The organism is Streptomyces sp. NPDC043746 (assembly GCF_056436485.1).
Window position 1 is genome coordinate 367,374 of sequence record NZ_JBWKCM010000002.1, and the last position, 45,800, is coordinate 413,173.

General features: G+C 72.1%; 37 protein-coding genes and 1 pseudogene. 21 read left to right on the top strand and 17 right to left on the bottom strand.

Annotation, left to right across the window (positions count from 1 at the left end):
- Positions 1–123: 123 nt before the first annotated feature.
- Complete coding sequence (locus tag AC0682_RS03720) at positions 124–1,608, bottom strand: oligopeptide:H+ symporter (RefSeq protein WP_478530752.1); 1,485 nt, start codon at positions 1,606–1,608, stop codon at positions 124–126.
- 492 nt (positions 1,609–2,100) lie between these two features.
- Between AC0682_RS03720 and AC0682_RS03725 the strand changes: the two genes are divergently transcribed.
- Both AC0682_RS03725 and AC0682_RS03730 read left to right on the top strand, forming a co-directional pair.
- Entirely contained in the window at positions 2,101–2,778 is a 678-nt protein-coding gene (locus AC0682_RS03725; RefSeq protein WP_254812417.1) for a response regulator transcription factor, read from the top strand.
- Positions 2,779–2,830: 52 nt separating this feature from the next.
- Positions 2,831–4,096: an ATP-binding protein gene (locus AC0682_RS03730; RefSeq protein ID WP_478530753.1), complete on the top strand. Its 1,266-nt coding sequence runs from the start codon at positions 2,831–2,833 to the stop codon at positions 4,094–4,096.
- 96 nt (positions 4,097–4,192) lie between these two features.
- Here the strand turns inward: AC0682_RS03730 and AC0682_RS03735 are convergent, their stop codons facing one another.
- Positions 4,193–4,726 carry a GtrA family protein gene (locus AC0682_RS03735; protein WP_478530754.1) on the bottom strand — a complete coding sequence of 178 codons (534 nt, stop codon included), beginning with the start codon at positions 4,724–4,726 and terminating at the stop codon, positions 4,193–4,195.
- Positions 4,727–4,888: 162 nt separating this feature from the next.
- Between AC0682_RS03735 and AC0682_RS03740 the strand changes: the two genes are divergently transcribed.
- The 4 genes from AC0682_RS03740 (at position 4,889) to AC0682_RS03755 (ending at position 8,450) form a co-directional block, all read left to right on the top strand.
- Entirely contained in the window at positions 4,889–6,028 is a 1,140-nt protein-coding gene (locus AC0682_RS03740) for a 5-(carboxyamino)imidazole ribonucleotide synthase (RefSeq protein WP_478530755.1), read from the top strand.
- A complete protein-coding gene (gene purE / locus AC0682_RS03745; RefSeq protein ID WP_254812420.1) occupies positions 6,025–6,558 on the top strand; it encodes a 5-(carboxyamino)imidazole ribonucleotide mutase in 534 nt (177 codons plus the stop codon). The genes AC0682_RS03740 and purE overlap by 4 nt, the downstream gene beginning before the upstream one ends.
- 9 nt (positions 6,559–6,567) lie before the next feature.
- Positions 6,568–7,764 carry a dipeptidase gene (locus AC0682_RS03750; protein WP_478530756.1) on the top strand — a complete coding sequence of 399 codons (1,197 nt, stop codon included), beginning with the start codon at positions 6,568–6,570 and terminating at the stop codon, positions 7,762–7,764.
- Positions 7,765–8,063: 299 nt separating this feature from the next.
- Positions 8,064–8,450: a pentapeptide repeat-containing protein gene (locus tag AC0682_RS03755; RefSeq protein ID WP_478530757.1), complete on the top strand. Its 387-nt coding sequence runs from the start codon at positions 8,064–8,066 to the stop codon at positions 8,448–8,450.
- A 166-nt stretch (positions 8,451–8,616) separates the two neighbouring features.
- On the opposite strand, the gene AC0682_RS03760 is transcribed toward AC0682_RS03755, so the two are convergent.
- Both AC0682_RS03760 and AC0682_RS03765 read right to left on the bottom strand, forming a co-directional pair.
- Positions 8,617–8,979: a VOC family protein gene (locus tag AC0682_RS03760; RefSeq protein ID WP_478530758.1), complete on the bottom strand. Its 363-nt coding sequence runs from the start codon at positions 8,977–8,979 to the stop codon at positions 8,617–8,619.
- 90 nt (positions 8,980–9,069) lie between these two features.
- Entirely contained in the window at positions 9,070–10,413 is a 1,344-nt protein-coding gene (locus tag AC0682_RS03765) for a UDP-glucose dehydrogenase family protein (RefSeq protein WP_478530759.1), read from the bottom strand.
- A gap of 206 nt (positions 10,414–10,619) precedes the next feature.
- Here AC0682_RS03765 and AC0682_RS03770 point away from each other — a divergent pair, with 206 nt between their 5' ends.
- Positions 10,620–11,777 (top strand): acyl-CoA dehydrogenase, encoded by a 1,158-nt coding sequence (locus AC0682_RS03770; RefSeq protein WP_254813256.1) that lies wholly within the window; start codon positions 10,620–10,622, stop codon positions 11,775–11,777.
- 365 nt (positions 11,778–12,142) lie between these two features.
- Here the strand turns inward: AC0682_RS03770 and AC0682_RS03775 are convergent, their stop codons facing one another.
- Together AC0682_RS03775 and AC0682_RS03780 are read right to left on the bottom strand one after the other, a co-directional pair.
- Positions 12,143–12,565 (bottom strand): hypothetical protein, encoded by a 423-nt coding sequence (locus tag AC0682_RS03775; protein ID WP_478530760.1) that lies wholly within the window; start codon positions 12,563–12,565, stop codon positions 12,143–12,145.
- A 441-nt stretch (positions 12,566–13,006) separates the two neighbouring features.
- Complete coding sequence (locus AC0682_RS03780) at positions 13,007–13,579, bottom strand: dihydrofolate reductase family protein (protein WP_478530761.1); 573 nt, start codon at positions 13,577–13,579, stop codon at positions 13,007–13,009.
- Between the two features lie 162 nt (positions 13,580–13,741).
- Between AC0682_RS03780 and AC0682_RS03785 the strand changes: the two genes are divergently transcribed.
- Positions 13,742–14,215 (top strand): hypothetical protein, encoded by a 474-nt coding sequence (locus AC0682_RS03785; protein WP_478530788.1) that lies wholly within the window; start codon positions 13,742–13,744, stop codon positions 14,213–14,215.
- Positions 14,216–14,253: 38 nt separating this feature from the next.
- Here the strand turns inward: AC0682_RS03785 and AC0682_RS03790 are convergent.
- Positions 14,254–15,183, bottom strand: a pseudogene (locus tag AC0682_RS03790) (hypothetical protein).
- A gap of 69 nt (positions 15,184–15,252) precedes the next feature.
- Between AC0682_RS03790 and AC0682_RS03795 the strand changes: the two are divergent.
- Positions 15,253–16,293 carry a DUF5954 family protein gene (locus tag AC0682_RS03795; RefSeq protein ID WP_478530762.1) on the top strand — a complete coding sequence of 347 codons (1,041 nt, stop codon included), beginning with the start codon at positions 15,253–15,255 and terminating at the stop codon, positions 16,291–16,293.
- Positions 16,294–16,389: 96 nt separating this feature from the next.
- On the opposite strand, the gene AC0682_RS03800 is transcribed toward AC0682_RS03795, so the two are convergent.
- A complete protein-coding gene (locus AC0682_RS03800) occupies positions 16,390–17,712 on the bottom strand; it encodes an LCP family protein (RefSeq protein ID WP_254812423.1) in 1,323 nt (440 codons plus the stop codon).
- A 204-nt stretch (positions 17,713–17,916) separates the two neighbouring features.
- Here AC0682_RS03800 and AC0682_RS03805 point away from each other — a divergent pair, with 204 nt between their 5' ends.
- Entirely contained in the window at positions 17,917–18,465 is a 549-nt protein-coding gene (locus tag AC0682_RS03805; RefSeq protein WP_254812424.1) for an acyl-CoA thioesterase, read from the top strand.
- 205 nt (positions 18,466–18,670) lie between these two features.
- Here the strand turns inward: AC0682_RS03805 and AC0682_RS03810 are convergent, their stop codons facing one another.
- The 5 genes from AC0682_RS03810 to AC0682_RS03830 all read right to left on the bottom strand — a co-directional run bounded on the left by AC0682_RS03810 (position 18,671) and on the right by AC0682_RS03830 (position 26,722).
- Positions 18,671–20,179, bottom strand: coding sequence for an LCP family protein (locus AC0682_RS03810; protein WP_478530763.1), 1,509 nt, complete (start codon positions 20,177–20,179; stop codon positions 18,671–18,673).
- A 234-nt stretch (positions 20,180–20,413) separates the two neighbouring features.
- A complete protein-coding gene (locus tag AC0682_RS03815; RefSeq protein ID WP_478530789.1) occupies positions 20,414–22,102 on the bottom strand; it encodes an LCP family protein in 1,689 nt (562 codons plus the stop codon).
- Positions 22,103–22,166: 64 nt separating this feature from the next.
- Entirely contained in the window at positions 22,167–23,963 is a 1,797-nt protein-coding gene (locus tag AC0682_RS03820) for an LCP family protein (protein ID WP_478530764.1), read from the bottom strand.
- Between the two features lie 223 nt (positions 23,964–24,186).
- Positions 24,187–25,752: an LCP family protein gene (locus AC0682_RS03825; protein WP_478530765.1), complete on the bottom strand. Its 1,566-nt coding sequence runs from the start codon at positions 25,750–25,752 to the stop codon at positions 24,187–24,189.
- Positions 25,753–25,969: 217 nt separating this feature from the next.
- Positions 25,970–26,722 carry a TIGR03089 family protein gene (locus AC0682_RS03830; RefSeq protein WP_478530766.1) on the bottom strand — a complete coding sequence of 251 codons (753 nt, stop codon included), beginning with the start codon at positions 26,720–26,722 and terminating at the stop codon, positions 25,970–25,972.
- 149 nt (positions 26,723–26,871) lie between these two features.
- Between AC0682_RS03830 and AC0682_RS03835 the strand changes: the two genes are divergently transcribed.
- From AC0682_RS03835 to AC0682_RS03845, 3 genes are all read left to right on the top strand, one after another.
- Positions 26,872–28,380 (top strand): peptidoglycan recognition protein family protein, encoded by a 1,509-nt coding sequence (locus AC0682_RS03835; RefSeq protein ID WP_478530767.1) that lies wholly within the window; start codon positions 26,872–26,874, stop codon positions 28,378–28,380.
- Positions 28,381–28,461: 81 nt separating this feature from the next.
- Entirely contained in the window at positions 28,462–29,553 is a 1,092-nt protein-coding gene (manB, locus tag AC0682_RS03840) for a mannose-1-phosphate guanylyltransferase (RefSeq protein ID WP_478530768.1), read from the top strand.
- 130 nt (positions 29,554–29,683) lie between these two features.
- The gene (locus AC0682_RS03845; RefSeq protein WP_478530769.1) at positions 29,684–30,742 is read left to right on the top strand and encodes a DNA-3-methyladenine glycosylase family protein; all 1,059 of its coding nucleotides are present in this window, start codon (positions 29,684–29,686) and stop codon (positions 30,740–30,742) included.
- A gap of 175 nt (positions 30,743–30,917) precedes the next feature.
- Here the strand turns inward: AC0682_RS03845 and AC0682_RS03850 are convergent, their stop codons facing one another.
- Genes AC0682_RS03850 through AC0682_RS03860 form a run of 3 tightly spaced genes read right to left on the bottom strand, consistent with a single transcriptional unit; the run spans position 30,918 to position 33,766 of the window.
- Positions 30,918–32,273 carry a coenzyme F420-0:L-glutamate ligase gene (locus AC0682_RS03850; protein WP_478530790.1) on the bottom strand — a complete coding sequence of 452 codons (1,356 nt, stop codon included), beginning with the start codon at positions 32,271–32,273 and terminating at the stop codon, positions 30,918–30,920.
- A 23-nt stretch (positions 32,274–32,296) separates the two neighbouring features.
- The gene (gene cofD / locus AC0682_RS03855; RefSeq protein ID WP_254812427.1) at positions 32,297–33,253 is read right to left on the bottom strand and encodes a 2-phospho-L-lactate transferase; all 957 of its coding nucleotides are present in this window, start codon (positions 33,251–33,253) and stop codon (positions 32,297–32,299) included.
- A gap of 12 nt (positions 33,254–33,265) precedes the next feature.
- Positions 33,266–33,766: a cysteine dioxygenase gene (locus AC0682_RS03860; protein WP_254812428.1), complete on the bottom strand. Its 501-nt coding sequence runs from the start codon at positions 33,764–33,766 to the stop codon at positions 33,266–33,268.
- A 707-nt stretch (positions 33,767–34,473) separates the two neighbouring features.
- Here AC0682_RS03860 and AC0682_RS03865 point away from each other — a divergent pair.
- The 3 genes from AC0682_RS03865 to AC0682_RS03875 all read left to right on the top strand — a co-directional run bounded on the left by AC0682_RS03865 (position 34,474) and on the right by AC0682_RS03875 (position 40,670).
- Complete coding sequence (locus AC0682_RS03865; protein ID WP_014046372.1) at positions 34,474–34,737, top strand: WhiB family transcriptional regulator; 264 nt, start codon at positions 34,474–34,476, stop codon at positions 34,735–34,737.
- 420 nt (positions 34,738–35,157) lie between these two features.
- Positions 35,158–39,105: a glycosyltransferase gene (locus tag AC0682_RS03870; RefSeq protein WP_478530770.1), complete on the top strand. Its 3,948-nt coding sequence runs from the start codon at positions 35,158–35,160 to the stop codon at positions 39,103–39,105.
- The gene (locus AC0682_RS03875; protein ID WP_478530771.1) at positions 39,102–40,670 is read left to right on the top strand and encodes a DUF5719 family protein; all 1,569 of its coding nucleotides are present in this window, start codon (positions 39,102–39,104) and stop codon (positions 40,668–40,670) included. Before AC0682_RS03870 ends, AC0682_RS03875 begins: the two co-directional genes overlap by 4 nt.
- Positions 40,671–40,811: 141 nt before the next feature.
- On the opposite strand, the gene AC0682_RS03880 is transcribed toward AC0682_RS03875, so the two are convergent.
- On the bottom strand, positions 40,812–41,243 hold the full coding sequence (locus AC0682_RS03880; RefSeq protein ID WP_070199265.1) for a metallopeptidase family protein: 432 nt from the start codon (positions 41,241–41,243) through the stop codon (positions 40,812–40,814).
- A gap of 387 nt (positions 41,244–41,630) precedes the next feature.
- Between AC0682_RS03880 and AC0682_RS03885 the strand changes: the two genes are divergently transcribed.
- The 5 genes from AC0682_RS03885 to AC0682_RS03905 all read left to right on the top strand — a co-directional run.
- Positions 41,631–42,008: a DUF3499 domain-containing protein gene (locus tag AC0682_RS03885; RefSeq protein WP_478530772.1), complete on the top strand. Its 378-nt coding sequence runs from the start codon at positions 41,631–41,633 to the stop codon at positions 42,006–42,008.
- A gap of 96 nt (positions 42,009–42,104) precedes the next feature.
- The gene (locus AC0682_RS03890; RefSeq protein WP_478530773.1) at positions 42,105–43,472 is read left to right on the top strand and encodes a phosphomannomutase/phosphoglucomutase; all 1,368 of its coding nucleotides are present in this window, start codon (positions 42,105–42,107) and stop codon (positions 43,470–43,472) included.
- A gap of 317 nt (positions 43,473–43,789) precedes the next feature.
- Complete coding sequence (locus AC0682_RS03895; protein ID WP_018492918.1) at positions 43,790–43,972, top strand: Trm112 family protein; 183 nt, start codon at positions 43,790–43,792, stop codon at positions 43,970–43,972.
- Between the two features lie 157 nt (positions 43,973–44,129).
- On the top strand, positions 44,130–45,263 hold the full coding sequence (locus AC0682_RS03900; RefSeq protein ID WP_478530774.1) for an SIS domain-containing protein: 1,134 nt from the start codon (positions 44,130–44,132) through the stop codon (positions 45,261–45,263).
- Between the two features lie 62 nt (positions 45,264–45,325).
- The coding region (locus AC0682_RS03905; RefSeq protein ID WP_478530775.1) for a type I phosphomannose isomerase catalytic subunit at positions 45,326–45,800 on the top strand (475 nt) is incomplete at its 3' end.

The window sequence follows — 45,800 nt, forward strand, 5'->3', positions numbered from 1 at the left end:
CTTGTGGGGGGGGGGGGGGGGGAGGGCGAAAAAAAAAGGGGAGTCCCGGGGGGGGGAGGGTCCGCCACACGGGGTTTTTTTCGGTGCGCCGCCCTTTCCCCGTGCGGCCCTACGGGGCGGACGTCAGTGGACGCTGCCCATGAGCTTCTTGACCTTGCTGCGGTACATGAAGATCGCGACACCCGCGCCCACCGCGAGCGTCGCCTCCAGGGCCACCACCCCGGTGCCGTTGAGCCCCACACCGGCCAGCGAGAGCAGACCCGTGGTGCAGTCGCCGGCGGTGACGGCGAGGAACCAGACACCCATCATCTGGCTCGCGTACTTCGCCGGAGCCATCTTCGTCGTGACCGACAGGCCGACCGGCGAGAGCGTCAGCTCCGCGACGGTCTGGACGAAGTAGATCGCGACCATCCACATCGCGGCGGCCTTGTGGCCGTCGCCCGCGATGGTGAGCGGCATCAGGAAGACGAAGAACGAGGCACCGATCAGCACGAGACCGGAGCTGAACTTCACGATCGTGCTCGGCTCCTTGCCGCGCCGGTTCAGCGCCAGCCAGAAGGCGGCGAAGACCGGGGCGAGCGCCATGATCAGGACCGGGTTGACCGACTGGTACCAGGAGACCGGGAAGTCCCAGCCGAAGACGCTGTTGTCGGCCGAGGACTCAGCGAAGATCGCGAGCGTCGAACCGCCCTGGTCGTAGATCATCCAGAAGATGGCGGCGGCCACGAAGAACCAGATGTAGCCGGACATCTTCGACTGCTCGGCCTCGCTCAGCTCCTTGTCGCGCTTGATGCGGACCAGGACCATCACCGGGATGACGAGACCGGCGATGGTGATCGGGACCAGCAGCCAGTTCAGCGTGTAGACGCCGGTGACGACCGTGCCGATGTAGAAGACGGCCGCGACGCCCAGCCAGATCATCGACTTGCGCAGGGTGGAGGCGCGCTCGTCCTTGGAGAGCGGCTTCGGGACGATCAGGCTGCGCTCGTTCAGGTGGCGGGTGCCGATGAGGAACTGGAGCACACCGAGACCCATACCGAGGGCCGCGAGGGCGAAGCCGAGGTGCCAGTTGACGTTCTCGCCGATGGTGCCGATCACCAGGGGCGCTGCGAAGGCACCCATGTTGATGCCCATGTAGAAGATCGTGAAGCCACCGTCGCGGCGCGGGTCGTCCGGGCCGTCGTAGAGGTGGCCGACCATCGTCGAGATGTTGGACTTCAGCAGACCCGATCCGATGGCCACGAGGCCCAGGCCGGCGAAGAACGTGCCCTCCCAGGGCAGGGCCAGGACCAGGTGGCCCGCCATGATGACCCCGCCGGCGATGGCGACGGTCTTGCGCGGGCCCCAGACCCGGTCGCCGAACCAGCCGCCGGGCATGGCGAGCAGGTACACCAGCGACAGGTAGACGGAGTAGATCGCGGTCGCCGTGGCGGGGTTCATGTCGAGCCCGCCGGGCGCGATCAGGTAGAGCGGGAGCAGTGCCCTCATGCCGTAATAGCTGAAGCGCTCCCACATCTCCGTCATGAAGAGAGTGGCCAGGCCGCGAGGGTGGCCGAAGAAGGTCTTCTCGCCGGAACTGGCCGAGTCCTTCGTCAGGCTGGACGCCATGGTCGATCCTTGCTCGTCGGGACGCGCTCGCCTCGTGAGCGGTGCGCGCCCGGTGGGGGGCAGCCGGCACCGGCGCGGGCGCACCCCGTCCCCACGCCTGGGGAGGACTCGCCCCGGGGCCGGGCTCCGGTCGGAGCGTTCGGCGGCGGGGCGGGGAAGTGCCGCGTCGGGATCCACACCCGTCGCGCGTTCTTCACGCTCCGGGCCCGGCTCACAGGTCATTCACTCGATACGGGCCGGTGCGAACCGGTCCAGCACGCAGAAGAGACCCTTGGCGCTCAAGGCGGCCCAAAGGTCCCTGCGTAGTGCATCAGGCGTCGGGACACCATACGACACGACACAGCACCATATGGAAGGACTTGAGATATGGATCACAGGTAGGGCTGGAACCAGGCTCCCATATTCAAAGGTCCTTGTCCGGATTGTGGCGCTGACCCGCAGGCGATGGTCCGAGCCTCACTCCGGGCGTCCCGGCCGGACTACCATCAGTCCATGACCCGTGTACTGCTCGCCGAGGACGACGCGTCCATCTCGGAGCCGCTGGCCCGCGCACTGCGTCGGGAGGGTTACGAGGTCGAGGTGCGCCAGGACGGCCCGACGGCGCTCGACGCCGGACTCCAGGGGGGCGTCGATCTCGTGGTCCTCGATCTGGGGCTGCCCGGGATGGACGGCCTCGAAGTCGCCCGCCGCCTCCGTGCCGACGGTCACACCGTGCCGATCCTGGTGCTGACGGCCCGCGCCGACGAGGTCGACACGGTGGTCGGCCTGGACGCCGGCGCCGACGACTACGTGACCAAGCCCTTCCGCCTCGCGGAGCTGCTCGCCCGGGTCCGGGCGCTGCTCCGGCGCGGCGCCGCCGAGCCCGCCGCGCAGCCCGCCACCCACGGCGTCCGGATCGACGTCGAGTCGCACCGGGCCTGGATGGGCGAGGAGGAACTCCAGCTCACCGCCAAGGAGTTCGACCTGCTGCGGGTCCTCGTCCGGGACGCCGGCCGGGTCGTCACCCGCGACCAGCTGATGCGCGAGGTCTGGGACACCACCTGGTGGTCCTCCACCAAGACGCTGGACATGCACATCTCCTGGCTCCGCAAGAAGCTCGGCGACGACGCGGCCAACCCCCGCTACATCGCCACGGTCCGGGGCGTCGGCTTCCGGTTCGAGAAGAGCTGACGTACGAAGCCCTCATGCACTCTGAAGCCGGACAGCGGAAGAACCGGCGGCCATGCGCCGCCGCCTGATCAACTCCACGCTCGCCGTGGTCCTCGTGGTCATCGCGGTCTTCGGCGTCTCCCTCGTCATCGTGGAGACGCGCACCATCAGCGCCAGCGCCCAGGAGAGCGTCGAGTCCGAGGCGCTGCGGCTGATCAGCGTGGTCGACAGCCGGCTGCTGGGCGAGGAGGTGATCAACGCCGGGGTGCTCTCCGAGCAGATCGACGCCTCCCGGTTCGCCCTGATCGAGATCCCCGGCCGCGAGACCATCGCCGTGGGAGAGCGCCCCACCGGCAGCGTCCTGCGCGCCACCGAGACCGGTGAGCGCGGCGAGAAGGTCACCGTCGAGGAGTCCCGCTCGACCATCGCCCGGGAGGTCGGCCGAACCCTCCTGATCATCGGCGCGGTGGCGCTGCTCGCGATCATCTCGGCCGTGCTCCTCGCCGTACGCCAGGGCAACCGGCTCGCCTCCCCGCTCACCGACCTCGCCGAGACCGCCGAACGCCTCGGCTCCGGCGACCCGCGCCCGCGCCACAAGCGGTACGGGGTGCCCGAGCTGGACCGGGTCGCGGACGTCCTGGACGCCTCCGCCGAGCGGATCGCCCGGATGCTGACCGCCGAGCGGCGGCTCGCGGCGGACGCCTCGCACCAGCTCCGCACGCCGCTCACCGCGCTCTCCATGCGACTGGAGGAGATCTCGGTGACCGACGACCCGGAGACGGTGAAGGAGGAGGCGAACATCGCCCTCACCCAGGTCGAGCGCCTCACCGACGTCGTCGAGCGACTGCTGACCAACTCCCGCGACCCGCGCACCGGCTCCGCCGTCGCCTTCGACCTGGACGAGGTGATCAAGCAGCAGATCGAGGAGTGGCGCCCCGCCTACCGCTCCACCGGCCGTGCGCTGGTCCGCTCGGGCAAGCACGGGCTGCGGGCGGTCGGCACCCCGGGCGCGGTCGCCCAGGTCCTGGCCGCGCTGATCGAGAACTCGCTCATGCACGGTGGCGGCACCGTCGCCCTGCGCACCCGCGTCACCGGCAACCAGGTCGTCATCGAGGTCACCGACGAGGGCCCCGGCGTGCCGGCCGAGCTGGGGGCACGGATCTTCGAGCGGACGATCAGCGGCCGCAACTCCACCGGCATCGGCCTGGCCGTCGCCCGGGACCTCGCCGAGGCGGACGGCGGCCGGCTGGAGCTGCTCCAGCAGCACCCGGCGGTCTTCGCGCTCTTCCTCAGCCGCATCCCGCCGGAGCGCAAGGACACCGAACGCCCGGTGCGCTGAGCACGTACGTGTGCCCGGTCCCGGTTCCGTGCGACGGGATCGGTCCGGTGCGGCGCGACCGCTTCCGTAGGGCGGGGTTGGTTCCGTACCGGGGGATCAGTTCCGTACGGGAGCGCGCTCTACCGTCTCCGCCGGCCGCCGCTGCTCCAGAAACCGCTCCGTGCCGGGCACGGCCTCCCCGGCGGACGGGGAGGCGGGCGGGAGCGCCTTGAAGACCCAGGTCCGGTAGGACCAGAAGCGGAAGAGGGTGGCGATCCCGATGCCCAGGATCTTGAAGAAGTTGCTCTGGACCGGGCTGTTCCAGTCGAAGCCGTACGTCGCCAGGTACAGCACGCCGTTCTCGATCACCGCGCCCGCCGCGCTGAACAGCAGGAACAGGGACAGCTCACGGGTCCGGCCGGTCTTGTCGCGCTCCCGGTAGGTCCAGTAGCGGAAGCCCACGTAGTTGCAGAGGATCGCGACGAACGTCGCCAGCACGCTCGCCCGGACGACCTGGAGGTCGGTGGTGTGCCGGAGCAGGTTGAAGACCGCGATGTTGACCAGCAGCCCCACCGCGCCGACCGCGCCGAACTTGGCGACCTCCCGGGCCAGCAGATCAAGCCGGGTCCGCAGTGCGCCCCGTTCGCTCATGGTGATCGCTCAGTCCGTCCGTTCGATGGCGTCGACGGTTCCGTCAACCCGGCCATGCTATCCAGCCCTCCCGGGTGATGCCCCGGCGATCCCCGCGGGCCCGCCGGGCACGGCACCCGGACGGCGTCCGGGCGGCCCCGGCGGGCCCGATACCCTGGAGGCGTGACGTTCCCGGTAGTCGGCATGGTCGGCGGCGGTCAGCTCGCCCGCATGACCCACGAGGCGGGTATCCCCCTCGGCCTGAAATTCAAGCTCCTCAGTGACACGCCCCAGGACTCGGCGGCCCAGGTGGTCAGCGAGGTCGTCATCGGCGACTATCGCGACCTGGACACGCTCCGCGCCTTCGCCCAGGGCTGCGACGTGATCACCTTCGACCACGAGCACGTGCCCACCGAGCACCTGCGGGCCCTGGAGGCGGACGGCATCCCCGTGCGCCCCGGCCCCGATGCCCTGGTGCACGCGCAGGACAAGGGCGTGATGCGCGCCAGGCTGCGGGAGATCGGCGCCCCCTGCCCCCGCAACCGCATCGTGAGCGACCCGGCCGACGCCACCGCGTTCGCACAGGAGGTCGGGGGCTTCCCCGTCATCCTCAAGACCGTGCGCGGCGGGTACGACGGCAAGGGCGTGTGGGTGGTCCGCTCCGAGGCGGACGCCGCCGACCCGTTCCGCGCCGGGGTCCCGGTCCTCGCGGAGGAGAAGGTCGACTTCGTACGGGAGCTGGCGGCCAACATCGTCCGCTCGCCGCACGGCCAGGCCGTCGCCTACCCGGTCGTCGAGTCCATCCAGGTCGACGGGGTCTGCGACACGGTGATCGCCCCCGCCCCCGACCTGTCCGAGGAGCTGGCCGGCGAGGCCCAGCAGCTGGCGCTCCGCATCGCCGCCGAGCTGGATGTCGTCGGCCACCTCGCGGTGGAGCTGTTCGAGACGCGCGACGGCCGCATCCTGGTCAACGAGCTGGCCATGCGCCCGCACAACTCGGGCCACTGGACCCAGGACGGCGCGATCACCTCGCAGTTCGCCAACCACGTCCGGGCCGTCCTCGACCTCCCCCTCGGCGACCCGCGCCCGCGCGCCCCCTGGACGGTCATGTGCAACGTCCTGGGCGGTGACTACCCGGACATGTACCAGGCGTACCTGCACTGCATGGCCCGCGATCCGCAGCTCAAGATCCACATGTACGGCAAGGACGTGAAGCCCGGCCGCAAGGTCGGCCACGTCAACACCTACGGCGACGATCTGGCGGACGTGCGGGAGCGCGCCCGGCACGCGGCCGACTACCTGCGAGGAACGATCACCGAATGACTCCCCCCGCCGCCCCTCTCATCGGCATCGTCATGGGCTCCGACTCCGACTGGCCCGTCATGGAGGCCGCCGCCAAGGCGCTCGACGAGTTCGAGATCCCCTACGAGGTCGACGTCGTCTCCGCCCACCGCATGCCGCGCGAGATGATCGCGTACGGCGAGGAGGCCGCAGGCCGCGGACTGAAGGCGATCATCGCGGGCGCGGGCGGCGCCGCCCACCTGCCCGGAATGCTGGCCTCGGTCACCCCGCTCCCGGTCATCGGCGTCCCGGTGCCTCTGAAGTACCTGGACGGCATGGACAGCCTGCTCTCCATCGTCCAGATGCCCGCCGGGGTCCCCGTCGCCACCGTCTCGGTCGGCGGCGCGCGCAACGCGGGCCTGCTCGCCGCCCGTGTCCTCGCCACGCAGGACCCCGCGCTCCAGGAGCGGATGAGGGAGTTCCAGCAGGAGCTGAACAGCCAGGCCACGGAGAAGGGCAAGCGGCTGCGTGCCAAGGTCCAGGGCTCCGACTCCTTCGGCTTCGGAAAGTAGGGGGCGGCCATGGACCACCTCCAGCGAGCCCACGAGCTGCTCGCCGCCCACCCCGTCGTCGACGGCCACAACGACCTCCCCTGGGCCCTGCGCGAGCAGGTCGGCTACGACCTGGACGCCCGGGACATCGCCGCCGACCAGCGCGGCCTGCTCCACACCGACCTGGCCCGGCTGCGGGCGGGCGGGGTCGGCGGCCAGTTCTGGTCGGTGTACGTCCGCACCGACCTGACCGGCGACGCGGCGGTCAGCGCCACGCTGGAACAGATCGACATCGTCGCCGAGCTGATCGCCCGCTACCCGGCGCACCTGCGGCGCGCGCTCACCGCCGACGACCTGGAGAAGGCCCGCGCCGAGGGCCGGATCGCCTCCCTGATGGGCGCCGAGGGCGGCCACTCCATCAACAACTCGCTGGGCACCCTGCGCGCCCTGTACGAGCTGGGCGTCCGCTACATGACGCTCACCCACAACGACAACATCGACTGGGCCGACAGCGCCACCGACCTGCGCCGCCTCGGCGGGCTCTCCGCCTTCGGCCACGAGGTCGTCCGCGAGATGAACCGCATCGGCATGCTGGTCGACCTCAGCCACGTGGCGGACGGCGTCATGCGCGACGCGATCGCCACCAGCACCGCGCCGGTGATCTTCTCGCACTCCTCGGCCCGGGCCGTCTGCGACCACCCGCGCAACATCCCCGACGACGTGCTGGCCGCCCTCCCGGCCAACGGCGGCGTCGCGATGGCGACCTTCGTGCCGAAGTTCGTGCTGCCCGAGGCGGTCGCCTGGACCCTGGCTGCCGACCGCAACATGCGCGAGCACGGGCTGCACCACCTGGACACCACCCCGCAGGCGATGCGCATCCACGAGGACTTCGAGGCGGCCCACCCGCGCCCCGAGGCCACGGTCGCCACCATCGCGGACCACCTGGACCACATGCGGGCGGTCGCGGGCATCGACCACATCGGTATCGGCGGCGACTACGACGGCACGGCGTTCACCCCGCGCGGTCTGGAGGACGTCTCCGGCTACCCGAACCTGGTGGCCGAGCTGCTGCGGCGCGGCTGGTCCGAGGGCGACCTCGCCAAGCTCACCTGGCAGAACGCCGTGCGGGTACTGCGCGACGCGGAGGCCGTGGCCCGCGACGAGCAGAGCATGCGAGGTCCGTCCCACGCGACGATCGAGGAGCTGGACAAAGGGCGGCTGCGCTAAGGGCTGTCCCGCAATCCCTGGCGGGCGCACGACGACAGCTACGGCGCCTCGCCGCGTTGTCGGAACGCCCGAATACATTCAGTGTGCGGACGTCCCTCCGCCTTGCGATGCACCGCATCTGGCGCCGCGCGCTGATCCACCAGGGATTGCGGGACAGCCCTTAGGTATCGCGCGACCGCCCTCACGTTCTCCGGCGACACGGTGAATTCGGGCAATCCTCCCCGTATCTGACGCAAGCTCATGTTAGGGATAGCTGGCAGGAATCCCCTCAAGGAATCCCTAACAGGAGGTACGCAACGATGCGCACGAATCTTCTCCGTGTCACGACCGCGCTCGGTGCCGCGGCCGTACTCACCCTCGGCGGCGCGGGCGTGGCCAGTGCCGGCGGCGTGGGCAGCTCGGGCATCGGGAACTCGGGCGTCGGGAGCGCGGGCGCCTTCAACGGCGGCGCCGGCAACGCGGGCATCGGCAACTGGGGTCTGGGCAACGCGGGCATCCACAACGTGGGCGTCGGCAACGCGGGCGGCTTCAACGGTGGCGTCGGCAACGCAGGCCTCGGCAACTGGGGCTGGGGCAACGCCGGTATGGGCAACACGGGCATCGGCAGCCACGGCCACGGCAACTCGGGCATCGGCAGCTCGGGCATCGGCAACACCGGCGTGGGCAGCTCGGGCATCGGCAACTGAACCGCGCGTCACCCCGGCCGACGCCGGGCGGCGCACCTGGGCCGGCCACCCGTTCCACCGGTGGCCGGCCCAGGTGCGTCCAGGGGCAGGGCGCCCCGTCGGCGGCGAGCCACCCCGAGCGTGTCTGCCGGGCATCGCACGGTAGACGGGAGTCCGACGACAGCCCTCAGCCGGCGCAGAGGCAGAACGGGTGCCCGGCCGGGTCCGCGTAGACGCGGAAGGAGCGCTTCCGGTCCTCCGTGTCCAGCGGCCGGGCCCCCAGGGCCAGCACCTCCCTTTCCGCCGCGTCCAGGTCCGGCACGGTCAGGTCCAGATGGAACTGCTGGGAACCGTCCGGCCGGGGCCACCGCGGCGGTACGAAGCCGGGGGCGGCCTGGAAGGCGAGCGGGGTGCCCGGGGCGCCGGTGAGCTCCACCCAGCCCTCCCCGTCGTCCTCGACGGTGCCGCCGATCATGGCGGCGTAGAAGCGGGCGAGCGCGACGGGGTCGGGGCAGTCCAGTACGACGGCGCCGAGCGTGGCGATGGGCATGACGTATACCTCCTGGTCAGTACCGCCCTGTTGCGGTACGGGGAGACGCCTACCCCGTACCGGCGCGGGTGAGTGCGGGCACCCGGGCGTTCAGGCCTTCGGCCGCCCCATCGCCCGGTACGTCCACCCGGCCGCCCGCCACACCGTGCTGTCCAGGGCGTTGCGGCCGTCCAGGATGATCCGCCGGGAGACCGCCTCGCCCAGCGCCGCCGGGTCCAGCTCGCGGAACTCGCGCCACTCCGTCAGGTGCAGCACCACATCCGCGCCGCGTACGGCCTCCAGTGCGGAGTCGGCGTAACCGAGCGTCGGGAAGAGCCGGCGGGCGTTGTCCATGCCCTTCGGGTCGAAGACGGTCACCTGGCCGCCCTGGAGGTGGATCTGCCCGGCGACGTTGAGCGCGGGGGAGTCGCGTACGTCGTCGGAGTCCGGCTTGAAGGCGGCGCCGAGGACGCCCACCCGCTTGCCGAGGAACGAGCCGCCGCCCACGGCCTCCCGGGCCAGCTCGACCATGTGGCCGCGGCGGCGCATGTTGATCGAGTCGACCTCGCGGAGGAAGGTGAGGGCCTGGTCCGCGCCCAGTTCACCGGCGCGCGCCATGAAGGCCCGGATGTCCTTGGGCAGACAGCCGCCGCCGAAGCCGATCCCGGCCCGCAGGAACTTCTTCCCGATGCGGTCGTCGTGGCCGATGGCCTCCGCCAGCTTCACGACGTCCCCGTCGGCGGCCTCGCAGACCTCGGCCATGGCGTTGATGAAGGAGATCTTCGTGGCCAGGAAGGAGTTGGCGGAGGTCTTCACCAGCTCGGCGGTGGGGAAGTCGGTGACGACGAACGGGGACCCCTCCGCGACCGGCACGGCGTACACCTCGCGCAGCAGCTTCTCGGCCCGCTCGCTCTCCACGCCGACGACGATCCGGTCCGGGTGCAGGGTGTCGCCGACGGCGAAGCCCTCGCGCAGGAACTCCGGGTTCCACGCCAGCTCGGCATCGGAGCCGACCGGGGCCAGCTCCGCGAGGCGGGCGGCGAGGCGGGCGGCGGAGCCGACGGGGACGGTCGACTTGCCGACGACCAGGGTGGGCCGGGTGAGGTGCGGGGCGAGGGAGGCGAAGGCGCTGTCGACGTAGCTCATGTCACAGGCGTACTCACCCTGCTTCTGCGGGGTGTTCACACAGACGAAGTGCACGTCCCCGAAGTCCGCGACCTCCTCCCAGGAGGTGGTGAAGCGCAGCCGTCCGGTCGACCCCGGGAGCCCGGCGACATGACGCTGGAGCATCTCCTCCAGCCCCGGCTCGTACATCGGCACCCGCCCGGCCGACAGCAGCTCGATCTTCTCCGGTACGACGTCGAGCCCGAGGACCTCGAACCCCAGCTCGGCCATGGCCGCGGCATGGGTGGCGCCGAGATAGCCGGTGCCGATCACGGTGATCCTGAGGGCCATGGGTGCTCCTGGAGGTGCGGAAAGAGGTGCGGACCGAGCATAGTCGCGGCGGGGAAGCCCGGATTTCGCCGCCCGACAAGGGGTGGTATGCGTGTTCTGCCCGACCCCTGTCACCAAGCTCACGTGGCACTCACATATGCCGCACCGAGGCTTCGGCACTAAAATTGAGTTACTTAACGGTAGTTAGCATCTGGGGAGTGAGCGTCTTGGCGGGTTCGACCGATTTCGACCTGTACCGTCCGGCCGAGGAGCACGACATGCTCCGGGAGACCATCCGTTCCCTGGCCGAGACGAAGATCGCCCCCTTCGCCGCCGCGGTCGACGAGGAGAGCCGTTTCCCGCAGGAGGCGCTGGACGCCCTGGTCGCCTCGGACCTGCACGCCGTCCACGTACCGGAGGAGTACGGCGGCGCGGGCGCCGACGCGCTCGCCACGGTCATCGTGATCGAGGAGGTGGCCCGTGCCTGCGCCTCCTCCTCCCTGATCCCGGCCGTCAACAAGCTCGGCTCGCTCCCGGTGATCCTCTCCGGCTCCGAGGAGCTGAAGGCCAAGTACCTGGGCCCGCTGGCCAAGGGCGACGCGATGTTCTCGTACGCCCTCTCCGAGCCGGACGCCGGCTCGGACGCGGCGGGCATGAAGACCCGGGCCGAGCGCGACGGCGACTTCTGGGTCCTCAACGGCGTGAAGCGCTGGATCACCAACGCGGGCGTCTCCGAGTACTACACGGTCATGGCCGTCACCGACCCGACCAAGCGCTCCAAGGGCATCTCGGCCTTCGTCGTGGAGAAGTCCGACGAGGGCGTCTCCTTCGGCGCCCCGGAGAAGAAGCTCGGCATCAAGGGCTCCCCGACCCGCGAGGTCTACCTCGACAACGTCCGCATCCCCGCCGACCGCATGATCGGCGAGGAGGGTACGGGCTTCGCCACGGCGATGAAGACCCTGGACCACACCCGCATCACCATCGCGGCCCAGGCCCTCGGCATCGCCCAGGGCGCGCTGGACTACGCCAAGGGGTACGTCCAGGAGCGCAAGCAGTTCGGCAAGCCGATCGCGGACTTCCAGGGCATCCAGTTCATGCTCGCCGACATGGCGATGAAGCTGGAGGCGGCCCGCCAGCTCACCTACTCGGCCGCCGCCAAGTCCGAGCGCGTCGACGGCGACCTCACCTTCTTCGGCGCCGCCGCCAAGTGCTTCGCCTCCGACGTGGCCATGGAGGTCACCACGGACGCGGTCCAGCTCCTCGGCGGCTATGGCTACACGCGGGACTACCCGGTGGAGCGCATGATGCGCGACGCCAAGATCACGCAGATTTACGAAGGTACGAATCAGGTGCAGCGGATCGTGATGGCGAGGAACCTGCCGTAGCAGGGTTTTCGCAGGCCGGCCGCCATCTCGGGTGATCGGGGAGCGGGGATCGGCTTCCGGTCCGTTCGGGTCCGTCCCGGGCCGTTCCCGGGTGTCATGCTGGGGAACCCTGGGTGGACGCCGGGCTCGGAACAGCTGCTGACCTGCATGGACGAGAAGGCCCCCGGCATGATGCCGGGGGCCGTTCGTACCCGCTCGGTCGACGACCTGGTTAAGACGTCATCTCATTCGGTGAGTCTGCGGTAGCGGATGAGGGTGCAGGCGATGCTGGTGAAGGCGAGGAGGTGGTCGGCCTTGCGTTCGTAGCACCGGTGGAGGCGGCGGCAGCCGGCGAGCCAGGACATGGTCCCCGTGATCTGCCCCGCCTACGACTCGCTCGTCGAGCAGAGGGCTTCGGTCCACGTCGCCCGGAAGTCACGGCAGACGATGGTGAGTGTGCCGTCCCAGCAGGCGATCTCGTGGCTGCAACCGTCCCGGTGCGGCAGGGTCTCGTCGAGAATCACCGTCCCGAGGTCCGTTCCCCGGTTCTCGTCGACGGGGTCGATGACGAAACTGGACACCCTTGTGTAGCGGATCAGCAGGTCTTGGTCGTGCTTCCAGCAGTTGTGCTGGAGCTCGACCTCCATCTCCGCACCGCCGGCACCCCGGACAGCCCGGAGCGTCAGGTCCTTCACGCATCGTCTGCTGTGGAAGTCGTAGTGGTCCGTATCCGTGGCGAAAGCCCAGGCGCCCGGCGGCAGGTACCCGGAGATCGAGGGCAGGTGGCTCAGGTAGGGAGCTGGGTCCAAGACCCCTGACAGGCCGGCGACCTGCGCATCGAGATTGACGTACTCCATCTGCCTTCGCCCCCGCTCACGACTTCCCACTGGCCGGCAAATCGTCGCACGGACTCACCAAATGAGATGACGTCTAAAGCCCGGCTCGTTCTGCGACATCGCACGCCTTCCTGGGCATCGGCACCATACGGGACGGAATCCGAACTACGGCGTCGTGCGGCTTCCAGCCCTGAAGCACCGACTCCCCCTCCCCGTCCACCCACACGGCGGGGGAGTCCTGCGTAAGCCCTCTATATAGAGGGTGTCCGTGCAGGTCAGCGTCCGATGCGCTGTGAAGCACCCGGATTTGTGAAGGAACGAATCAGGTTCGGTGGATCGTGTGGCGCGCAAACCTGCCGTAACGCCTCCCGGTACAGCTGCGGCCCCCGGCACCTGTGGCTTGGCTTCAAGCGGTCAGCGCACCACGTCGAACACGTTCTTCTGGATGCCGTTCGCGTACGCCTCGTGCTCGACCAGCTTCAGCTTCTGGGTGTCCTTGTCGCTCGTGCTGAACAGCCGCTTCCCCGCGCCCAGCAGGAGCGGGAAGACCAGCAGGTGGTAGCGGTCGATCAGGCCGGCGTCGGACAGGCTGCGGTTGAGGGTGGCGCTGCCGTGGATGATGATCGGGCCGCCGTCGGTCTCCTTCAGCGCGGCCACCTCGTCGGCCGAGCGCAGGATCGTGGTGTCGCCCCAGTCGGAGACCAGGTCCTCCTCCTGGAGCGTGGTGGAGACGACGTACTTCGGCATCACCTTGTACTCCGCGAACTCCTCCATGCCCGGCCACACCGCGCTGAACGCCTCGTAGCTGGTCCGGCCCAGCATCAGGCCCGCGGCCTCCTCCTGCTCCCGGCCCTTGATCTCGTACGCCTCCGGGAGGAACTCCACATCCTTGAAGGTCCACCCCGAGTTCCGGTAGCCGGGCTCGCCGCCGGGGGCCTCCACGACGCCGTCGAGGGAAACGAACGCGGTGCTGATCAGAGTGCGCATCAGTGGCTCCTGGAGATCTCGTGGGGGTGCTTCGCTTGGGGGCGCTCGCGCGGGCATCAACTCTTACAGACGTACTGACCGCGTACTCCACCGAAACTCATCGGTCCCGGCAGCCCCATCCGTCCGGCCCACGGCCGGGTAGCCTCCCTCCCCATGACCGGGATGACCGAACTCGACAGGCTCACCGCCCTCTTCCGCGCCCTGGGGGCGGACGACGACGCCCCGGACTGGGCGGAGTCCGAGGCAGAGGAGGGGCTCCCGCAGCTCGCCCGCTACCGGTTGCTGCGCACGGTGTGGCAGGACGTCGACGCCTGGGGCACGGAGGCGTCGCGCTGGGTGGACTCCTACCGCGGCGACGGCGTGGCCGCCGGGCCCGTCGACCGGGCTCTCGCGGCCGGGCTCACCCCCGAGGACCTCGGCGAGCTGGCCCGCGAGGTGGCCCGGGAGACCGCGTTCGGGGTGCTGCACGCCCTGGCCGATCCGGCGGACGGGTCGCTGCCGGCCGAGGTGGAGGAGCAGTTGCCCGGCTGGCGGCTGGCCGAGCTGGACCCGGTCGGGGAGCCCACGGGCCGTCATCTCGACGCCCTCCACGAGGACTTCGCCGCTCTCGAACCGAAAGGCCCCACTCCGTCGTGACAGCCGCTGCCGTGGGGCGGGACGGGACGGTCCGGGGGCTACGCCGCCGACAGCCGGTCCCGGCAGTCGCGGCAGTGTCCGGGGTGCCTGGAGCGGTATCCGCGGTCGCAGCGGTCGCAGTTCTGCACGGGGATGGTGAGTGTGGTGCGGGTGGGGGGTGGTTCCGGGGTGTCGGGGAGGGGTGGTGGCAGGAGTGCGGTGAGGCGGTGGCGGACGAGTTAGGCGGGGTATTTGACGGGTTGGGGGAGGTCGGTGGTGAGGGTGTGGCGGATGGTGTCGGGGTGTGTGTCGCGTTCGAGCCAGGTGGCTGTGGCGGGGGTGAGGCGGTCGATGTCGGCCTCGGAGAGCACGAGTTCGGGGGCGTGCCGCCGCAGGTCTGCCAGGAGGGTGGCGGCTGTCTGCCGGAGTTCCGCGGTGAGTTCGCGGGGCTGGGGGAGCGGGCGGGGCGGTGCCTTCCGCGCGGGGCCGGTGGGCGTGGAGGCCGACGGGCGCGTCTGCGGTACGGGGGCCGGTACGGGCATGGGCTCGGTGATCGGTACGCGCATGAGGTCGGCGGACCGTGCGGGCGTGGGGGCCGGGGGTGCCGGAGGGGAGGGCGCGGGGACGGCGGCCGGGGCAGGCGGCCGGGGTGCTCTCATCGCCCCCGGTTGGTTGCAGAAGACGGTACGGGTGGTGATCCGGCCGTTCGCCAGCCGTACGCGGTCCCGGTGCAGGTAGCCGTGGGCCTCCAGCTCGCGCAGGGCGGCGGCGATCCTCGTCTCGCCCTCGGCGAAGCGGGCCGCGAGCGTCTTGACGCCGATCCTGGAACCGGCGGGCAGCGACTGGATGTGCGTGCCCAGGCCGATCGCGGTGAGCGACAGGTCGGGGTGCTGGGCCGGGTGGTTGCCGACGATCGTGAAGCGGCTGGTGTGCGGGGTGGCGACGTGCACGACGCCGGAGGCCGGGAGGGGCCCGGGAACCTCTGCCAGGGCGTAGGCGAGGGGGGCTTTGTGGCGGAAGCCCTGACACCGCCCGCCCCCCTTCGGCACACTGGGTGCATGGACGATCACGCGGCGAAGTCGCCCCACCATCTCACGATCCGTGTCACGCGTCGCGACGATCCGGTCTCCGAGGTCACCGAGGCGGACGCGTTCGCCTCCGTCCGCAAGTATCCGAACATCGTGGTCCGGGGGCCGCTGTTCGGGCTCGCCGAGCAGCGGCGCGGGGAGCGGCCTCGCTGGCGGCTGCTGGGTGAACTCGACACCGGTTTCCCGCAGATGGCCCGGGACGAGCTGAACTCGTACCTCTGGAACAAGGCCAAGGACGAGGCGGAGGACCGGGCCGAGCGGCGCTCGCTGCTGGAGGCGGTGGCCCTGCTGGAGGCCAAGCCGGTCAACGAGGTGACCGCGGCCGGGGTGCGCTACCGCGTCGTGCGGGCCGACGAGTTCGCCCGGATCGGGGGCGGGCGCCTGGAGCCGCCCCGGGCCACCGACCCGGACGAGGACGGCTGGGACCTGGACGCGCCCGAGACCTCCCGCACCAAGGGGTTCGTCATCGACCACGCGGCGGCCGTCGGGCTGACCGAGGGGATCGACCGGGTCGGACTGCTCCACCTCTCCTACACCGCGAGCCGCTTCCCCGACGACGTACGGGCCGATTCCCAGCGGGCGTTGACCACCCACCCGGGCGTCGTGCTCCTCCCGGCGACGTTCCGGGTGGTGGAGCGGAACGAGCAGTCCTGGTCGATGGTGACCGGGCAGCACGCGACCCCGCAGGGCGCCCGGCGCGCCCTCGTCGACCACCTCACCCGGCCCATGCCGGAGCTCCCGGACCTGCCGGGCATGCCCGAGCTGCCCGAGTGGATGAAGGTGGACGAGGAGGAGGCGGCCGTCAACGAGCGGGCCGCGAAGAAGTTCACCGCACGCCGTCGGCCCAACGAACTCGTCGTGCGGGGCAAGCGGTTCGACGTCGTCCGGGTCGAGCGCGTGATGCGCATCGGGCCGGACGGACCGGAGACGCCGCGCCCGTCCGACACGGACGACTACGGCCCTTCCCAGATCCACCCCCGCATGGACGAGCACGGGACCATCACCTACTGATCGAGCGCGCAGGCGCACTCGCAGGGGAAGGTCCCGTGTGCCATGAGGAGGTGGCGGAGGGGGTCGCAGAGAGACGGCGGAGGAGGTGGCGGGGGGTCAGTCGCCCTTCACCGTCACCTTCTCGTCGTTCTTCAGCTGTTCCACGAGCTGCTTCACCTTCGCCTTGTCCCAGACCAGGTTGCCGCCGTTGCTGCCCGAGATCGGCATGTTCATCGACGTGCCGTCGCCACCCGTGACGCCCTTCATCGCGAAGAACATCTGGCTCAGCGACCAGAGGGACATGTCCTTGTCCACGATCAGGGTGTCCAGGCCCGCGCCCATCGTCGGGTAGAGCCTGAACGGGTTGAGGATCGTGGACGGGGTCGCCGTCTGGCTCGCCAGCGCCGCCAGGAACTTCTGCTGGTTCTTCGTACGGTCCAGGTCGCTGCCCGCGAAGGCGTACCGGGTGCGGACGAAGGCCAGGGACTGCTCACCGTTCAGCGTCTGCTTCCCGGCCTGGAAGTCGGCGCCGGACTTCTTGTCCTTGAACGCCTTCGGGATGTCCATCTCGACCCCGCCGATCGCGTCCACGATCTGCGCGAAGCCGCCGAACCCGATCTCGACGTAGTGGTCGATGCGCAGCCCGGTGTTGAACTCGACCGTACGCACCAGGAGTTCGGGCCCGTCCTCGGCGTACGCGGCGTTCAGCTTCACCTGGCGGCCGGTGCCCTGGAACACCTTGCCGGACTGGGACCCCTTGAAGGACGGGATCTCCACCTGGGAGTCGCGCGGCAGGGAGATCAGCGTCGGGCCGCCCGAGCCCCGGTGCAGGATCATCATCGAGTCGGTGCGCTTGCCCTCGGCGGAGCCGGTGCGCAGCCGCTTCTTCTCCTCGGCCGACATGCCCTCCCGGCTGTCGGAGCCGACGATCAGATAGTTCGTGCCCTTGCCCTCGCTCGGGCGCTCGATGACCTTGGCCAGGTCGACCTCGCGCTTCAGCTTGGAGTCGGCCCAGAAGTACGTCGAGACGGAGACCACGAGGAACACGACGACCAGGGTCAGCGCGCCGAGCTTGATCCGGCGGCCCCAGTCCGGCGCCGGGCGGCTCGGCCGGTAACTGCCGTCACCGCCGCTGCCCCCGCGACCGCCGCCCCCGGCACCCCGGCCCCCGGCCCCGTAGACCTGGCCGGTGTTGTAACCGCTGTCGTACCCGGCGTCGGGGTGGTGTCCCTGACCGCCGGAGCCCGGGTAGCGGTCGTCGTACCCCCGGCTCCGCGGGGGGACGTGAGGCCTCTGCGGCGGCACGGACGGCCTCTGCGGCGGGGCCGGGCGGCGCTGGATGTGGGGCATCGCCCGGGCGCTCTCGGGCTGGGGGCTGGCGCTGCCCAGGCCGTAGCGCTCGTTGGGGTCACCGGTCCGTCGATCGGGCCAATCGTTCATCCGAACAGTGTGCCGTCCCGACCCGCAGCTATTACAGGGTGTAAGGGAAATCGCACCGAGGCTGTTGCGAAGCTGATGCATTCCGCGCGATCCCGGCCCCGCACGGACAGGGGGAGCGGCCCCGTGCCGGCAGGGGACTGGCTGCCTGCCCGCACGAGGCCGCCTGCCGCACACGGCCGACGGCCCACACATAAGGTGGACTGTATGACAGATCAGGCCACCCGCCCCGAGGACGAGATTCCGGGCAAGCCCACCGCGGCGTCCCGAACGACCCTCAGCCACATCATGACCGGCAACGACACCAACCTCCTGGGGACGGTGCACGGTGGCGTGATCATGAAACTGGTCGACGACGCGGCGGGCGCCGTGGCCGGACGCCACTCCGGCGGGCCCGCCGTGACCGCGTCGATGGACGAGATGGTCTTCCTGGAGCCGGTCAGAGTCGGTGACCTGGTTCACGTACGCGCCCAGGTGAACTGGACGGGCCGCTCCTCCATGGAGGTCGGCGTCCGCGTGATGGCCGAGCGCTGGAACGAGTCCACCCCCGCCCAGCAGGTCGGCAGCGCCTACCTGGTCTTCGCCGCCGTCGACGCGGACGGCAAGCCGCGCCGCGTACCGCCGGTGATCCCCGAGACCGAGCGCGACAAGCGGCGCTACCAGGAGGCGCAGATCCGGCGCACCCATCGTCTCGCGCGCCGCCGGGCGATCAAGGAGCTGCGCGAGCAGCGCGCGGCCGACGGCATCGACGACTGAGGCGGGCCCCAGGCCGCAGGGGGCTCGAAGCCCTCACGACCCGAGGCCGCGTGGGCCCGTACCCCGAGGCCTCCCGGCCGCGCGGGCCCGTACCCCGAGGCCTCCCGGCCGCGCGGGCCCGTACCCCGAGGCCTCCGCTCGCGCGGTCCGTATCCCGAGATCTCCGGCCGCGCGGGCCCGCACCCCGAAGCCTCCCGGCACGCCCTCAAGGGCAGACCGCCTCGTCCCCCGTCACCGTGGCGAACTGGCCCGAGTGCTTGGTCTCCGCCCGCACCGGCCGCACCTTCGTGAAGTCCGCGCCGGCCGTCACCTCCATCACCGCGCCCTGGCCCTTCACCGCCTTCAGCTCGCTCCCCGGCAGCGCGGCGGCCAGCGACTTCGCCGAGCGGTCCCAGCGCGGGTCGTACGTCACGAGCGTGCGCTGAAGGTTCCGCAGCTCGCCGTTGAGCGGGGCGTTCGTCGTGTTGAAGCCGGTGGCCCGCAGGCCCGCGTCCACGTCCTTGCCGAGGCCGTCCTTCGGGGTGCCGTTGTAGACCTGCACCCGGACCTCCTCCGGCGCCACCTCCACCAGCGTCGCGGCGGGCGGTTCCGGCGCGCCCGCGGCGGGCTTCGGCTTCACCGGGGCCAGCGGCCGGTCCTCGCGCAGCGCCTGGAACAGCTTCTTCGATTTCTCCGCGTCCCACTGGACCGTCGAGCCGATGCCCTTCACCGGGAAGCTGGGGTTCCCGATCGGTACGGAGGTGAACTCCGACGACGCAGGGCTGAAGTCCTTCATCGCCCTGCCGAGCGCCAGCATCTCCTCCGTACCGAACCCCTCGTCGGCCCGGACCGACCCCAGTACGGACGCCGAGACCTGTTGGAACTTCACCGGGTTCAGCAGTACCCCGTTGCCCGTCGCCTGCTTGATCAGGGCCGCAACGAACTTCTGCTGGCGCTGCATCCGGCCCAGGTCGGAGGCGACGTCGACATGGCGGGAGCGGACGTACTGCAGCGCCTGGCCCCCGTCGAGCCGGTGCGTGCCCGCGGGCAGGTCCAGCCCGGTGTACGAGTCCTTCATCGGTTGGGCCGTGCAGATCTGCACCCCGCCCACCGCGTCGACCGTCTTCATGAAGCTGGTGAAGTCGACCTCCAGATAGTGGTCGATCTTGACGCCCGTCATGTGCTCGACCGTCCGCACGGTCAGCGTCGGCCCGCCCTCCGCGTAGGCCGCGTTCAGCTTCACCGGGTGGCTCGCGTGCTTCTCCCCGGTCGTGCGGTCGGTGTGGGCCGGGACCTCGGCGTAGCTGTCCCGGGGGAGGCTCACGACGCTCGCCCGCTGCTTGTCGGCCGAGAGGTGCACCAGCATGATCGTGTCGGTGCAGTGGCAGGGCGCGCCGCCGAGCCGGTACTTCCGCTTCTCCTCCTTGGTGATGGTGTCGCGTCCGTCGGTGCCCACCAGCAGCAGATTGGTGCCGTGCCCGGACTGCGGACGGTTCTTCATGTCCTTGAACGGGTCGACCCGCCCGATCCCGCCCTCCAGGTTGCTCACCACCGCGTGGCCGATGCCTCCCGCGCCCAGCACCAGCACGGAGAGCCCGGTGGCCACCCGCATGCCCCAGCACGGCCGCTCGTCCTGCTTCCGGGAGCGGACCGGCCGCGCGCCCTGCGGGGGGCGGCGGCGCGGGGGAGTGGTGCGGGGGCGGTGCGTGCGCTGCGGGGGACGGGGGGCGGTCACGGGCGGAGACACCTCCGGGTGGTCACGGCGGGGAGACACCTCCGTGGCGCGAGGGGACCATCGCACGTTAGGCCCATACGATCTCCGCCCCGGCCCACGACCCGGCGGCGCGCACCGGTGTCCCCCGTTCGCGGTAACGGGACGGCCGGAAACAGCCGCTTCCCGACCCGCCCGCTCCCCGTACGCGCGGCCCCTCAGCCCGCCCGCCTTCCGTGCGTGCGGTCCCTCAGCGGGTCACCAGGTGTACTTCGGGTCGACCTGCATGCATCCCTTGTCCTCGCCGTTGACGGCGCCCGCCGACTCCGGGGTCTTCTCCTTGCCCTTGGAGACCGGGTAGGGGCCGTCCTCGCGCCAGTCGGCGCCCACGGCCAGCGAGATACCCGAGACGTCGGTCGACCTCTTCACCTGCGAGACCGGGATGCCGAGCGCCTTGGCGACCGCCTGGGCATCGCCCTCCAGGTCCGCGCTCGGATACAGGATCCCGGTCCGCGCCGACTTCGTCACGTCGTCCGGGTCGACGGTGGCCTGGCCGAACCCCGCCTCCTTCAGCAGGCCGGCCACGTCGCCCGCCCGCCCGGAGACCGGGCCGAGGGCGTCGGTGGCGGTCCCGTTCCGTACGACCACGGCGATCTCACCGACCGGGGCGGACGGGTCCTTCGCCTCCTCCGGCTTCCGCTTCGACGCCTTGCCGTCCAGCGGCATGTCCTCGCGGACCATCCGGAACAGCTGCTCCGCGTCGCCCGCCTTCGGGTACACCCGGCCCGCGTGGACCCCGGTGCCGTACACGTTCGGCATCGTGGACATCGTGATGCGCTTGGGCGGGACCTTCTTCAGCTCCTCGGCCAGGTCGTAGAGCTTCTTGACCGTGTCGAGCCCCTTGTCGACCGTCAGCGCGTTTGTCGCAGCCTCGGCCAGTTTCATCAGCTTGCCCGGGTCGGTGAGCTTGGTCCCCTGGCGCAGCTCCCGCACCATCGCGTTCATGTACTGGTGCTGGGCCTTGGCCCGCGCGAGGTCGCTGCCGTCCTCGAAGCCGTACCGGGTGCGCAGCCACTGGAGGGCCTGCTCGCCCTGGACGTACGTGGTCCCCTTCTCCAGCCTCAGCCCGGAGCCGCCGCGTCCGTTGGCCCCGCGCGAGTACACGTTGTCGCTCACACAGACCGGGACCCCGCCGATCGCGTCGGCCATCGAGACCACACCGGCGAAGTCGATCATCATGAAGTGGTCGATGCGGATGCCGGTCAGCTCGTACCAGGCGGCCACCGTGCACCCCGGGCCACCGCGGCTCAGGCTCTGGTTGGTCTGCACGTCCACCGTGCTGGCCGGGAAGACCTCGCCGTCCGGGGCCGTGCACTTGGGCATCTTCAGCATGGTGTCGCGCGGCATGCTGATCACGGAGAGGTTGGAGCGGTCCGCGGAGAGGTGGAGCAGCATCTGCACATCGGCCAGCGGGGGAGCGCCGAAGGTCTCCTTGGCGCCGCCCAGCTTCTGGTTCGCCTCGGAGTCCCGGGCGTCGGAGCCGATGAGCAGGATGTTGAGCGGGGTCTGCCCGGCGGCGTTGGCCTTGTGGTCGGCCATCCGCCTGTCACCGAGGGTCAGATCCTCTTTCCTGATGTTGCCGTTGAGGTGCTCGTAGTACAGGTAGCCGGCACCGCCGGCGCCGAGTATGAGCAGAGCGAGTACGGAGGATCCCCAGCGCAGCACGCGCCGACTGCCGCTCTTGGGGGCCCGGCGGGTGCTCCGCCCGCTCCGGCCCCGGCTGCTCGTGCCCCGCGTCCCGGACCGCCCCCCAGGGGCGTCGGCGGCGGCCTTCGCGGCGGGTGTGCCGGTGGAGCCGCCGCTCCCGCCCCCGTCCTCGTACTGGCCCTCGTCCCCATCGGGCCGGTGTGCGTGGCGTACGCGCGACCGTGTCCCCTCCCCGGGCATACTGCTCCGTCCCACCGGACCCCCCATGCTGTTCAGATTTCCGCCGCGGCGCGGTGACCCGGAGTCACTTGGCGCATACCGCCTTGTCGGCGCTTGCCTTGTCGATGCCCTCCGGCGCCTTCGCCGGTCCGGTGACGGGGATGCCCGCGCCCTTGAAGTCCGCCCCCAGCGTCAGCACCATCGCCTCCAGTTCCGCGGCGTCGGTGGTGCCCGGCTTCATGGCCGTGGCGGGCAGCCCCATCATCTCGGCCAGCGCACGGGCCTGGTCGGCCTGGTTGGGCCCGTACTCCAGCGTCGTCTTCTCGATCTTCTCGGGGGCGTTGGCCTTGTTCGTGGACTTCAGCACGCCCTGCTGGTTCTGAAGCCAGCTGACGGTCGCGCCCGCGGCGCCGGAGATCTGTCCGCCGTTGAGGACATCGACGCGTACGTCGGCGGGCGCGGCCTTCGGGCCCTTGAGCAGGGCGGCCTGCGCGCTCTTGGCGGCCTTCTCCTTCTGCTTCACCTCGGTCAGCGAGGTGTCGGAGCGCACCATCGCGAAGAGCTGCTCCCCCTTCACCGGGTCCACGACCACGGTGACGGGCTTCGGCTCCGCGGGGTTGTCCACCACCGGCATGGTCACGAAGGTGATGTTCTTGGCGTCGACCTTGCCGAGCTCCTGCGCGAGGGTCATGAGCTTCTTCGCACTGCCGATCCCCTGGTCGACGGTGAGGGCGTTGGTCGCCGCGTCGGCCAGCTTGAACAGCTTGGTCGGGTTGGTGAGGGTGTCGCTCGACTTCATCTCGCGGATCATCGAGCCGAGGAACTGCTGCTGGACCTTGATCCGGTCGAGGTCGCTCCTGTTGCCGAAGCTGTCCCGGGTGCGCAGCAGGGCCAGCGCGTCCTCACCCTGGACCGTCGACTCTCCCTCGGGGAGCTTCAGGTGGGACTTCGGGTCGTCTATCGGCTTGGCCATGCAGACCTTGACGCCGCCGACCGCGGTGGTCAGCTCCTTGACCGCGTTGAAGTCGACCATCATGAAGTGGTCCGGCCTGATGCCGGTGATGGCCTCCACCGTCTGCATGGTGCAGCCGGGATTGCGTCCCTCCTGGCCGAGGCTGACGTTGAAGCGGGCGTTCGGGGTGCCGGGGATCGTCTGCTTCGACCCGTCCGGCTGCACGGTCTCGCAGTCGGGGATGTCGGTCACCAGGTCGCGCGGGATGCTCATCGCCGTGGCGTTGGTGCGGTCCTCGGAGACGTGGAAGAGGATGTTGGTGTCGGCGTGGCCCTCGCTGCCCTTGTCGCCGTACCCCTCGTTGCCCTTGCCGGTGCGCTTGTCGGTGCCGATGATCAGGATGTTCATCGGTCCGTCGGCGAGGACGTCCCTGTTGCCCGCGTCGCCGATGTCGATGGTGCTGATGTTGCCGTCGAACCGCTCGTACAGGATGTACGCGCCCACCCCGGCGGCCACCACGACGAACGCGGTCACCCCGCCCGTCCACAGGAGCGCCTTCTTGCCGCGCGCCTTCGGGGCCTTGCGCTTGCGGCGGCCCGCGCCCCCGGCCGCCGAGGCGTCCGCGCCGCGCCCGCCGCTCTGGGAGGCCCGGCGGCTGCGCTGGCCGGGCACCTCGCGCCGCCCGGAGCTCTCACGGAGCCCGGATCCCTCGCGGAGTCCGGCGTCCTCGGAGGCGGAACCGTCGCGCTGGGAACCGATCCGCGTGTCACCGCGGTGGCCGGAATCCGCGCCGACCGCCGTACGCGCCGCGACGGGCGACTCCCCAACGGAATGGTCCAGTCGCAGTTCGTAGTTGCCGGTCTGCGGGTTGAGGACCCACTGGTCGGCGGGGTCGATCTCGTCCGCCTGCCCACGGCTTTGCGCATCCACGGTTGCTCGAGTCCTCCGTCGGTGCCACGCGAGGCGCCTCCCCCGGCTAGGCGCTCGTTCCTTCGCTCCGGCAGTGCGCGACCTGATGGCCGGAAGCGCCGGATCGCGTCACACTATCGGCCTGGTCTGTAAGGGGGCGACGGGCGTGACCCACACCACGCCCCTTACAACCGGGCATTCTTCCCATTACCTATCGATTGTCTTGTCTGTCTTGGGCATTGCTTTACTGCTCACACAAATCGTCCGCGGCGCTCGAACCCGAATAGGTGGGTGTCGGGGTCGGACTCTCGGACGCGGTCCCGTCCGGCTTCCCGTCGCCGTCCGGGCCCGCCTCCTTCTCGGCCTTCCGGAGTTCGTCCGCCGGGACCACGGCCACGGGCTTGTCCTCGCGGAGTTGCTTGAAGAGTTCGCTCGCGTCCGGTTCGACGAGTTCGTCCCGGTTGCGGTTGTTCCGGTACGGCTGTCGCGGCACGGTCAGGAACTGCACCTGGTCGGTCGGCACGTCCCGCATGCCCCGGACCAGGTCGTACAGGTCCCGCAGCGAGTCGAGGCCCGGGTCGGTGGTCAGCGACTTGGTCGCCGCGTCCAGGACCGGGTAGAGCCGCGTCGGGTTGAGCAGGACGCCGTTGCTCTGCATCTTGTTCACCAGGGCACCGAGGAACCTCTGCTGGCGCTCCATTCGTTCGGTGTCACTGCCGTCCCCGAGGCTCTTGCGCGCGCGTACGTAGCCGAGCGCCTCCTCACCGTTCAGCGTCTGCCGCCCGGCCGGCAGCTCCAGACGCGCGTCCTTGTCGTCGATCGGTTCCTTGAGGCAGATCTCTACCCCGTCCACGGCGTCGACCATGTCCTTGAACCCGTTGAAGTCGACGACCATGTGGTGGTCGATCCGGATGCCGGTCAGCCGCTCCACCGTACGGATCGTGCAGGCGGTGCCGCCGAGTTCGAACGCCGAGTTGAACTGCGCGAACCGCTCGCGGGTCTCCTTGCCGTCCTCGGCGCGGCAGGCGGGGATCTCCACCATCAGGTCGCGCGGCAGGGAGACGGCGGTGGCGCTCTTCCGGTCCGCCGCGAGGTGCAGCAGGATCGTGGTGTCCGACCGCTGGCTGCCGCCGTCGTCCCGGCCGTACCTGCTGTTGTCGCCCGCCCGGCTGTCCGACCCGATGAGCAGGATGTTCTGGGCGTCCATGACGACCGGGGTGGGCCGCTCCTTCTCGTACACCTTCAGCTCGGCTGCGGCGCCGGTGTCGGTGGTGATGTTGCCGTCGAGCTTGTTGTAGAGCCACCAGCCTGCCCCCGCGGAGACCAGGACCAGGAAGGACGCCCCGAGGGCGGCCCAGCGCAGCCAGGGCCGCTTCCGCCGGAGAGCGGAACGGTCCTTGGGGTGCTCGGCCCAGGTCTGTACGCGGGTGCTTTCGCTGCTCGCGGGGGCGGCGGGGGTGGCTTCTGCTTCCGCGTCGGGCGCGGGTCCGGGGCCGGGTCCGGGTTTGGTTTCGGCCTCGGGTCGGGACTCGGCCTCGGGGCCGGGCTCGGCCTTCGGTTCGGCGTCGGCCTTGGCTTCCGTCCTGCCTCCGGGGCCGGGCTCGGGCTCGGCTTCTGCTTCGCCTTCGGGCCTGGCCCCGGGCTTGGCTTCGTCCCTGGCCCCGGGCTTGGCTTCGTCCCCGGCCTCGGGCTCTTCCTTCGTCCGGCCCGTGGCCCCCGGCTCCTCCTGCGACCTGCCCGGTGGCGTCTCCCCGGCCGGGTGGTCCGGGTCGGCCGGCGTGCCAGCGCTGTCGGTCACGTCTGCGTCCATCCTTCACGTTCGGCGGCGCGAGGAACCGCCGGTCGCAGGAGTAGACGGCTGAACCTCACGCTTGGTTGTGCACTGCCGGAGAGTGGTCTGTACCGCAGATCATCTACCCCCGGTGCCGCTCGTGGCCGGGGGCTCGGCCCGCTGTGGGCCGGACGAGTGCGCTCAGGGGGCGCCCGGCCGACCCCGCACGGGCGGACGGCGAACCTGGGGCCGCCCGTCACACCGCCGTGTCGGTGACCCGCTCGCTCTCCACCCGCTTGGCCAGCCCCTCCGCGTCGAGCTGCCCGAGGTGGCGGCAGAGGACCACGGACCCGCCCGCGGCCAGCGGCGCGAAGAGCCCGGCGCTCAGCCCTTCCCAGCTGTCGTACGTGTGCCCGGTCAGCAGCCGGGACCCCGGTACGAGCCCGAGGGCGCCGGCGTCCGTGCGGGCCCGGGCGACGAGCCCGGCACCGGTCAGCTCGGTCCCGCCCACGGTCAGTGCGGGCGCGTCCGGGTCCACCGGGGCGAACGGGGCGAAGCGGTCGCCCTGGCTCGGCACCTCCACCGCGTAGTCCGCGAACCCCTCGGGCGCCTGCGGGAACCGGCCGCCCAGCGGGCGCAGCGCCAGCGCGACCCGCTCACCCCGGCAGGCCCGGGCCCGCTCCAGGGTGTCGGGCCCGCTCACCACGAGGTCGGCGGCGGCCGGGTCGCCCTGGACGTCGGCCACGACACCGACCGAGGCGCAGGCAAGCAGCCAGACCGCCGACTGCCAGTGCGCGGGGAGGAGGAGGGCGAGCCGGTCGCCGGGCTCGGCGGCCAGGTCGCCCTGGAGCAGATTGGCGGTCTTGGCCACCCAATTGGCGAAGGTGGCCACCGACAGTTCGACGCGTTCCCCGGTGGCGTCGTCGTAGAAGGTGACCAGGGGACGGGCCGGGTCCGCGGCGAGGGCGGATCGCAGCAGGTCGGCGGCGGTGCGGTCGCTGGGGTTCATCCGCGCAAGGGTACGCGGGGCCGCCGTGCGGGGCGGGCTGAACGGGTGTCACGTACACCGGTTCGGCGGACGCGGCATCGGACACGGCATCAGTTGTGGCTCTTCGTCCGGGTAGCCGCATCTGATCGGTTATGCCCAGGATCATGCGTATGCGTGCACTACTCGTCACCTCAGCCGGCGTCACCTGCGCCATGGCCCTCACCCTGCCGCTCGCCGCCTCCGCGGCGGCCGCCTCCACTGCCGACCTCCACTCCGCGTCCTCCCGCCCTCCCTCCACATCCCCCGCGTCTCCCGGTGCCGGGCCGCCCGCCGTACGGGCCGAGGCGGCCGAACCGGCGGGCTCGACGCAGTCGCTGCCCCTGGCACCCCTCGCCCCGTCCTCGGACCGGGTCGCGGGGGCACCGGCGGCCCTGGGCCTGCCGCAGAGCGACGCCCGCCCGTTCTCCCTGGTGGGTGTGGTCTGGGACGACCCGGAGGCCGAACTGCACGGCACGGTCCAGGTCCGCACCCGCGCCACCGGCACCACCCGCTGGTCGCCGTGGCAGGACGTCGAGACGCACAACGCCGAGCACGCCGCCGACCTCGGCAGCGCCGAGCGCGAGGGGCGTACGGTGCGCGGCGCGACGGCCCCGCTCTGGGTCGGCGACTCGGACGGCGTGGAGGTACGCGTACGCCCGCAGAGCCCGCAAGCGTCGGAGCACCACGAGCCGCCGGGGCCTTCGGAGCACCACGGGTCCGCGCAGCCGCAGGTCCGGGCGGCCACCCCGGTACCGCTCCCGGAAGGGCTGCGCCTGGAACTCGTCGACCCCGGCGAGGACCCCGCGCCGGAGCCCGCCCGGCCCGCCCCGACCGGCCGGTCGGCGGCGGCCGCCCCCGCCGCCTTCGCGGACACCCCGCCGACCGCGGTCGTCCTGCCGGAGGTCCTCACCGCCGAGGTCGCCGCGGCCTCGGCGGTCAACGCGGAACTCGCGGAGCTGGGCGCGAACGCCATCCCCGCCCTCACCCGGAAGGAGACGGTGGCGTCGGTGAACGCGGCGCCCGGGGCGAGGCCGTACATCGGCCCGCGTCCGAAGATCATCACCCGCAAGGGCTGGGGCGCCGACGAGAAGCTCCGGGAGCGCAACTTCGCGTACACGAAGACGGTCAGTGCGGCCTTCGTCCACCACAGCGCGACCGGCAACAACTACACCTGCAACCAGGCCCCTTCGGTGCTGCGCAGCATCTACCGCTACCACGTGAAGAGCAGCGGCTGGCGGGACTTCGGCTACAACTTCGCCGTCGACAAGTGCGGAAACATCTACGAGGGCCGCGCCGGGGGCGTCTCCAAGGCGGTCCTCGGGGCGCACACCCTGGGCTTCAACACCAACACGATGGGCATCGCGGTACTCGGCTCCTACGGGGCCACCAACCCGCCCGCCGCCGCCGTCACGGCCGTCTCCAAGCTCACGGCCTGGAAGCTGGGGCTGTTCGGCGCCAACCCCCAGGGGAAGGTGACGCTGGTCTCGGGCGGCAGCAACAAGTACAAGGCGGGCGTGAAGGTGAGCATGAACGTGATCTCGGGACATCGGGACGGATTCGCAACCGAATGCCCCGGAGCGCGTCTTTACAAGAAGCTCGGCACGGCTCGGACCAGCTCCGCCAAGTTGCAGGGCCGCTGACCGGTTCATGTCGGACCGGTCTGCTTAGACTGGCCAGCCATGTATCCGGGCCAGGCCCCAGCAGGAAGCAGAGACGGTGCTGTGACAGAGGCAAGAGAAGCGATCCTCCTGGTCGGTGGCAAGGGCACCCGGCTGCGCCCGCTCACGGTGCACACCCCGAAGCCGATGGTCCCGGCGGCGGGGGTCCCGTTCCTGACCCACCAGCTGGCGCGGGCCAGGGCGGCCGGGGTGGAGCACATCGTGCTCGCCACGTCCTACCTGGCGGAGGTCTTCGAGCCGTACTTCGGCGACGGCTCCTCGCTCGGCCTGCACATCGAGTACGTCACCGAGCAGGAGCCGCTCGGCACCGGCGGCGCCATACGCAACGTCGCGGCCAAGCTCTCCTCCGGCCCCGACGAACCGGTCCTGATCTTCAACGGTGACATCCTCACCGGACTCGACATCCGGGCCCTGGTCGCCTCGCACAACGACTCCGGGGCGGACGTCTCGCTCCACCTGACCCGGGTGGAGGACCCGCGCGCCTTCGGTCTCGTCCCCACGGACGCGACGGGCCGGGTCACGGCCTTCCTGGAGAAGCCGCAGACACCCGAGGAGATCGTCACCGACCAGATCAACGCCGGGGCGTACATCTTCCGGCGCTCGGTCATCGACACCATCCCCGAGGGCCGCCCGGTCTCCGTCGAGCGCGAGACCTTCCCCGGACTGCTCGCCTCCGGAGCCCACCTCCAGGGCATGGTCGACTCCACCTACTGGCTCGACCTCGGCACCCCCCAGGCCTTCGTACGCGGCTCCGCCGACCTGGTCCTGGGCCGCGCCCCCTCCCCGGCCGTCCCGGGCCGCTGCGGCGACCGCCTGGTCCTGGAGACGGCCACGGTGGCCGCCGACGCCAAGCTCACCGGCGGCACGGTGATCGGGGCCGGTGCGGTGATCGGGGCCGGTGCGCGGATCGACGGCTCGACGGTCCTGGCGGACGCGGTGGTGGAGGAGGGCGCGGTCGTCACGGACTCGCTCATCGGAGCCGGTGCCCGGATCGGCAGCCGTTCGGTGCTGAGCGGCGCGGTCATCGCGGACCGCGCCCACGTGGGCGCGGACAACGAACTGCGCGACGGGGTGCGGATCTGGTGCGGGGCGGCCCTCCCGGACGCCTCGATCCGCTTCTCCTCGGACCAGTAGGCCGACTCCGCCCCGTACGCTCGTACGTCCAAGGACGCTTCCGGCGCCAGAACCTCCGGCGCCAGAACCTGGCACCGGAAACCCCCAGCACCGGAAACCCCCAGCACCAGAAACCCCCGAGGCTCCACCCGTGGCAGGACGATTCGCCCCTCGCACCACCCGCCCGGCCCTGCCCCACCAGGCAGCACCGGCCGCGCGGCGGGCTGCCGAGGCACCGCGGACCGGGGCTGTGCGGCGTGCCGAGGCACTGTCGCCCCGGGCCGCGGGGAGCGCCGAGTCGCCGCTGACCCGGGAGTGGACCCCGTCGGGCCCGCTGGACCTGCGCCTGGTGCTCGGCCCGCTGCGCCGGGGCCCGGCCGACCCGACGTTCCGGATGACCCCGGACGGCGCGTTCTGGCGGGCCACGCGGACGCCGGAGGGCCCGGGGACGCTGCGGGTGGTGGCGTACGGCGACCGGGTCGGGGCCGAGGCATGGGGCCCGGGCGCGGAGTGGCTGCTCGCCGGCCTTCCCGCGCTCCTGGGCGCGGACGACGACCCGGGCGCCTTCACCCCGCACCACCACCTGCTCGCCGCGACCCGGCACCGCCGCCCCGGCCTGCGGCTGCTGCGCACGGGCCTGGTGATGGAGTCGCTGATCCCCTCGGTCCTGGAGCAGAAGGTCACCACGGACGAGGCGTACCGCGCCTGGCGCCTCCTGGTCCGCCGCTACGGCACGCCCGCCCCCGGCCCCACGGCCGCCCTGGGCCTGAACGTCATGCCGGACGCCCGCACCTGGGCGATGATCCCGTCCTGGGAGTGGCACAAGGCGGGCGTGGACACCAAGCGCTCGTCGACGATCCTGCGGGCGGTACGGGCGGCCCCGAGGTTGGAGGAGGCGTCAGCGATGCCCTTCCCCGAGGCCAAGGCCCGCCTGGAACTGATCCCCGGCATCGGCCCCTGGACCTCCGCCGAAACCCTCCAGCGCTCCAACGGCGCCCCCGACGCGGTCACGGTGGGCGACTACCACCTCCCCGGCATCGTGGGCCACGCCCTGGCGGACAACCGCCACGCGACCGACGAGGAGATGCTGGCCCTCCTGGCCCCCTACGAGGGCCAACGCCACCGGGCCACGCGCCTGATCCTGCTCTCGGGCCGCGTACCGGAGCGCAGGGGCCCGAGGATGACCCCGGGAAACATCGCGGCGCTGTAAGGCGCTCCCTGGGGGACTCGCCCTCCCAGCCCGGAAATGCAGCCCGTCCGGCGCTTGAGGACAACAGGGGGGCCGGGGCGGAGCCCCGGTTTCGGGAAGGGGCGGGTAGAGGACAAGCTCCGCGCAGCGGCCCCCCACCGCACCCCGCCCGGCAACGCCCCGCACGCCCCGCACCTCACCGCACGGTGAGAAACGCCTCCGCGTCCCGGACCTCCCGCTCCCGAGGCACCCCCACCGCATGCCCCACCGCCACCGCCCCCAACGGGTCCCACGACGGCGGCAGCGCAAGCACCTCCCGCACCACATCCCGGCAGAACATCGTCGAGGACACCCAGGCCGACCCCAGCCGCTCACCGGCCAACGCCACCAGGAAGTTCTGCACCCCGGCCCCCGCGGCCACCACGAACATCTCGCGCTCCGCCGTGTCCCGCCGCTCGTCCCCGTACGTATGGGAGCCGTCCATCACCAGACACGGCACCGCCAGATACGGCGCGTTGCGCAGCACATCCCCGCGCCGCACCCGCTTCGCGATAGACTCCTCGCTCTTGCCGTCGCGCCGCAGGTCCGCGATCCAGGCGTCCCGCATGGCGTCCAGCAGCCGGGTCCGCGACTCGGCGGACTCCAGCAGCACGAACCGCCAGGGCGTCGTGTGGTGAGGCGCCGGAGCGGTCACGGCCGCCGCGACCGCCCGCCGCACCGCCCCCGGATCCACCGGCTCGTCGCTGAACTCGCGCACCGTACGCCGCAGGGTCACCGCTTCCCGCACGGCTTCGGACGTCCCCAGCCGGAACATGTCGTCGGCCGCACCGCGCACGAGCGCCCGCGCACCGGGGTCGTCCACGCAGGCGGGGGCCACGACATGCGGCAACCCCCGCACCACGGCGACCGGCAGCCCCGTCGCCTTGCCCTTGACCAGGTCCCCGGCGGCGGCCAGCTCGTCCGCCGTCGCCACGACCGTGGCACTGAGGGGATTGCCGTACGCGTCCGAACCACCGCGCAGATCGTCCAGCACCCGGACACCCGCCGCCCCGATGGCGACATCGGTGAGCCCGCTGCGCCAGGGCCGCCCGAAGGTGTCGGTGATGACGACGCCGACCTCGACGCCGAGGGCGTCCCGCACCCCGTCCCGGATGGCCCGCGCGGACGCGTCGGGGTCCTCGGGCAGCAGGAGGACGGTCCCGGCCGGGGTGTTGGAGGCGTCGACCCCGGCGGCGGCCATGACGAGCCCCTGCCGGTTCTCCACGATGCGGAGCGTGCCGCGCCGGGCCACGACCCGTACGGTCTCGGCGTCGATGGCGGCCTCGCGGTCGGCGGCCCGCACGATCCGGCCCTCGGCCTTGGAGACGATCTTCGAGGTGACGAGGAGGACGTCCCCGTCGACGAGCCCCGGCTCGGCCCCGGCGATCAGCTTGGCGAGATCGTCCCCGGCGCGCACTTCGGGAATGCCGCGCAGAGCCCACACGTGGAAAGAGGGCGCAGGCGCCCCGCCGGGGCGGGTACCCGACGCCGCGGATCCCCCACCGCCCCCCACCGGCCTGCCCACGCCCGTCCCCCTCACGCCCGGACCTCCTCGGCCAGCCCCAGCGCCTGCCGGGCCATCTCCGCCGTCGCGTCCACGTCCGTCATCATCAGAGGCACGGCCCGGCACCGGATCCCCGCCGCCTCGACCTCGTCCACCGCGCCCGCGTCCACCGTGTCGACCAGCCACCCGTCCAGCAGCCCCGATCCGTAGTGCCCGGCCACGGCGGCGGCCGTCGACTCGACGCCCACGGCCGCGAGCACCCTGTCCGCCATCCCGCGCACCGGCGCGTCCCCGACGATGGGGGAGAGGCCGACGACCGGCACCCCGGCCTCCGCGATCGCCTCCCGGATGCCGGGCACGGCGAGGATGGTGCCGATGGAGACCACCGGGTTCGACGGCGGGAAGAGGATGACGTCGGCGGCGGCGATGGCCTCCAGGACGCCCGGTGCCGGCTTCGCCTGCTCGGCCCCGACCGGCACGATCGCCTGCGCCTCGACGGAGGCGCGCAGCTTCACCCAGTACTCCTGGAAGTGGATGGCCCTGCTCTCGCCGTCCGTCTCGACGGCGACATGCGTCTCGACCCGGTCGTCGGACATCGGCAGCAGCCGTACGCCGGGCTGCCAGCGGGCGCAGAGCGCCTCGGTGACCGCGCTGAGCGGATAGCCCGCGCCGAGCATCTGCGTACGGACGATGTGGGTGGCGAAGTCGCGGTCGCCGAGACCGAACCAGCCGGGCCCCACCCCGTAGGCCGCGAGCTCCTCCTTGACCTGGAAGGTCTCGTCGGTCCGCCCCCAGCCCTGCTCCTCGTTGATGCCACCGCCGAGGGTGTACATCACGGTGTCGAGGTCGGGGCAGACCTTCAGCCCGAACAGATGGATGTCGTCACCCGTATTGCCGATGACGGTGATCTCCGCTTCGGGCGCGGCCTGCTTGAGGCCGCGAAGGAAACGGGCACCACCGATACCGCCGGCCAGAACAACAATGCGCATGCACGCAGTTTGTCAGGCGGGTACGACATCCACGGCCGTCGGGGCGCATTGCGCGGCGTGCATCGGCATCTCGGTCAGACCCGGGTGGTAGATGTGCAGACTGACGGCCGGTTCGAGCGAGTCGTTGACCACTTCGTGGACATAGCCGGGGGCGAACGCGCGCTGCGCTCCGGCCCCGAGCGACCGGCTCCCGCGCTCGGTGTGCTCGGTCAACTCTCCTTCGAGGACCGTGAGTACACCGGCGGAGCGGCCGTGGTCGTGGCGCCCGCTGCCCTGTCCGGGCACCCAGCTGAGCAGCCACACCTCGTAGCCGGGGCCCGTCTGGAGGCGGTGGTACCAGCGGGTGGTGGTGTCGTACCGGACGAGTCCGGCCCAGCTGGGGCGGTCGGCCGCGATGGAGCGGGCGAGGCCGACGAACTCGGAGACGGTGGAGGGGTGCTCGCGGGCGGGCTTCAGGAGGTGCTGGACCTCAAGGATGTCGCCGGCGATCTGAAGGTCGCTGTCGCTGTTCATGGGGTGCGGTGGTTCCTCGGCATGGGGGGTGCACGTGCGGGGAGTCGCGTGGAGCTTCGGCAGCCGCGGTGAGAAGAAGATCCACCGGGGGCCGGGAATGCGGACTGCGTGATGCGTGGGGAGGGGCTGGATCAGAGCTGGAGCGCTACGGCATCAACAGCTGTGACAGCTGGAACAGCAACAGCGGGCCTGGACAGCGCTGCGGAACCCACGGACGTGGGTGGTGTGCATCGCTGCGATCGCTGACATGAGATCAAGGAGACCGGATGGAATCACTCGATGTCAACCCGATGGCCGGTTTGTGGTGAATGTTTCACTCCTTCCGGTTGCCGCGTCAGGAGAAAGGTTTGTTCATCGCCGACAGCGGAGACGTGGCGGTTCACCCGTACTTCCAAACATGGCCGAGGGTCCGTGACCTGACTGTGATCTTGATCGCTACAGTGATCGAATCGCAACGCAACCGCACCCCTGGTCGTCTTGACCGAGAGAGGGTGTGGTGGAGTGGCGCCGGTGGCATATGTCAGATTTTTGGTGATTTGAACACTTTCTGTATACGCTTGGTTCCGCAGAGTGAATCCCTGGGCCAATAGCAGATCCTCGCTTGACTGGCTCGGAGATACACACTTGTAATTTCACTCGTGTCGTTCGGTCGTGACCAGTCAGTAACGGCCGCATCACGGGACGCAAGAGACAGACGAGGGGCGCACATGACCGAGCTGTTCCAGCAACTGCTGGTCGAGGACGCGGACGAGGAACTCGGCTGGCAGGAGCGCGCACTGTGCGCCCAGACCGATCCCGAGTCCTTCTTTCCCGAAAAGGGCGGATCCACCCGCGAGGCCAAGAAGGTCTGTCTCGCCTGTGAGGTCCGCTCCGAATGCCTTGAGTACGCCCTCGCCAACGACGAACGCTTCGGCATCTGGGGCGGACTGTCGGAGCGCGAGCGGCGGCGCCTGAAGAAGGCGGCGATCTAGCCCCTTCACAGCCCGCACATCTCAGGGCCCCACCCCCCACCGCCCGCAAGCCCACGGCGCACGGCCCACGGCGCACACCGTTCACACCGCTCCACCCGGTCCCGGCAGCCCTTTCCCGAGCAGGGCTCCCCAGGGTCCTGGCCAAGACTCCCGCGAGACTTCCGCAGGGATCCCGTAGGACCACACCCCCCACGGCCCGTCGCTCATCGCCCCCGCACCGGGGGAGCGGAGCACGGGCCGTCGGCGCGTCCCGCACCCGTGCGCGTCCGCCGCTCCACCCGCTCGGGCCACCCCCGGGTATCCGTACCGTTAGTGTGGGGCCCCGTCCGAGATGCGCCAACGCCCCGCCGGGGCGCGCGTGTACACCGATGCAGCCCCCGGGGATACGCCCCCGGACCCGGCCGGAGGGCCCGTACCTCGATGTCCGTGCACAGCCACTCGGCGGCGCCGAACGCGGCCGCCGCCGCCCCAGAGTTCCCCCGGCACGTCGTCACCGCCGTGCTCGTCTCCCACGACGGCGCCCGCTGGCTGCCCGACGCGCTGGCCGGGCTGCTCGGGCAGGAACGCCCCGTCCAGAACGTCGTCGCCGCCGACACCGGCAGCGCCGACGAATCCGCCCGGCTGGTGACCGAGGCGCTCGGCGACGACCGGGTCCTGCACCTCGCCCGCCGTACGAGCTTCGGCACCGCCGTCGACGAGGCGGTCCGCACCTTCGCGGCGCCCACCCCCGACGACCTGCCCTACCTCAAGCGCCCCGGCGGCTGGGACCCGGCCACCCGGACCTGGGTCGACGAGAACTACGACCTGCCGGAGCTGCCGCACGGCGAACCGGTCCAGTGGCTCTGGCTGCTCCACGACGACTGCGCACCCGAGCCGGACGCGCTCGCCGAACTGCTGCGCGTCGTGGACAACGACCAGTACGCCACCATCGTCGGCCCCAAGCTGCGCGGCTGGTACGACCGCAAGCAGCTCCTCGAAGTCGGCGTCTCCATCGCCAACAGCGGCCGCCGCTGGACCGGCCTCGACCGCCGCGAGCAGGACCAGGGCCAGCACGACCAGGTCCGTACCGTCCTCTCCGTCTCCTCCGCCGGCATGCTCATCCGCCGCGACGTCTACGAGGAGCTGGGCGGCTTCGACCGCAGCCTCCCCCTGATGCGCGACGACGTCGACCTCTGCTGGCGCGCCCACCTCGCCGGCCACCGGGTCCTCATCGCCCCCGACGCCGTGCTGCGCCACGCCGAGGCCTCCGCCCGCGAGCGCCGCCCCATCGACTGCGCCGGCCGCTCGGTCGTCGGCCCGCACCGCGTCGACAAGGCGGGCGCGGTCTACACGATGCTCGTCAACGCCCGAGCGGCAGCCCTGCCCTGGGTGCTGCTCCGGCTCGTCGTCGGCACCCTCCTGCGCACCCTCGCCTACCTCGTCGGCAAGGTCCCCGGCCAGGCGCTCGACGAGGTCACCGGCCTCCTCGGCACCCTGCTCCGACCCGGCCGCATCCTCGCCGCCCGCCGCGAGCGCGGAAAGGGCGCGGTCGACGCGGCCGAGCTGCGCGCGCTCTTCCCGCCGCCGGGCGCCACCGTCCGGGCCACCGTCGAACAGGTCGCGGGCAACCTCGGCAGCAAGGGCGAGGCCGAGTCCAGCGGCTCCCGGCACGGGGCCGTCGAGTCCGGGCCCGGCGGCGACGACGCGGACTACCTGGAGGTCGACCAGTTCGCCCGGCTCAAGCGGATCGGCCGCAAACCCGGCCCGGTCCTCTTCGCCCTGCTCCTCCTGGTCTCCCTCATCGCCTGCCGCAACCTGCTCACCGGCGGCTCCCTGGCGGGCGGCGCCCTGCTGCCCGTACCCGAGACGGCCGGTCAGCTGTGGGGCCGGTACGCCGACGCCTGGCACACGGTCGCCACCGGAGGCACCCAGTCCGCCCCGCCCTATCTGGCGCTGCTCGCGGTCCTCTCCGTCCTCTTCCTCGGCTCGACCGGCTTCACCGTCACCGTGCTGCTGGTCTGCTCGGTCCCGCTGGCCGGACTCACCGCCTACTTCGCCTCCCGGCCGCTGCTCCCCTCCCGGCTGCTGCGCGCCTGGGCGAGCGTCGCGTACGCCTTCCTGCCCGCCGCGACCGGCGCCCTGGCCACCGGCCGTATCGGCACCGCCGTCCTGCTGGTCCTGCTTCCGCTGATCGCCCGCGCCGCCGTCGCCGCCCACGGGTTCCGCGACGGCACCGACCCGGACGCGCCGCGCGGAAGCTGGCGCGCGACCTGGGCGTACGCCCTCCTCCTCACCGTCACCACCGCGTTCACCCCGGTCGTCTGGCCGCTCGCCGTGGTGCTCGGCCTCGGTGTGCTGGCGCTGCGCCGCCGGGACATCACGGCATACGGGCTCCGCTTCCTCGCCGCCGTCGGCACCCCGATCCTGGCCCTGGCGCCCTGGTCCCTGACGCTGCTCACCGACCCGTCCGCGTTCTGGCGGGAAGCGGGCCTGGACCTCGGTACGGGGTCGGCCTCGGCGTTCGACCTGCTCGGGATCAGCCCCGGCGGCCCCAAGGCGGCGGGCAGCATCCTGCTGCTCGGCATCGTGCTGGCGGCGCTCGCTGCCCTGCTGCGCGAGGACCGGCAGTTCGCCGTCCGGGCCGCCTGGGCCACCGCGCTGGTGGGCCTGCTCTTCGCGGCGCTCGCCAACGGCTCGGCCTGGTCCGGACCCGCCACCCTCGTCTACGGCGCCGCCCTCATCGCGGCCGCCCTCGTCGGCGCGGACGGGGCCCGGGTCCGGGTCGCGGAACAGAGCTTCGGCTGGCGCCAGCCCGTCGCGGCCCTCATCGCCCTGGCCGCCGCCCTCGCCCCGGCGCTCGCCGCCTTCGGCTGGATGATCGGCGGCGCGGACGGCCCCCTGGAACGCCGCGACCCGGTCCAGGTGCCCGCGTTCGTGGCCGAGGAGAGCTCCACCCAGGACCAGGCGCGCACCCTGGTCCTCGGCGGTACCTCGCCCGACTCCGTCTCGTACAGCCTGGTCCGGGGCTCCGGCGTCCGGCTCGGCGACGGCGAACTGACCGAGGCGGCCGGCTCCAACAGCCATCTCGACAAGGTCGTGGCCAACCTGGTCGCGGGCTCCGGCGCCGACCAGGGCGGCCAGCTCGGCAACTTCGCCATCCGCTACGTCCTCGTACGCGACGGAGCACCGCGCCAGATGAGCCGCGTCCTGGACACCACCCCCGGCCTCAGCCGCCTCAGCCAGCTCGACGGCAGCGCCCTGTGGCGGGTGGACCGCCAGGTCGCCCGGGTGATGATCGTCCCGGCCGGCGGCGAGGGCGAGCGCGTCCCCGTCGGCTCCGGGCCCGTCGACGCCCGCGCCGGGATTCCGGCCGGCGACGAGGGCCGCATCCTGCGCATCGCGGACGAGGCCGCCCCCGGCTGGCAGGCCACGGTCGACGGCAAGCCGCTGCCCCGCGTGACCGTCGACGGCTGGGCCCAGGGCTTCGAACTCCCCGCGAGCGGGGGCCGCCTGACCCTCACGTACGACGCCCCCTTCACCCACACCGCCTGGATCTGGGCCCAGTGCGCGCTCGCCGTGGTCCTGGTGGTCATGGCCCTGCCGGGCCGTCGCCGGGACATCGACGACGACCTGCCCGACGAGGCGCTCGCCATCGCCGCGGAGGCGGCCGACGGGGAGGGCCGCCGCGCCCGCAGGCTCCGGGCCGCCGCCGAGGCGGAGGCCCTGGCGGCGGCGGAGGCGGACGGACACACGGGCGCCGGGGGGCCGGACGGCGGGCCGGGCTCCGCGCCGGGCTCCGGGCCGGGCGAGGTCCCGCCCCCGCCGCCCACCGCTCCTCCCGCTCCGCCGGAAACGGACTCCGCCACGGGCGCGTACACCAGCCCCGACGCCCCTGCCGTCCCCGACCAGCAGAGCGCCGACCCGTACGCCGGGAACGACGGCTACGACGCGCAGGAGCCCACCGGCGGCTACCCGGCGCTCCCGCAGCAGGGTTACGGGGAGTGGGACGGGCGGCAGCAGTACCAGGACACCGGCCCGCATGCCCCGGCCCCCTACCAGCAGGGCGACTACACCACGTACCAGCAGGACCCCTACGCGCAGCAGCAGCACACCGGCTACGCCTCCGGCTACCCGGACCAGGGCGGCTACGGCGCCGGGGACCCGTACGGACAGCAGGACGCCCAGCAGCAGTACGGCGACGGCGGCGGTGGGAGCGGCGGGGGCCAGTACGGCGGCTCCGGCGCGTACGACCCGTACGGCCGGTACACCGGCGAGCAGCCCTCGTACACCGACCCCGCCCAGCACCCCGCCGACCCCGGCGAGCACCCCGACCCCCCGGGCCAGGCCCCCTGGCAGACCCGTAACGCATCGCGAGGCGAGTCCGAGTGAAACCCACCCACCTGTCCCTCATCGCGGGCGCCGCAGCCCTGGCCGCCATCACCGGCTTCGCCTCGCTCACCGCCCCCCAGGGCCCGGCTCCGACGGAGGCCGCGGCCGCGGCCTCGCTGCCGGTGGAGCGGTCCAGCCTGGTCTGCCCGGCGCCCAGCACGTCCGATCTCGCGGAGACGCGGTACACCTCGTTCACCCCGCCCGGGAAGGACGCCGACAAGGGAGCCGAGGGCGGTGCCGACGGCGAGAAGGGCACGGCCGAGCTGAAGCCGGCCCTGCCGGTCCTGGACGAGGACGAGCCCGAGACCGACCCGAAGAAGGCCAAGAAGGCCGAGGAGGCCGCCAAGAAGGCGAAGGAGAAGGCCGACAAGCCGGTCCTCGCCGTGAAGGAGCCCGGAAAGCCGGTCACCGCCGAGACGGACGGTTCCGCCGCCCCGGCCCTCGTGGGCACGGCCACCGGCGCGCTCGCCCCCGGCTGGGCGGCCCAGCAGACCACCACGGTCACCGCGGGCGGCGCCCGGGGCCTCCTCGGGGTCAGCTGCACCGCCCCGGACACCGACTTCTGGTTCCCGGGCGTGAGCACCGCCCGCTCCCGCCAGGACTACGTGCACCTCACCAACCCCGACGACGGCGCGGCCGTGGCCGACATCGAACTGTTCGGCCCCAAGGGCCCGGTGACGTCCGAGGTCGGCGACGGCATCACCGTCCCCGGCCGCTCCAGCGTGGCGCTCCTGCTCTCGACCCTCACCGACGAGGCCGTCAACGACCTGACGGCCCACATCACCACCCGCTCCGGCCGGATCGGCGCGGTCGTCCTGACCGCCGACGACGGCTCGGGCACCGACTGGCTCACGGCGGCCGCCAACCCCGCGGGCACCCTGGTGATGCCCGGCATCCCGGCCGACGCCACCTCCGTACAGCTGGTGGCGTACGCGCCGGGCGAGAGCGACGCGGACGTCAAGGTCCAGCTGATGGGGAAGAACACGACGTTCGCGCCGGCAGGGAACGACACCCTCCACATCAAGTCGGGGATGACCGCCACCGTCGACCTGAAGGACATCACCCGCGGCGAGCCGGGCTCCCTGCGCCTCACCCCGGTCGAGAAGAGCCGGGCCACCCCGATCGTCGCCGCCCTGCGCGTGGTGCGGGGGACCGGCGAGAAGCAGGAGTACGCCTACATCCCGGCGACCGGCCCGGTGGGCGCGCGGTCGACCGTCACCGACAACCGGGCCAAGGGCTCCACGCTCTCCCTGGCCGCACCCGGCGCCGACGCCGAGGTGAAGGTGACCACGTCGGCGGGGAGCGAGGGCGGCGAGGCGGCCGTGGAGACGTACAAGGTCAAGGCGGGGACGACGGTGGCCGTCACCCCGAAGCCCCCGGCGGGACTGAAGGGCACGTACGCGCTGACCGTCGAGACGGTCTCGGGCGGCCCGGTCCACGCGTCGCGGGCGCTCGCCCTCCCGGAGGACGGCGTTCAGATGTTCACGGTCCAGACGCTGCCGGACGACGGCGGCACGGTGCTGGTCCCCTCGGCGCGGCAGGACCTGTCGGTGCTGGACGACTGAAGGGAGCGTGCGCCGCGGACGTACGCGGCGCACGCGACCTGCTCCCGCCACGCCCCTACGGCGGCACTCCGCCCCACGGGGCACGGGGGCACGACCGCCAGCGTCCCGCCCCTGCGAGCCCTGCTCCCGTCCGTACGGGGGCTACTCCTGCCCGTACCGCGGATCGACGGACTCCGGGGCCAGCCCCAGCAACTCGGCGACCTGCTCGACGACGACCTCGTGGACCAGGAGGGCCCGCTCGTCGCGGCTCTTGGTACGGATCTCGACGGGGCGCCGGTAGACGACGATCTGCGCGGGCCGCCCCTTGCCGGCGGGCAGGGCGCGGCCCAGCGGAACGGTGTCCTCCAGGTCACCCGGCACATCCAGGACGACGAAGTCGACCTCGGTCAGCTGGGGCCAGCGCCGCTCCAGCCGCTCCACCGAGTCCTGGACCAGATCGCGGAAGACCTCGCCCCGGCTGGCCGACAGCGGCACCTGGGGCGGTGCGACCGGCCCCCGCATACCGCGGCCGTGCCGGTCGCGGTGGCGGGGCCTCGGCTCGAACGGGTGGGGGGAGGGTACGGAGCTGTCCATCACCGACGCAGCGTAACGCCCGCAGACCCGCGCCGAGGGCGCCGACGGACGGCCCGCGACGGTTTCCTCCGGAGCCCTCCCGCGCCCCCGCGCCCGGCGGAATCCGCGGCGGCCCTGATGTGGGCCTCCTGTCCGGAGTTGAACATTCAGGCCAAGGTTGAGCGGTTTTCAGGCCCCTCATCCGATCATCGACGGTGAGAGTGACGTCGGCTTCCGTCCCGGCGCACGCCCTCCGGAGCCCCCGCCGCCGAGCGGCGCGGTGGGCACGGCGCAGGTCAGACGGGGCGCCGGGCCCGGGGGTGTGTCGAGGGCCACAGGGCGACACGGTGGGGTCAGCCGGGGGAGAGTCGTCGCAGCCCGCTCAAGAGTGCGGTACCGTCCAACATCGTGAGCCCTGTACGTCGCTGTTCGCGCACCGCGTGCGGCCGCCCTGCCGTCGCGACACTGACGTACGTCTATGCCGACTCGACTGCGGTCCTCGGCCCGCTCGCCACCTACGCCGAGCCCCACTGCTACGACCTCTGCGCCGAGCACAGTGAGCGGCTGACCGCGCCACGCGGCTGGGAGGTGGTGCGCCTCTCCGACGGCTCCGCGCCCGCGCAACCGAGCGGCGACGACCTGGAAGCGCTGGCGAACGCGGTACGGGAAGCGGCCCGGCCGCACGACCGCGGACCGGACGGCGGTGGCAGGGGCCCCCGCTCCGCGGACCCGGTGGAGGTCGCCCGCCGGGGCCACCTGAGGGTGCTGCGCTCCCCCGACTCCTGAGACCGGCTCCCGGTACCGACTTCGGGGACCGACTTCTGAGGGTTTCTACGGCCGGGTAGTTTGGGCGGTCCGCAAAGACCCCCAGGAGGACCGGCCGTGGTCGCTGATCTGTCGCAGCTCGTGAAGGCGTACGACGTACGTGGCGTGGTGCCCGACCAGTGGGACGAGGCGCTGGCCGAACTGTTCGGAGCGGCGTTCGTCCAGGTCACGGAGGCCGACGCGATCGTGGTCGGCCACGACATGCGGCCCACCTCGCCGACGTTGTCCGGCGCGTTCGCCCGGGGCGCGGCGGCCCGGGGCGCGGACGTCACGCTGATCGGCCTCTGCTCGACGGACCAGCTCTACTACGCGTCGGGGGCGCTGGACCTGCCGGGCGCGATGTTCACGGCCTCGCACAACCCCGCGCAGTACAACGGGATCAAGATGTGCCGGGCGGGCGCGGCGCCGGTGGGCCAGGACACCGGCCTGCGCGAGATCCGCACGCTGGTCGAACAGTGGTCGGAAGGCGCCCCGCAACCCCCGGCCCCCACCACCCCCGGCACCATCACGGAACGCGACACCCTCACCGACTACGCTGCCCATCTCCTGGGCCTGGTCGACCTCAAGGCGATCCGCCCCCTGAAGGTCGTGGTCGACGCGGGCAACGGCATGGGCGGCCACACGGTCCCCACGGTCTTCGAGGGCCTGCCGCTCGACGTCGTACCGATGTACTTCGACCTCGACGGCACGTTCCCCAACCACGAGGCCAACCCCCTCGACCCGAAGAACATCGTCGACCTCCAGGCCCGCGTGGTCGCGGAGGGCGCGGACCTGGGGCTCGCCTTCGACGGCGACGCGGACCGCTGCTTCGTGGTCGACGAACGGGGCGAGGGAGTCTCCCCGTCCGCGATCACGGCCCTGGTGGCCGCCCGCGAACTGGCCCGCAACGGCGGCGAGGGCATCGTGATCCACAACCTGATCACCTCCTGGTCGGTCCCCGAGGTGGTCCGCGAGAACGGCGGCACGGCGGTCCGCACGAGGGTCGGCCACTCCTTCATCAAGACGGAGATGGCGAAGCACGGAGCGATCTTCGGCGGCGAGCACTCGGCGCACTACTACTTCCGCGACTTCTGGAACGCCGACACCGGCATGCTGGCGGCCCTCCATGTCCTGGCCGCCCTGGGAGGCCAGACCGCCCCCCTCTCGGAACTGGTGGCCCAGTACGACCGCTACACCGGCTCCGGCGAGATCAACTCCACGGTCACCGACCAGTCCGCCAGCGTGGCCGAGGTCAAGGAGGCCTACGCGACCCGCGACGGCGTCACCTTCGACGAACTGGACGGCCTCACGGTCACGACGCCCGACTGGTGGTTCAACCTCCGAGCCTCGAACACGGAACCCCTGCTGCGCCTGAACGTGGAGGCGAGGGACAAGCGGACGATGGAGACGGTACGGGACGGGGTACTGACCTTGATCAGGCGTTGAACCCGCGAGCCCCGGACCTTCAGGGACCTGCCCATCCGGTCTGTCCGGCGCTTGTCCCGGCCGGCCCTTCCGGTGCCGGCCGACTCAGCACCTCCGGCGCCCTTGCCCGTCCGGCGCTTGAGGACAGGGCGCCGCCCCGGTTCCGGGAAGGGGCGGGCAGGGAGAGGCCCGCCGCAGGCGCCCCACCCCGCCCATCCCCAGCCGCCCCACCCCCGGCCGGGCCGCGCCCTCGTCCCCCCGGCGGTAGGCTGACGACGCCTGATCCACGTGAATCAGCACGTGAACCAGAAGTCGTACCGCTCGAAGGGACCCACCCCATGCCGCTCGAAGCCGGCCTCCTGGAGATCCTGGCCTGCCCCGCCTGCCACTCCCCGCTCGACGACCGCACCGCGGCCGACAGCCCGGAGCTGGTCTGCACCGGCACGGACTGCGGCCTGGCCTACCCGGTCCGGGACGGCATCCCGGTTCTCCTCGTCGACGAGGCCCGCCGCCCCGCCTGACCGCGAGCGAAGCGCGTACGGGTGAGCCCCGCAGGGCGGGCGGAACCGACCGGGACAGGACGCCCCTGAAGGGCACCCCCGCCCCGGCGCCCGCCCACCCCTCAGGCCCCCGCACCCGCACCCCGCACCCCACCCGGTGATTCGGAGGCCCACCGCCATGCTGGACGAGTCCTTGCTCGACGCCCCGGAAGCCCTGGCCAGGGCCGACCGCCGCGACCTGCTCCGCGGTGCCGCCGAGGCGGGTGCCCGGGTCCGCACCGCCGCCCGGCACGCCGCCGAGGCCGGCATCGGCAACCTGGCCCCGGAAGGCCGCCCCCGAGCCGTCCTGGTCGCCGGCCCCGGTACCGCCGCCTCGGGCGTCGCCGACCTGATCGGCGCGCTGGCGGGCGCGGCCGCCCCCGTCGTACGGATCCACCCCACCGGCGTGGCCCCCGCCCCCGGCGCCCTGCGCTGGGCCCTGCCCGGCTGGGCGGGCTCCGTGGACCTGCTCCTGATCGCGACCGCCGACGGCTCGGAACCGGGCCTCGCCCTCCTCGCCGAGCAGGCGTACCGCCGCGGCTGCACGGTCGTCGCCGTCGCCCCCACCCGCTCCCCGCTGCGCGAGGCGGTCGACGGGGTGCACGGCCTGGTCGTACCGATGGCGGCGGCCCCGCACGGCGAGTACGACGCGGAGACCTCGGCCGCGGGCCCCGGCACCCTGTGGGCGCTGATCACCCCGCTGCTGGCTCTGCTCGACCGGGTCGGCCTGGTGGCCGCGCCCCCCGAGGAGCTGGAGAAGGTGGCCGACCGCCTGGACCGGACGGCGGAACGCTGCGGCCCGGCCATCGCCACGTACAGCAACCCGGCCAAGACGCTCGCCGCCGAACTGGCGGACAGCCTGCCGCTCCTGTGGACGGAGGGTGACGCGGCGGGCCCGGTCGGCCGCCGGTTCGCGGCCATACTGTCCGAGCTGGCGGGCCGCCCCGCCCTCACGGCGGAACTCCCGGAGGCGCTGCCCTCGCACGGCACCCTGCTCGCGGGGGACTTCGCGGCCGGCGCGGACCCGGACGACTTCTTCCGCGACAGGGTGGAGGAGGGGGAGACCCTCCGGGCCAGGGTCGTCCTGCTGCGGGACCGTCCGACGGGCGGCCTCAGCGCCTACCCCGCCGCCCGGGAACTGGCGCTCGGCCACGACACGCCGGTCAGCGAACTGGAACCGGAACAGGGCGGCGAGCTGGAGGCGCTGGCGGAACTGCTGGCCATCACGGATTTCGCCGCTGTTTACGTGGCTCTGGCATCAAGGCCCTCGTAACGGAAGAGCACCACACGCCGCACCACCCCGCCAGCGCCCCGCACGACCCCGAGGACGACTCCATGGACCGCCTGTCCAACACCGTGCGCCCCTACGCCTGGGGCTCCACAACCGCCATCCCCGCCCTCCTCGGCACCGCCCCCACCGGCGAACCGCAGGCCGAGATGTGGATGGGCGCCCACCCGGGAGCCCCCTCCCGAACCACCCGCCCCGCAGAGGGCACGGCCCCCACGGAGCTCCCCCTCACCGAGGTCATCGCCGCGGACCCCGAAGGCGAACTCGGCGCGGCCACCGTCGCCCGGTACGGCCCCCGCCTCCCCTTCCTCCTCAAGCTGCTCGCCGCCGGCTCCCCCCTCTCCCTCCAGGTCCACCCCGACCTGGACCAGGCCCGCCAGGGGTACGCGGACGAGGAGGCCCGGGGGGGGGGGGGGGGGGACCCCCCCCCCCCTTGCGCCGACAGGAACCACAAGACCCAGACGATCTTTGCCCCCACCCCCCTCCACCACCCCCTTAGCCTCCCCCCACCCCCACCAAGGG

Bases quoted from the DNA above. Each gene is read 5' to 3' on its own strand.
- AC0682_RS03900 (WP_478530774.1), top strand. From the start codon at position 44,130: ATGCTGGACGAGTCCTTGCTCGACGCCCCGGAAGCCCTGGCCAGGGCC.
- purE (WP_254812420.1), top strand. From the start codon at position 6,025: ATGACTCCCCCCGCCGCCCCTCTCATCGGCATCGTCATGGGCTCCGAC.
- AC0682_RS03780 (WP_478530761.1), bottom strand. From the start codon at position 13,579: ATGCGCACTCTGATCAGCACCGCGTTCGTTTCCCTCGACGGCGTCGTG.
- AC0682_RS03730 (WP_478530753.1), top strand. From the start codon at position 2,831: ATGCGCCGCCGCCTGATCAACTCCACGCTCGCCGTGGTCCTCGTGGTC.
- AC0682_RS03795 (WP_478530762.1), top strand. From the start codon at position 15,253: ATGGACGATCACGCGGCGAAGTCGCCCCACCATCTCACGATCCGTGTC.
- AC0682_RS03835 (WP_478530767.1), top strand. From the start codon at position 26,872: ATGCGTGCACTACTCGTCACCTCAGCCGGCGTCACCTGCGCCATGGCC.
- AC0682_RS03815 (WP_478530789.1), bottom strand. From the start codon at position 22,102: ATGCCCGGGGAGGGGACACGGTCGCGCGTACGCCACGCACACCGGCCC.
- AC0682_RS03870 (WP_478530770.1), top strand. From the start codon at position 35,158: ATGTCCGTGCACAGCCACTCGGCGGCGCCGAACGCGGCCGCCGCCGCC.
- AC0682_RS03725 (WP_254812417.1), top strand. From the start codon at position 2,101: ATGACCCGTGTACTGCTCGCCGAGGACGACGCGTCCATCTCGGAGCCG.
- AC0682_RS03750 (WP_478530756.1), top strand. From the start codon at position 6,568: ATGGACCACCTCCAGCGAGCCCACGAGCTGCTCGCCGCCCACCCCGTC.
- AC0682_RS03825 (WP_478530765.1), bottom strand. From the start codon at position 25,752: ATGGACGCAGACGTGACCGACAGCGCTGGCACGCCGGCCGACCCGGAC.
- AC0682_RS03785 (WP_478530788.1), top strand. From the start codon at position 13,742: ATGACCGAACTCGACAGGCTCACCGCCCTCTTCCGCGCCCTGGGGGCG.
- AC0682_RS03720 (WP_478530752.1), bottom strand. From the start codon at position 1,608: ATGGCGTCCAGCCTGACGAAGGACTCGGCCAGTTCCGGCGAGAAGACC.
- AC0682_RS03895 (WP_018492918.1), top strand. From the start codon at position 43,790: ATGCCGCTCGAAGCCGGCCTCCTGGAGATCCTGGCCTGCCCCGCCTGC.
- AC0682_RS03735 (WP_478530754.1), bottom strand. From the start codon at position 4,726: ATGAGCGAACGGGGCGCACTGCGGACCCGGCTTGATCTGCTGGCCCGG.
- AC0682_RS03760 (WP_478530758.1), bottom strand. From the start codon at position 8,979: ATGCCCATCGCCACGCTCGGCGCCGTCGTACTGGACTGCCCCGACCCC.
- AC0682_RS03755 (WP_478530757.1), top strand. From the start codon at position 8,064: ATGCGCACGAATCTTCTCCGTGTCACGACCGCGCTCGGTGCCGCGGCC.
- AC0682_RS03800 (WP_254812423.1), bottom strand. From the start codon at position 17,712: ATGAACGATTGGCCCGATCGACGGACCGGTGACCCCAACGAGCGCTAC.
- AC0682_RS03860 (WP_254812428.1), bottom strand. From the start codon at position 33,766: ATGAACAGCGACAGCGACCTTCAGATCGCCGGCGACATCCTTGAGGTC.
- AC0682_RS03805 (WP_254812424.1), top strand. From the start codon at position 17,917: ATGACAGATCAGGCCACCCGCCCCGAGGACGAGATTCCGGGCAAGCCC.
- AC0682_RS03830 (WP_478530766.1), bottom strand. From the start codon at position 26,722: ATGAACCCCAGCGACCGCACCGCCGCCGACCTGCTGCGATCCGCCCTC.
- cofD (WP_254812427.1), bottom strand. From the start codon at position 33,253: ATGCGCATTGTTGTTCTGGCCGGCGGTATCGGTGGTGCCCGTTTCCTT.
- AC0682_RS03865 (WP_014046372.1), top strand. From the start codon at position 34,474: ATGACCGAGCTGTTCCAGCAACTGCTGGTCGAGGACGCGGACGAGGAA.
- AC0682_RS03880 (WP_070199265.1), bottom strand. From the start codon at position 41,243: ATGGACAGCTCCGTACCCTCCCCCCACCCGTTCGAGCCGAGGCCCCGC.
- AC0682_RS03765 (WP_478530759.1), bottom strand. From the start codon at position 10,413: ATGGCCCTCAGGATCACCGTGATCGGCACCGGCTATCTCGGCGCCACC.